The sequence below is a fragment of the Bradyrhizobium sp. SSBR45G genome (genome assembly GCF_030159255.1).
Lineage (GTDB): Bacteria > Pseudomonadota > Alphaproteobacteria > Rhizobiales > Xanthobacteraceae > Bradyrhizobium.
This window is the reverse complement of record NZ_BSCT01000007.1, coordinates 1-57,671: the sequence shown is the minus strand read 5'-3', so window position 1 is coordinate 57,671 and position 57,671 is coordinate 1. Positions and strand designations below refer to the sequence as shown.

Below are 57,671 nucleotides of genomic sequence, written 5' to 3'. Positions count from 1 at the left end.
GCGGATAGAGGTCCTGTGTCTCGGACAGCCGGTCCGCCGTGACGAACGCATCGCCGATCGCCGAGGGCCTGATCGGCAGCACGTGATCGAGCGAGGTCGAGCCGCACAGGCGGCAATCGGTCTTGTGCTTGACGTGCTGCATGACGTGACGATCCTGGGTTGGCGATCCCGCGGGCGGGATGGTCGGCCGAAGAGAGATTTGCGGCGCGTTTTACAGTCCCGCGAAGCTCTTGGCGACCTCTTCTTGCCAGACTGTGGACACTCCGCCATCCAGGAACAGGCTCTGCCCGTTGATGAACGAAGCGCGCGCGCTGCACAGGAAGTCGAGGGCGTCGGCGCATTCCTCGGCGGTGCCGAGCCGGCCCAGCGGCACCAGCCGGCGATAGGTGTCCATGAGCTTCTCGTTCTGCTCATAGAAGACACGCGATTCGCGCTTCAGATAGGTCAGCGGCATGATGGCGTTGACGCGGATGCCGCGGCGGCCGAGCGTCGCGGCGTAATGGCGGACCATCGCATTGAGGCCGCCCTTCACGACGTGGTAGCCGACCGGCTGCGAAGAGCCGACGAATTCGGCATAGACCGAGCTGACCACGCCGATGGCGCGGTCGCCGTCATCGGCGAAATGGCTGGAAAAGCCTTCGATCAGGTCGCGCGATGCGGTCAGGCCGACCTGGATCTCGCCGGCCCAGGGATCGCCCTGGCCGCGGAACCGCTGGCTCAGGACGAGATAGCGGATCGGACCGTTCGCGTCGGCAATCTCGCGCCAGAGGCCGTCGAAGCTGTCGCTGCGCTCGAGATCGGCGGAAAAATGCTTCAGGTCGGGCTGATCGGGAAAATCGTCCGGACGCTGCCGCGACACCACGCTGACGGCGCAGCCGCGGGCGAGGAAGCGCTCGACGACCACACGGCCGAGGCCGCGGGTGCCGCCGACCACGACGGCATGGCTGCTCATGCCGCGGCGTCCTGCAGCGCTGCGACGCGCCGGACCAGGTCGGCCTGATAGGCCTCGGCCGCGGCGGTGTCGCTGTCCTCCGGCGCGAAATCGGCGAACACGCTGGCGCCGGGCCGGAACGGGCCGTTGGTGATCTCGTGCACGATCAGCAGATCGCTGCGGATGATCAGCGTGTGGAAGAACGCATTCGACATCCGGTAATAAAACGGGCGCCGGCCGCCCGGCGGCCCCAGCTCGACGACCCGAATGATCTCGCCTGCGTCGTTGAACACGACGATGTCGACCTCGCCTTCGACGATGTGGAACGCCTCGCTCTTGCCCGGATGCTTGTGCGGCCGGATGTAGGAGCTCGAATCGATCGCGATGATCATCTCGTGCAACTGGTCGTCGCCATCCGGATGGGCGTTGATGCGGGCGCGCCGTTTCGGGCTGGCCTTGACGGCAGCCTTGAGCGTGCTGATCTCCGCTTGTCCGACGGCGGCGATCGGCCCCTCGGCCAGGAACACCTCCGGGGATTTCTGAACCAGGCTCATCAGGCGAGATCCTTCGTGATTGCGTTGTCGAGCGCGGCGTAGATCGAGTGGAACGCCACGCCCCGCGCGGCGAGCGGGGCCAGCTTGTCGCGCACCCGGCCCTCGATGTGCGGGGCCACGGCGAACAGGCAGGTGGTGATCCGCTGGTCGGCCAGCAGGCGCTCCGAGCCTACCACGGGGACGCGGAATCCCGGTGGAAAAAAGCCCCGCTTGTCCGCGTCGTCATCAACGGCGAGCGCGATCAGGTCGGCCACGCCGAAGGCGTTGGCGAACATGATGGCGTGATGGCCGATGCCGAACAGGGCGATCCGGTCGCGCTCCGGACCCGCCAGGCTGGCGAGCTTGCTGCGCAACTGCGCACGAGCCGGGGCAAAATTGTCACGATAGGCCTGGAACAGGCTGGACGGTCCACGAGGCGCGGCGGCGGGGATCGGCGCATCCGCCGGGGTCAGAACGGCGACCAGGGCGTCTTCCAGCGTGCCGGGGTAGCGGAGCAGGGTGAGCACGCGATAGCCGCTCGATTCGGCCAGGCTATGCAGCGTGTCGGCCACGAAATAGCAGCTGTGCTCCTCCCACAGGAAACAGTAGTCGCGGGCCGCCAGGAACTTGCTGCTGTCGGGGACCTCGATCACGAGCAGGGCATCCGGATTGAGCAGTTGCCGGAGGGCTTGCAGCGCGGCCACGGGTTCAGAGGTATGCTCGATCAGATAGCGACAGGAGACGATGTCGAAGGTGCCCGGCGGAACCGGTTGCGCCGACAGGTGGGCCGCGTTGAGCTGAGCCTGCCATGTCTCGAGGTACGGATAGCGGCCCGGGCCGCCGCTCGCATCCAGATCCAGCGCGGCGACGTCCAGGCCCTTGCCGGCAAGCCGGGTCAGGAGTGGCTGCTCGAACGGTCCGGTGCCGAGCGCGCGTCTCGCATGCGGTCGCAGGCCGACGAGTTGTTCGACCAGCGCATCCAGATGGCCTTCCGGCTCGCGGTAACGGATCCACGGCACGGTCGGAACGAGGGCTTCGGGCGGCGGGGCCTCGCCAAGCTGAACCAGCTGACAGGTTTCGCACTCGACGATGTCGAGCGTCATCGGAGACTGGGCACGACCATCAGGCGTGAAGCGGTTGCAGACGGAGAGCCCACCGAGCGACAGAGCCTTCGTGGTGATCGGCCGACCGCACGAGCGGCAGCCGAACGGTGATCTGGTGGGCATGGCTTCAGCTGGATCGCATCGAACGAGGACACACACTCATGGCTGCCGCCGCATCCGGAAATCCGGTCGCGCAAAGGATGTTGCCATTCAAGGCCAACCGCAATAGCAGTGTAATCGGAAACAATACAACGTAAAATGTTTGCCTAGCAACAGATGCCAGGGATTGGGGAAAACGGGCCTTGGACCTGTGTCGTTTGCAAAAGGCGCCCTGATGCAAAGCCAGATGCAAGGCTAGATGCAAAGATCGTGCTGAAGTTCGCCATTTTCAGTTGTGCTGAAAGCACGCGACGCCAAATGACGCGCCAGTAACAGTGTCATCCAATTGGAGGAGACCAGCACGCTTTTCCAAGTTGATTTTGCGCGTTCGTCTCGGTGAGAGATGCTCTATACGGTGGTTGCTGGCTTTGGGCGGCTGGTCTTCCGTCACATGATTCGACGGTGGCAAGAGGGGGCACTTGCGTGAAAGAGATGGTTCTGGTCCTACGGACAATTCTTCGGATTGTCTGCGTGAGCACAGTATGCTTCGCCGTCTTCCTGGCGCTGGGTGCGGGATTCTTCAGCTCCCTCCTGGCGGCGTTTACGACGTTCATATTCATTTCGGTTGGACTGGGCCGGATTGTGCTCGAGCAGCTGGCTCTGTGGTCCACAATTTTGCTGATCGTCGACAAGGCAGGACTCTTGCCGATCGCCGAATGGTTTCACCGGATCGTTGCCATCATTGGCCGTGCGTTGAATTGACGGCGCAATCGAGAGCTCGCCCGCATCGCAAGCTTGCAATTTCAAGACCTCATTTTCGTGCCGGCCGTGGATCTCGAACGGCACAAGCGTCTTGATGTGGTTCAGTCCTGGTTCCTTGCGGGGACTGGCCGGAGTTTTGAGGTTGCGGGCCTGACCGCGAGCCGGAACCAGAGTTGGGGTATCGGATGCAGCGCATCAAGGCGTCGTTGGATTTTCTAAGCCCAAAGCGCAGACGTCGACCCATCGAGCGGTTGCCCTTGGTCGTTCCCCTGCCGGCCGGACTGGCGCATTGGCGGGAGCTCTTCGTGCTGCAGCCGCAGCGATGGGCGCGCATCTTGATCGGCTGGGCCGCCGGGTTTCTCAACCTTCTGCCACCTCGTCTGGCGTTCCTGATCCTCATCGTGCTCGAGATCGGGCAGCATCGCGCCCGGCGTCTGCTTGAAAGAGCCTATCAGTTGCATGTCGCCGCGATGCTGGCGAAGAAGCCGGACCGGACATTTTCGGACTGGGTGAGGCGGTACTTTCCGGTCCAGTCAGCGGAGCTTCTGCTGCGGCTCGGAGCCGATCGTGAGGCCCATGACCTGGTCATGCAGGACCGGCTGGCGACGCGCTCACTGGATTTGGCGAACATGATGATTCGTTCGCTGTTCGAGCTCGGAGACTTCGAGCAGGCGCATCGGCTGGCCGCGCAGCTGCCGCTGCAAGCCAGATCTGAATTGGAGGCCCACCTGGCCTTCCTCAAGGCCATGCTCGAGATCATCGCCGGCGACGAGGCGAGCGCGATCGAAAGCATGTCGAACGCCTGCCGCGGCCTCTCCGACTACATGCGTCCGCATCAGAACATGGCGGCGCGTCCGGCGCAGAGCTACCGTCCCAATCCGCTCGACTTTGCCTGCGGCTCGCTGGGCAGGATGTTCGATCTTTGCAACTTCGCAGGCCAGCGCGTGACTCATGTCGGCCGGGGCGATCTCGGCATCGGCCTGTTTGCGAGGGCGCTCGCGGCGCAATCGGAGCTGCGCGGCAAGGCAGCACCGGCGGTGTCGGCGGAAGTCAGCCACGTGTTGAGCACGCTGGGCATCCCGCTGGACCAGCTGCGGGTGCTCCCGGAGGAGTGGACGACACAGATCGGTCACCTCGGGATGCTCGACATCCTGTTCCGGATGCGCGACCTGGGCTGGTGGTCGGGGAAGCCGCTGATCGTCGTGCGCTCGAACGTCGTTGCCAACAGGACGTTCTTCCGGCTGTTCGAGAGATTCGCCGACGTCGTCGTCATCGGGGAAACCGTCTCGCAGGCCGTCGGTGAGGAACTGCTGTCGCTGCAGCGCTGGTACGGCATGAACTTCAACGTGTTTCAGTTGCCGAATGGCGAGGTCGTGCCGTGGCAGGAGGCCGGGGCGCTTGCCATCGTGCAATGGGAAAAAGAAGGCCGGGGCCACGCGTTACGCGACGAGTATGACCGGATCTTCGGGACGACGCCGCAAGTCCGTGACGAGTTTCGACGGATGCGCGAAGCCTGGGGCATGAAGCCGGACGACTGGTATGTGTGCCTGCATACCCGCGACGCAGCCCACTACGCCGAGGTCGACGGGACCGGTCAGACCCATCGCAACTCGCCGATCGAGACCTACCTCGATGCGATCCGCGCGATCATTGACAAGGGCGGCTGGGTGATCAAGCTCGGCGGTCCGAATTCGCCCAGGCTTCCGTCGCTCGATCGCGCGATCGACTATGCTTTGAGCGACTTCCGCTCCGAGCTGATGGACATTTGCCTGATCCGGAACGCCAAGGCGTTCATCGGCACGACCTCGGGATTGACGAATGTCGCGGTCAGCTTCGGGATTCCGAGCGCGCTCGTCAACTGCATCACGACGGATCCGCAGTTGTGGAACAGTGACGTTCGGTTCGCGCTGAAGCCGGTTCGCCTCGCCGACGGCACGATGCTGAGTCAGGCGCAACTGACATCGGCGCCTTGGCGCTGGCGCCTGTTCGATGCCTGCGTGCTCGCCCGCAGCGGGGCGCAGCCGCAGAACAATACGTCCGACGAAATCCGTGCGGTGGCCGCGGAGGTCGTCGATCTGGCGTCGGGGCGCCTGGTCAACGGGGAATCGCACCGTCTGCTGGCGCTCTGGCGGGAGCAGCTGCCGGCACCGCATTATTATGGCACCAGCAGGATCAGCTCCTACTATCTCGGCAAGTATGAAGGCGCATTCCTGAAACCGGGCCTGCGGCCGCCGCCGACAGGCACCGCTTAGAGCACGATCTTTTCGGAAAACCGGTTTCCAGGTTTCCGGATCGTGCTCCAGCTCAGGGTTCCCTCAGCAGGTTTCGCGCATGCTTCTCGAGGAAATACTTGCTCGGCCGTGAGCTGCCGAAGAAGCCCGGCACCTGAACGTGGCGCTCCCAGCTGCCGTCGACGCCTGGGGCAGGGCCCGTGCGCCGGGGATCCGAGATGTCGAGGACCTCGCGCACGGTTTCCAGAATCTCGTCCGAGCTGCTCTCGCTAACGATGAGTTCGGCGCGCGCCACGGACTCATGTGTCGGATAGGCCCACCGATACTGCTCCGACGTCCACTCGCTCAGCGACAGCATGCGGCCGTCCGCCCGGTGCACGGGCTTCAGCGCGAAGCGGGTGTCCATCGACCACAACAGGCCGATCGAGCTCAAGGCATTCACCATGGCCGTCGGGATGCCGAAGCTGCTTGCCACATAGGCAAAGCCGGAGGTGGTTCCGATGAACATGCGGGCGCGGCGCATCAGATGGATGTCCATCGCCGGAAACTGGTCCTCGCTGCGGGCATAGTCGATCACCCGCGCCATCTTCGGAAATGGCGGCACCTTGCGCCCCCCCATCCGCACCACCCAGCCGCCGCATTCGGTGATGTGGCGGACGGCGTCCAGATAGGTCGCGAGCGAGGCGTTGCGGATGGATTCGCCGACACCCTCGGTATCGTTGCGGGTCTGCGCGTCGCGCACATGCAGGCAGACGAACCAGTCGTTGTCGGCCATGCCCCATCTGCGCCGGTAGTCCTGGTAGGTCTGCTCGACGCGATCGTCGGCGCGCAGGCGGCTGTCGTAGATGTCGCGCAGCGGAAAGGTGCGTTGCCGGCTTTCCCACTGCTTTAGCGCCAGCGATCCCGCATCGTTCCAGTACACGGCGCGTCCATCCTCGAAGCGGAACGCCTGGTGCGAATCGCCGAGGAAGGGCGTCAGGCTGGCGAGCTCGTGCCATACGCCCGCACTGACGTTCTCGCCCAATGTCAGCGTCGGACAGATGTCGGCGAACAGCGACAGGAACGGCTTGTTGGCGATCCGGTCCTTGTAGGCGAGCAGGAGCGGCTGGCCTTGCCACCATCCCATCTCCCGCATCATCAGGTGGACGTTGAGATGGCCGTTGTGCCCGATCAGAGCGCTCCAGTCCGGAGACAGCAGCTTGACCTCGGGCAGATCGGTGTCGAGCTTCTTGAGAATGGCCTTGAGCCCCGGGCTGGGAGCCGGAAGATGGCGGCGCAGCCGCTGCTGGGTGTCGGTCAGCCTGCAATAGACCTGGGGGACGTGAAAGCCCTCGCCGCTGTGATAGGTCGTCAGCAACAGGTTGCGATAGGCGTAGAACAGGTTGATCTCCGCCAGCACCTTGCGCTGCGGATGGTCGGCAGGAAGCCGTTCCCAATACTGGCCGCGGTCCTCGCGTGCGGCAAGGATGTCGTCGTGCCGGGGCAGATCGAGCTGTTTGACGAGCGTCTCGATCAGCTCCTTGTCGCAGAAATATTCCGGAACGTAGCGGTCCAGCGGGGCTTCGAACAGCACGGGGTGACCGTCTCGGCGGGCATCGGATTGCCGTCCTTCGAAAGTGGTCTGCTCGAACTGGAAGTTCCGATGCTCGAGCATGATCTTGATCATCTCGGCAAAGCGGCGCATGTGCTGCGGGCGGAGTGCGGTCCAGTCGATCGTGTGGGCCTGTGCGAGCAACTCCATGAAATAGCCCGACATCAGCTTCTTGGTCAGTCCGCCGATCGCCTCCATGAACTCGTCGTCGACCCGCTCCCAGTCGATGTTGGGAAACAGCTCGAGAACGCGCTTCTCCTTGCCGCACATCAGGAGGAAGAGGATCAGCTCGTTGCAGTACTGATCCGAACGCGGCTTGGCGAGCACCCACCCCATTTCCTTTTCCAGGTCGGGGCCGCAGAAATAACGAAACTGCCGGTCGAACTCATTGCGATGGGCATAGCGGTGAAAAAGAAGTGTGACCGCGAACGCCTGCCTGAACGTCAGCAGTGCAAAAAACAGGTCCTTGATGGATTCGGCATGCTGGCCGGCGGCCCTGAGGTACCAGCTGATCACCTTGACGACACGCGCAGCCAAGCTCGATTTCAGCGATCGGATCACACCCTGCCGGCGTGGCGTGGGTTGGCCGACCGGAACTGGATGAACTGACTCGAACGACATTCTGGAGCCCCATGCCCGACCGCGACTGGCGAGCAGCTCATCAAAACACTGCTGGTTGAATACAGGGCTATTCAGTTGTCCGCAAGCTGTCGGGCGGCCGCGCCTGGACCTGTGGAGGCGGACGCGATGGAGAACAGCACCGACGAAACCGAGGTGATGATCCCGGTTCGTTCAATGTTGTGGCTCTTGTCAATGAACCGGGCTGCAGCTAGCCTCAGCTGGCTTTTTCACGAGTGGTGGTCGACCCGGAGGCATACCGCAGATCGTGGCCGCGCAACGACGAGGCGGTCGTCGATGCGAGCCGTTCCGAGCAGAGGGGGGGATGGCGAGGGCATCGTGAAGTTGGCCTGCGGCCCTGCGGTCCACTGACAAGAGTTCAGCCCTGTCTTCGGCCCGCCGCCGGCCATCGGGATGGTCGATGAGGTCCGGAACAAGCGACGTCCGGGAAAACGTGTGAATATCCTCGAATTTGTCGGCAGCCGGCGTCTTTCGCGCGACGTCGTTTGGACGTACGCGGCTTTTCTGTCGAAGTTGTTCTGGAGCGACCCGAGCCGATGAACTTTGCCCAGCCGAACCTTGCCTTTGATGAGGCTCGCGCGACGCCGCTCGGCTATCGCAAGGATATCGACGGCCTGCGCGCGGTCGCCGTGCTGCCCGTCCTGCTCTATCATGCGTTTCCGGCCACCGTCCCCGGCGGCTTCTACGGGGTCGACATCTTCTTCGTCATCTCCGGCTACCTGATCACCGGCATCATCCACAAGCAGATGCTGTCGAGCACGTTCAGCATCGCGGATTTCTATGCCCGCCGGATTCGCCGCATTTTTCCAGCTCTGATCACGGTGGTGCTGGTCACGTTCCTGATCGCATGGTTCGTGTTGCCGCCGCGCGAGTTGAAGTCGCTTGGCACCAACATCGCCGGCGGCGCCGTCTTCATCCAGAACTTCATCCTGCTCGGCCAGGTCGGCTATTTCGACCTTGCCGCCGACAAGAAGCCGCTGTTGCACCTGTGGTCGCTGGCGATCGAGGAGCAGTACTACGTGGTCTGGCCGCTGCTTCTGATGCTGATCGGTGTGTGGCGGCGGCGAAGCCTTGCGATCACGTTGGCGTTGGCCGCGGCATCGTTCGCCGCCTGCATCGTCGTGCAGTCGCGCGCGCCGGATTATGCGTTCTATCTTCCGGTCACCCGCGCCTGGGAACTGCTGGCCGGCTCGGCGCTGGCATTATGGGTCAGCGGCCGCGCTGCCAGCCGTGCGCCGGGGCTGGCGGCATATTACGGTCGCGAGATCGTCGCGGTGGTTGCGCTGCTGGCGATCCTGGCGGCGTTCTGGCTCTACGATCGCAAGCTGCCCCACCCGGGCGTCCTGACGGTGGTTCCAGTACTGGCGGCGGCGACGCTGATCGGGACGAGCGGCACGCTGGTCCATCGCCATGTACTCGGCGCGAGCCCCGCCGTCTTCGTCGGCCTGATCAGTTATCCGCTCTATCTCTGGCACTACCCGCTGATGGCCTATGCCCGCATCCAGTTCGTCGATGCAGTGCCGGCGTGGGTCATGATCGCGATCATCGCGGCCAGCCTGGTGCTGGCCTGGGCGACCTACCGCTTCATCGAGCGGCCGATCCGTTTCGGCCGGCGGCTGGTGCCGCTCAAGGTCGGTGGGCTGCTCGGCGGCATGGTTGCGTTGGGCATCGTCGGCGTGGTCGCCGACCGCACCAATGGCCTGCCGTCGCGCATTCCCGCCGAGCTTCGCGGCTTCATGCTCGACGGCAGCGAGACCGCGCGCTTCTGGCGGGCGGACAAGTGCCTGCTGAAGCCGGATCAAAGCGCGTCCGAGTTTTCGACGGAATGCGCGGGAACCGGCCGCCATCCCCTCATCCTCGTGTGGGGTGATTCCTATGCGGCCTCGCTCTATCCGGGACTTGCCCATTTTGGCGCCGAGCGCGGCTTCGAGGTCGCCGAGTTCACGGCCTCCGCCTGCCCGCCGCTGCTCGGTTTCGTCCATCCGGATCGGCGGTTCTGCAAGGGCGCGAACGACTTCGTCATCCAGAAGGTGGCGGAGCTCAAGCCGGATCTGGTGCTGTTCTATTCGACCTGGAGCTACAGCCCGGACGCCCTCCGCGACGGACTCGATAAAACGGTGTCGGCGCTGAAGGAGCTCAATGTCCCGCGGATCGTCCTGCTTGGACCGCCGGCGACGTGGCTCGGCGACAGCCTGCCGGCCAACATCCTCGATTATTATTTCCGGACGCACGCCGTGCTGCCGGCGCGCACCAAGTTCCGCTCGAACGACAATTGGACGCGGGCGCTGGACGAGTTCCTGGAGGCGCAGGCGCAGCGCGTCGGCATCCAATACATCTCGGCGCGCCGGATGATGTGCAACGACGATGGCTGTCTCGCGCGGATCGGCGCGGATGGAGCCGACCTGACGGCCTATGACTCGGGCCATCTGACCCATCCAGGGTCGATCCTCATCGCCAGGCAGACGCTGGAAGCGTTGCCTGGCTTCGACAAATAAGCGTGTCGTCCGAGCGCCCGGACCCGCCATGGATTATCCGATGGAGCTGACCGGTCGCGCCGGCAAGGAGGCGAAGGCTGGGAGTCTCGGCCGCGACGGACGCCGCTATCTCGGCGGGCTGCTCGGACTGACCGCGGCGCTGCTGGGCGGCCTCGGTGTCTGGCTGGCGGCGCAGGGCGGCGACCATTTCAGCGCGATCAGCAGGCCGGAGGACCGGGCGTGGTATCGTAATTTCGGCGGCGACAGCGTCACCGAGATCCAGGACCAGGATCTGTTCTATCATCACATCGGCCGCTCGATCGACTATGCGCGCCAGGCCGATATCATCATCCTCGGGTCATCCCTGGTGTCGTTCGCGGTCGATCAGGCCATCATGCGCGAGCGCCTCGAACAGCGCTACGGGCTGAAATTCTACAACATGGCGTTCGTCGGCGTCGCCAGCGGCGAGTTCGTGCGACAGATCGCGCTCAAGCATCACATCCGCCCGCGGCTGTGGATCGTGAATGCCGACGACGGCGGAGGCGGCGGCAACTTCTTCCACCGCAACCTGACGCGCGCCTTCGGCGCCGACGTCCGCCCGATCCCGAGCATCAGGCTCAGCCGTTTCGGCGCCGCCTATGAGGTCATCCGGCGCAATCTTCGCTGGCGCTTCGAGGACGCGACGAGGGGCTGGCGCCAGGCGCTCGCCGGTCCGCGCGCGGCACCGCTGCCGCGCTTCGATCGCGACGATCGAACGGGCGCGGCCGACATGAGCACCTTTCCGCGCTTTCTCGCCGACGGCAATCCGACCGTGAAGATGACGCGCGATCCGGATTGCCACACCACGCCGGATGTCGTCGCCAATGCGCGCGACATCGTGCAGTCGCTGGGGGCGCCGGTGGTCCTGACCTTGGTGCCCAATTTCCACGGCTGCCTGACCCAGCTGCGCGAGATCGCAGCGGCCATCGGCGTCGAGACGGCGCTGCCAGCGCGCACCGACTATTCGAGCTGGGACGGCGGCGGCCATCTCGACGGCAGGGGGGCTGCCGATTTCACCCGCGATCTCATCACGGCGCTGGAGCGCACGCGGGCATTTCAGGAGCTGGGCGAGCATGGCGATCGTCGGCACCCTTGAGCCGCGCGCCGCGAGCCGCGGCGACGCGCAGCCGGCCGGCGCGGCGCCGGGGCTTGCCTATCGTCCCGAGATCGACGGGCTGCGGGCGATTGCCGTGATCGCGGTGCTGATCTTTCATGCCTTTCCGCAGCTGCTGCCCGGCGGCTTTGCCGGCGTCGACGTGTTCTTCGTGATCTCCGGCTATCTGATCACCGGCATCATCGATCGCCAGTGCGCGGACGAGAGCTTCAGCTTCGCGACCTTCTACGCCCGTCGCATCCTGCGGATCTTTCCGTCGCTCATCCCTGTGGTGCTGGCGACGTTCCTGATCGCCTGGTTCGTGTTTCCGGTGGCCGAAATGGAGGCGCTCGGATCCAACATCAAGGGCGCCGCGGCGTTCATCGAGAACTTCATGCTGCACGAGCAGATCGTGGGCTACTTCGATCCGGGGGCGGAACGTCTGCCGCTGCTGCATTTGTGGTCGCTCGGCATCGAGGAGCAGTACTACATCATCTGGCCTGCGGCGTTCGTGCTGATCGCAAGGTGGCCGGCGCAGAAGATGGCGATCGTGGCCGCGCTCGGGCTCGGCTCGCTGCTGCTCTGCCTCGCCATCCCGGCGAGGGAGGCGGCCTGGGCGTTCTATTCGCCGACCACGCGCGGCTGGGAGCTGCTGGCCGGCTCGCTGCTGGCGATCTGGCTGCGCCGGGGGGCCGCGCGGCCGATCGGTCCAGCCGCGGCCAACCTGCTCGCGGCACTCGGCGTGGCCGGGCTGGGCTTTGCGTTCGCAGGCTTCAGCAGCAGTTCACCCTGGCCCGGCCTGCGCACCCTGGTCCCGGTGCTGGCGGCTATGGCGCTGATCGCGACCCGCGGCACGTTGGCGCAGCGGGCCTTGGCGCAGCCTGCGCTGGTCGCCGTCGGGCTGATCAGCTACCCGCTCTATCTCTGGCATTTTCCGCTGATCGCCTTCACCAAGCTGCAGGTCGGCGGCCCACCTCCTGCATGGGTCCTGCTGGCGGTGCTCGCCCTCAGCGCCGTGCTGGCCTGGCTCACCTATCGCTTCATCGAACGTCCGATCCGGTTCGGAACCGTCCCGCTCGGATGGCGGGTCGGGCCGCTGCTGGCGGGGATGGCGGCGCTGATCCCGCTCGGCGTCGCGGCAACGAGCACGCATGGCCTGCCGATCCGGTCCGCGCCGGAGATCCGGGGCTTCATGCTCTCGGGCACGGAGACCACGTCGCACTGGCGACGCGGCCGCTGTCTGCTGCTGTTGCAGCCTGCGTCGGAGTTCGGGGCCGACTGTGCCGGGCAGGGCGGCCGTCCGCTGCTGCTGATCTGGGGTGATTCCTACGGCGCAGCGCTCACTCCGGGACTGCTGCACTTCTCGAAGCAGCGCGGCTATGACGTCGCGCAATACACCGCCTCGGCCTGTCCGCCGCTGATCGGCTACACGCTGGAGGCCCGGCCGTTCTGCAAGAGCATCAATGACGATGTCGTGCTGCGGATCGGCCGTCTCCGGCCGGATGTCGTCATCCTCGATGCGACCTGGGGCCATGCCGAGGCGGTGTTGCGCGAGGATCTGCCGCGCACGGTCGCGCAGCTCAGGGCCAACGGCATTGCCAGGATCGTGCTGATGGGCCCGCCGCCGAGCTGGCAGGGCGCCGGCCTGTCGCGCAACGTGCTCGACTACTACCGCGAGACCGGAACGGTGCTGCCGGAGCGGACCTTGTTCCGCTCCAATGACGAATGGACGCGCGGCCGCGACGCCCTGTTTCGCGAGCTCACCCGTGAGCTCGGCATCGACTACATCTCGGTGCGCGACGTGTTCTGCAACGACCAGGGCTGTCTCAGCCGGATCGGGCCCGGCGGCGCGCAGCTGACGGCGTTCGATCCCGGGCACCTCACGGTGCCCGGTGCCATCTTCCTGGTGGATCACACGCTCGACGAGCTGCTAGGTCCAGCCCGGCAGCCGTCGCGGTGAGCGAGATCAGAGCGGATCGGCCGGAATGCCGCGGTAGGAATGGATGATGAAGCGGGTGCCGCCGACCGAGTAGTCGCCGCCATTCGAGGCCTCGATCGCGAACATCTCGACCAGCTCCTTCCAGGCCTGCCGTTCGCCGGTGGTGGGAATCGCACGATTGGCGTTCCAGTCGTCGAAGCAGAGGATTGCGCCGGTCGAGATCATGCCGCGCTCGAACAACGGGACCAGCGCATCCATCGTCGACTGGTAGAGATCGCCGTCGAAATGGATCATCGCAAAGCGCGTCTCGGGCGGCAGTGTCTTCACCGTGTCCGCGAACCATCCCTCGTACAGCTGGAAGCGGTGCGGCGGAATGATCTTCCCGATCAGGGCGCGCAGCTGCGGCGCAGCCAGCACCTTGCAGCCGCCCTTGGCCCACGCGCCGGAAATGACGTGGGGTGCGACCTGGTCGACCGGCGAGGTGATCTCGGGCAGGCCTTCGAAGCTGTCGAACAGGCGCAGGATGCGGAACGGGTTTTCGCCGGACGCGCTCTTGCCGAGCGGTTGCCGCTGCAGGTCGAACACCATCGAGGTGGCGATGGCGCGGGCGCTGAAGCCGCCCATCGTGCCGAATTCCGCGATGTCGCCGTTCACATGCGCGCTGTTGATGTACTGGACGCACAAAGTGAGCGTCTTGGCGATCTCCTGCGCCGGCAGGATCAGGATGTCGGCATAGCTGTAATAGGCTCCGGGCGAGGGAAGCTGCCGTGCGCTGTATTTCTCCAGCGCGATGTCCTGGATGATGCGGCCGTCATCGGCATCGTCGACGGACGGTGCTGCAATTGCCAAGGCCAGAGTGCTGCCTTGAGTGCTGCCTCCGGTGTTGGCGCTGCTGCTGCTGCCGCTGCTGGGACCATAGGGCCAGGGCAGCGGCGGCTCGAACATGATCGCGCGCTTGACCGAGCGCATCCAGTACAGCACGTCCGGCGGCAGCGAGGTGGCGAGCGCATTCTTCAGCGGGTCCAGCATTCAAATTCTCCAACGCGGCAAGGATCGATCACCGCAAATCGATGGTGAGGGATGGCGCAGGACGCAAGCGGGCCGGCATGCGTCAGTACAGGCTGGCGGAGCGGCGTCCTGCGGCGAGCGCGTCCTCTGCGTCGGCGGGCCGCTCCTTCGGCAGCTTGACGAAGAACGGATCGGCCGGCCAGTGGTTCATGCCGACGACCATGATCGTCATCTCCTCGTCGGGCATGCGCGGCATGAACACCAGATCGATGGCCGAGCGCGTCTTGTGGGTCGGCGGGCTGCCGCGGTGCGGAAGGCGCGTCGCGTCGAACACCAGCAGGTCGCCGGTCTTGCCGAGGACGGTATGTTCGCGATGATTGGCGTCGCGATACTGGAACGGACCGGTCTGCGCGTCGACGTCGCAGAGATAGAGCACGCCGCGGATCACGCCGGCGGGACAGCCGTCGCTGTGCCATTCCTGCGGACCGACGCCTGCCGTCAGATGCGGCTTCGAGCGCACCAGCCGGACATTGGCGACCTTGGCCGGGCAGCCGAGCACGCCGCGGAAGAACGCGTCGAAATCGCCGCCGCTGAACAGCGCGTGCAGATAGTCGATGAGCGCCGGCGAGGGCAGCCCGGTCGCCAGATCCTTTGTGTAGGGGGCGACGCTGTTGCCGGCCCAGTCCCACGCCGAATGCCGGTTACTGACGTCGCGGTCGAACTGCTCGGTCTCCCGGAACATGGCGGCCTTTTCCGGATTCGTGCTGATCACCGTGACGCCGTTCTGCTGGAACGCGACGATCTTGTCGGCCAGCTGGCTCGGCGACTTCTGCGGATCGAATCTCGGCGCATGCGCCGTGCACATCGCCGGCGGCGCGTTCGCCGCCGGCAGCAGCGACAGGTTCCGCGGCTTGGCGTCGCCGTTCGGGCTTGCGGCGAGCCGTCCCGCTGTGTCGTCGGGACTGGACTGCCGGGCCAGCCGGTCCAGCGTGTCGGCCCGCACCAGGCGGTAGCCGAGCGTGTTGAGCGCCTGGTTGACGCCGCCCTTGAGGCGCTGCTTGGCGGTGCTGATCAAGGATGTGACGGCCATGATGTCCTCATGCTGCGTTCGGCTTGGCGGGCTGGAACGGGTCCAGGCCGCACGCCATCCGATAATAGAGCTCGTAACGGGGATGATTGGCGACGAGACCGCGGCTGTCGATCGCGTGATCGATCAGGGTCTCGAGCAGGAGGCGGGCGCCCTTGGGCGGCAGATGCACTCCGTCGAAATCGAATTCGGGACGCAGCAGATCGCCCTCCGTCAGGTCGGACCAGCGGTCGATCATGAACAGGTTCACCGAACGCACCTTCTGCGCCAGCTTCCAGTTGAAGGCCTGAACCAGCTTGGTGCGGACGGACACCGGGCAGTCGTAGTTCTGCAGCTCGCGGATCCGCGCTTCCTGCCGGGTCGGCGGAACCACGCTCTGGACGTAGACGCGCTTGAAGCCGGCCTTGACCAACTGGTCGAGCCCGGCGATGAACGGCCCGAGCCGCGCCTCGATCGCCTCGTCGATCAGGTCCCAGGGCACCAGCGGCTTGTCGAGCAGAGGCAGCGTGGTCGCGAACGGCGGCACGAAATCGTGGCTGTCCTTCAGGAGCTGCAGGATCGGCCCGCGCACGTCGATCTCGCCGATGGTGATCATGATCAACGGCGGCCGCACGGCCTGCCCGGCGGCCTTGGCGATGGCGAAGTCGACATCGTCCATCGACAGATGCGTCGCGCGGCCGTTGCGGACCAGCCCCTCATATTCGAGGAAGGCGATGAAGTCGGGATGAAACTCCCCGGTGTCGGGATTGTAGAACTCCCGCGCCGTGGCGCCCGGAATGTATTTGGTGCGGGCCATCACCCAGGCGCCGGTCCATCGCTCCCGGAACACCATGTTCCGATAAGGTAGCGAATGGCTGTCGCCGACGATGTAGACCGGCAGAACCGTTTCGAGCTCGGTGTCCACGCTGATACGCCCTCTCACTTCCCAGGCTGGCTCTTGGCCGCCCCTCGTCGTCAATTGGACCGGCTGGCCGCCAGCGCACGGTAGAACTCGTCCTCATCGCAGACGATCTGCGCCGCGGGCGCCGGAGCCGCCGGCCGGTGTCCGTCGCCGTCACCGTCGGATCGCGTCGCCGCGCCGGCGCCGTCAGCGGTGAAATGCGCGAAGAACAGGGTCATCGCGCGCGCCACGCCCTCGGCCGTGACCGAGCGGGCATCATCGGCGAAATACGCCCCGGCATTCTTCGCATTGGTGATGATCTCGTAGGACCCGAAATAGTGCACATTGTCGTAGCGCCGGACCATCTCCTCGGCGGCGACGCGCAGCACGCTCTTGGAATAGGTCGTCGCCTGCATCACGTGGCGCGGCTCCATGGTGGCGGCGAGCGGCACCGGCGAGACCGTCAGGATGATCTGCAGCCGCGGATTGGCCGCCGACATCAGGTTGATCGCCTCGGCCAGATAGCCGGTGGTCTCGGTGACCGACAGATTGTGAAACGCGTATCTGGCATCGTCGAAGTCGCCGGCGCTGCCGCAGCCGGGACAGGTCGGGTAGACCGTGCCGTCGAGCTTCGAGACCCAGCTCTCGGTGAGACCGAGCGTGAAGATGAAGATATCCGTGGTTTCGATGAGCTGCCGGACGGCCCGCAGATGCCGCTTCAGATCGGCCTCCGCCTCGATCATCGAGACGTAGCCTTTCGGCGTGATGCGCGGACGCAAGAGGTCGAACACCCGCCCGTCGCGGTCGGTCCAGAATTGATCCGCCGGCTGGAAGCCGCCGAACGCCCGCTGGATCAGCTGCAACAGCTGCAGGGTGCTGTAGATGTTGCCGTAGCGGGCGGAGAACAGGCCGAAGCCGAAGCGTTCCTCCTGATCGGGCGTGAGATGCGCCGGCGCCGGCTCGGTGACGTAGTAATTGTAGCCGCGCGCCTTCAGGGCGCGCGAGATGTGCTGCGCGAAACAGCTCCCCGCCGAGGCGATGCGCTGATCGGGGCCGAAACGGAGCCGCGCGGGCAGATGCGGATCGAGATCGGCCGTGCTGCGCTCGGCGACGGCCTGGCGCCAGAAGCTGCTCGCAGGCAGCGTGGTGTAAGGACAGCTCATGCATTCACCTTCTGGCCGATCGAGGCCGCAAGAGGCCTCGGCGATCGCGCGCGCGTCCTCACGACCGTGGCTTCATGCCGCGGTAGGAATGGATGATGAACTTGGTGCCCTGGATCGAATAGTCGCCGGAGTGGCTGGCGACGATGTTGAAGCGGCTGACGAGGTCGGCCCAGGCCTTGCGCTCGCCGGCCTCGGGATCGGCCTCGTTGCAGTTCCAGTCGTCGAAGCAGATCACGGCGCCCTTCGAGATGAAGCCGCGCTCGAAGCAGGGGACCAGCGCATCCATGGTGGATGAATAGAGGTCGCCGTCGAAATGGATCAGCGCCAGCCGCGTGTCGTCCGGCAGCAGCTTGACCGTGTCGGCGAACCAGCCCTCGTAAATCTGGACCCGGCTCGGCGGAATGATGGCCTCCACCATGGTCCGCAGCTCGGCGGCGCTCAGAATCCGGCAGCCGCCCTTCGACCAGGTGCCGGATTTCACGTGCTGCGATTCGAGGTCGACTTGCGCGGTGATCTCCGGCAGGCCTTCGAAGCTGTCGAACAGGCGCAGCTTGCGCAGCGGCTGGTTCGGCTGATAGCGCGGGTCGAACACCATCGCGTTGGCCAGGGTGCGCGCGGTGAAGCCGCCCATGGTGCCGAACTCGGCGATGTCGCCTTTGACGTCGGCGCTGTTGATGTACATCACGCTCAGGGTCAGCGTGCGCGCGATCTCCTTGGCCGGCAGGATCAGCACGTCGTCGACGTCGAAGAACAGATAGGGCGCGCTGATCTTGTGGGCGTCGAGACGCTCGAGGGCCTCGGTCTGCCGCGTCCGCGGCTCGGGCAGTTCCGTCGCTGTCTCGGCAACGGGAGCAGGCGCAGGGGTCGGTTCGGGTTCGGCGGCGGGCGCTGACGCTGCCACCTGCGGCCGCTCCGGGGGCGGCTGTCCCATCAGGGCGCGCTTGATCGAGCGCAGCTTGAACAAGGTCTGGGGTGGCAGGCCTTCGGCGATCGCCACCTTCAACGACTTCGTCATGACAGCCCGGCTCCCAGCGCTCGTGTTCTTGGCAGGCAGTTTATAGATACATTTTGCAAAGATCGCAAAAGCGGCATGCGGGCTCTTCACTCGTTTTGCGTGGGGGCCGCAGAGATGGGACGCAGCGCGCGTGCTTGTGCCGGTTCAGGGTGCGCGTCAACGACGAATTGGCTCGCATCTTCAGGTGCATCACCCCTGTCCAGTCCCGCGCCGAAAAATATTCTTCTTTCGTTTTACCAGAAAATATGGTTGTCTACGCGCAACCCGCCTCGTGCAGAGGGACGTACGCGTCGTCACGATACGTGGAGGTGGGCTGCGATGGACGTGACGGCTGTGCCAGACGAGCGCAGTCCGGCGCGGACGGCGAAGTCGTGTGGTCCTGGCCTCTCGACGCTGAGGTCAAGTTCGCAGGCGTTGCTTGACGGCGCGCGCGGGCGATGGGGGCAAAACAGCCCGATCCCCAGGGAGAGCACGAAGGACACCGTTAAAACCGTCGCGCGGGGAAGGCCGGGATGTCCCAGCCGAACCTGTGGTACCTGCCGCCTGCATTTTTTTCTGCAGGCGGGCCATGGGGGCGGCAGGCTCCCGGCCTTCCTCGCGCCCTCTCGATCGAGAGGGCGATGGTCAACTCATCACTCGGACGCCAATGCGTCGCGAGAGCGCCTGTTGGCGCTCTCTTGTCACGCTCATTCGAAGAAGATGAACTCGTGGTCGCCGGTGTAGCCGGAGCGCTTGAACTCGAAGGCCCATTCCTCGGGAGTGTGGAAGATGCGGCAGGTCAGCTGCCAGTACATCAAATTCACCTTCTCGCGCTCATTGCGATAGCCCTCGACGCAGAGGTACTTGGCGCCGCGGCTGACGCGCTCCATCTCGCGCAAAGCGGCATCGAGATCGTAGTTGTAGAGGTTGTGCAGCGTGTTGATCGAGATGACGAGATCGAAATGCTTGTCCGGGTAGGGCAGTTTGGCCGCATTGCCGACCTGGCAGAACGGCTTCACGCTCTCCATCGTGTGCTCGACGCCGTAGGCGGAGACGTCGATGCCGGCGACCTCGAGATCCGGGATGGCCTCGCGGAAATCGTGCAGGATGAAACCCTTGCCGGAGCCGACGTCGAGCACGCGCATGCCCGGCTTGATGCCGTAGGTCTCGATCATCGCGTCGGCGACCTTGCGCCAGCGGCCGTCATATTTGTAGCCGCCATAGCCGGTCTCGCGGCTGCCGTCCCAATAGTCGTAGTCGAACTTGATCGCCATCTCGGCGACATCGGCCTTGTCGCGCTGGGTGACGCGCGCGAGATAGTCGCGCTTGGTCGATTTGTGGACGAGACTGACGAACTCGCGATAGGCCATGAAGATCTCCAGGCGTGGGATTGTCGGTTAGTCGGATGTGGCGCCGATCAGGCCGAGCTGCGCCTCGGCCTTGGCGAGCTGCGCGGCGCAGCGCTGCGCCCAGGCGCCGGTGTCGGCGAAGGCGCGGCGTGTGGCGCCGAGCGGCAGGAAGTCGTTCAGGATGATGCAGGTCCATTTGACCTGGTAGGCGTCGATCAAGAGCCGGCAGCGCGTCACGCTGGCCGCGTCGAACCCGAGCCCCTCGGTCAGCCGCTCGATGAAGTGCTCGTGCACCGCCAGCGGCACCGGCACCTCCGGCTGGCAGAAGAAGTCCGACACCAGCTTGGCCGGATCGTCGCGGCCGGCATATTCGAAATCGAGGAAGGTGAGCCTATCAGCGTCGTCGATCAGCGCGTTGTGGAAGCCGAAATCGGACGGCGACAGGCAGACCTGATCGGCGGGGATGGCGGCATCCAGGACAAGACCTTCGGCCGCGGCGCCGCGCAGAATGGTCGCCTTCACCTCGGCCCAGGCCGGCTGCAACTGCGTCGCCACGAATTGCCGGGCCTCGGCGACATGCGGCACGTCGGCATCGAGCGTCGCCAACCGCGCCACCCGGCGCTCGACGGTGGCGATGTGCTCGGCAAGCGAGAAGCAGGCTTCCGATCCGGGCGCCAATTCGGCGCGGGGCTGGGCGTTCACCGCCAGCACGAAGTCGATCGCGGCCTCGACATGAACCGGCGCCAGCTCGGCCGCCGTGAGCTTGCGGCCCTCGACGAAACCATAGAGCCCGGCCTGCTCGGCGCGGTCGCAGGCCAAGGGCTCCGGCACGACGTGGACGCCGCGCGACCACGCGTGGCTGACAAAACTCCATTCGGCACCGAGCCGGTCGCGAGTGTCGCGGGCGTCGGTGAAGTAGCGCTTGAGGACCAGCGGGCCGTCGGCGGTATCGAGGCGGAAGACCTGATTGTTGCGGCCGCCGGCGAGCCGGGTCAGAGCCGTCGGGTTGGCCTTGCCGGCCTGCGCGGCCAGGCGCTGCGCCAGTGGCAGCAGGGCGGCGTCCGCGCTGGCCTCAGCCGCGGTCACGGACAACATCCGCCGCGATCTCTGCCCAGGACATCAGGCGCTCGTAGGGCACGGGCTTGGCCGCGAACTGGTTCTCCGGATCGAACAGCACCTTGCGCATGCCCTCGGGGAATCCGGCCATGGCCAGGATCTCCGGCAGGTCGTCGACGAACAGTTCGCAATTCAGTGCATTCGCGCGGGCGACCTTCTCGTCCTTGGTCAGCTCGAAGAACACCCTATCCGGCGCGATCTGGCTGGCCGCCGAACCCATCAGCCCGCGGTCGGTCAGGAAGCCGCGCGCCGCGGCATGCATGTCGTGCTTGGGCCCGAGAATGGGGTGCCTGGTCTTATGGCTGACGATGAACAGGTCATGGCCGGCCGCGCGGGCCGCAGTGACGAACTCGGCGAACCCAGGGTAGGGCGACACCAGGTCCATGCGGGCGCCATAGACATAGCCCTGCAGCTCGGTGAAGTCGTCCTTGCGGCCCGAGCCGTTGAGATGGTCGCGGACGCTGTTCTTGTCGCGGCCGAGGTCGACCGGGATCAGGCCGCGCTCGAGCGCGGCCGCATGAAACACGCCGTCATAGCAGGCGATCGTGTTGTCGAAGTCGATCCCGATCCGCATGGCCTGGACTTAACGCAAGGACATGTCGATCAGCGGACGGCCGACCTTGCCGGCGGCGAGATCCTGCAGCGCCTGATCAGCCTGGGCGAGGCTGTAGGGCTTCGACAGGAGGTCCCGCACCGGGAAGCGGCCGGAGCTCAGCAGCCGCCCGTAGCGCCCGTAATCGCGATCCGGCACGCTGTCGCCGCCCCAGGTGCCGAGCAGGCTCTTGCCCTGGTTGAAGACGCCCGGATTCAGCGTGAGCGCTGCGCCGTGTTTGGCGTTGCCGATGACGACCGCGCGGCCGCCCTGCTGGCGCGTGGAGTTGATCGCCTGTTCCATCACGGCGGGAATGCCGGAGGATTCGACCGCGAGATCAACGCCCTGCGGCACGATCTTCTTGATCTCGGCCAGCACGTCGCCGGATGCATCGATGACGTGGGTCGCGCCATAGATTTTTGCCAGCGCGCGCCGGGTCGGGTTGGGATCGATGCCGATCACCGGCATGGCGCCGGCGAGTGCCGCTGCCATCAGCGCGTTGAGGCCGATGCCGCCGGTGCCGAACACGGCGACCGCGTCGCCCGGCTGCACCTTCAGCACGTTGTAGACCGCGCCCATGCCGGTCGGCGCGGCGCAGCCGAGCAGCACCGCGACGTCCATCGGCAGGTCTGGCGGCAGCAGGGTCAGGCGGTTCTCGCTGACCACCGCGTGGCGCTGGAAGGTGGTCACGCCGCCGGCGTTGACCTTCTTGCCGTCCCAATCATAGACGGCGCCGCCGGCCTCGATGCCGCTGCCCTTGATCCAGGACAGCACGACCTTGTCGCCGACCTTGACCTTGGTGACGGCGCTGCCGGCCTCGATGACCGTTCCGGTGCCTTCGTGGCCGAGGCAATGCGGGACCCATTTGTCCTCGCCCTTGTCGCCGCGCCACTCCATCACCTGGGTGCCGCAGGCGCCGGAATAGGCGATCTCGACCAGGACCTGCCCCGGCTTCAAGGCGGGGGTCTCGATCTCGGCCAGGACGAGTGGCTGGCCGGTCTGGACCAGGAGGGCAGCTTGGGTCTTCATGTGATGTCTCAGCTCAACGCGTGGATGATCTTGTCCGCGATCTGGTGGCCGGTCAGTCCCAGCACCTCGCGGGCATATTCCTGTTCGCCCGACTTCTTGAAGAAGGCGTCCGGTGTGCCGAAGCGCAGGAACTTCTTCGCCTGCGTCTCGCTGTCGACGAGCCATTCGGACACGGCCGAGCCGAAGCCGCCGATCAGCGAATGCTCCTCGATGGTCGCGACCAGCTTGAAGCGGCTGAAGGCCTGCTTGAGCTTGTCCTCATCCAGCGGCTTCACGGTGTGGAAGCTGACGACCTCGGCGGAGATGCCCTTCTCCTTCAACTTATGTGCAGCTTCAATGACTTCCGGCAGCATGTTGCCGGTCGAGAGCAGGCAGACGTCGCTGCCTTCCTCGATCGTGATCGCCTTGCCGATCTTGAAATCCGTGATGGGGCCCTTGTGAACGACCGGCTCACCCTTCTTGCCCATGCGGATGTAGACCGGACGGTCCTGCTGCATCGCCGCGCGCAGCGCGCCGCGCACCTCGAAGGCATCGCCGGGGCAGATCACGACCATGTTCGGGATCGAGCGCAGGAACGAGATGTCCTCGCAGGCGTGATGGGTCGGGCCGAGGCCGGAATAAGCGAGGCCGGCGCCAACGGCGACGATGGTCACGGGAGCCTCGTGATAGCAGACGTCGGTGCGGATCTGCTCCAGGCAGCGCGTCGTCACGAACGGGGTGATGGTGTAGGCGACCGGGCGCAGGCCGTTCATGGCCATGCCGGCAGCGACGCCCATCATGTTGGCTTCGGCGACGCCGCAGTTGAAGAAGCGGCTCGGGTGCTTGTCCTTGAACTTGTCGAACAGGCGGTTGCCGATGTCGCCCGACAGCATGACGACGCGGCTGTCCTCGTTGCCGAGCTTAGTCAGTTCGTCTGCGAAAGCGTTTCTCATGACAGGCCGAGCTCCTTGAACGCCTTCGTGACTTCGTCTGCGGTGGGGGCGCGATAGTGCCAGTTGTTGTCGTCCTCCATGAACGACACGCCCTTGCCCTTCACGGTGTGGGCGATCAGCGCCACCGGCTTGCCCGAGCCGTTCGGGATGTTCTGCATGGCCTCCGCCAGCGCGCCGACGTCATGGCCGTCGATCTCGTGGGCGTCCCAGCCGAAGGCGGCCCATTTGTCGCGCAGCGGCGCCAGCATCAGAGTCTCGTTGGAGCGCGCGGTCGCCTGCCACTTGTTGTAGTCGACGACGACGCAGACATTCTCGAGCTTCTGGGCGGCAGCGAACATGGCGGCCTCCCACACCGAGCCCTCGTTGTTCTCGCCGTCGGAGAGCAGGGCGAACACCCGGTAGCTTTCGCCCTTGATGCGGCCGGCCAGCGCCATGCCGCAGCCGAGCGGCAGGCCGTGGCCGAGCGAGCCGGTCGCCGCCTCGACGCCGGGCAAAAGGTTCGCCGGCGGATGCTCGGCGAGCCGGCCGCCGTCCTGGCAGTAGGTCTCGAGCTCCTCGATCGGGAAGTAGCCCTTCATCGCCAGGGTCGCGAACAGCGCCGCGGCGGCGTGGCCCTTCGACAGGATGAATCGGTCGCGCAGCGGATCGGTTGGATTTGCCGGGTCGATGTTGAGCACATGCCAATAGGCTGCGGTCATCGCATCGGCGCAGGACAGCGACGAGGCGAGATGCGCGGCCTGGGCCTTGTGCGACATCTGGATGATCTTGCCGCGCAGCTTCGCGGCCTGCGCCTTCAGGGCGGCCACGTCGGGCTTGGCCGCGGTGTTCCGGACTGCCACGTTCATCGTGCTCTCCAGTCGCGCTTCCCTTCGGAAGCGTGGGGGTCTCGATCAGGGTTTATGTTCGTACTTGGTCGGCAGCTTGGCCATGACATCCTCGAAGCGTCGCGCCCAGGCGATGACGTCGTCGATGCCCTGTTCCAGCGAGAAGGTGTCGCGCCAGCCGAGCTCGGTGCGCAGCTTGAAGCTGTCGAGCGTGTAGGCGGTGTCCTTGCCGGGCCGCTCCGGTCCGATCTCGACGCAATCCTCGAACGATTTGCCGAGGCGGGCGAGGATCATCTCGACCAAAGTGCGGATCGAGACCAGCTCATAGCCGGAGATGTGGTAGGTCTCACCGAGCTTGCCGCTGCGTCCGATCTTGACCGTCGCATCCGACACGTCGGTCATGTGGATGAAGACGCGGATCGACTTGCCGCCGCCGTCGAGGCGCAGCTTCTGGCCGGTCATCGCCGCCACGATGGTGCGCGGCACGATGCGGTAGAGCTGCTGGCCGGGGCCGTAGACATTGGCCGCGCGGGTGAAGACCACCGGAAACTGGTAGTTGGCGAAATAGGTGCGCAGGCTCATGTCGCCGGCCGCGCGCGACACCGCATAGGGCGTCGACGGGTTGAAGGCTGCGTCCTCGCGCACCCAGCCCTCGGTCGAGCCGTAGACCTCGGGCGTCGTGACGTGGACATAGCGGTCGAGGCCGTCATAGTTGCGCAGGATGTCGTGCAGCCGGACCGCGGAGACGACGTTGGTCATCATCCAGTGGTCCGGATACAGCCAGCTTTCGCCAACCATGCTCTGCGCCGCGAAGTTGACGACATGAGTCGGACGCTCGGCGGCGAGCAGCGCCTTGAGCGCATCGAGATCGTGGTTGAGGTCGACGCGCTTGAAGCGCACGTTTCCCGGGCGCTTCTGCCATTTGTAGGGCAGGAAGGCGTCATGCGGCTCGTCCGAGCGGCTGGTCGCGATGACGTCGTGACCGGCCGCGGCCAGGAAATCGACGAAGGTTGCGCCCGAAAACGAGTTCGAGCCGAGGATCAGGTACTTTTCGTTCGCAGCCATCGTCCTTGCCCGTCAGACCTCGCGCGTCGTGATGATGTCGCCACGCTGGGCATACAGCCACTGCATGATCATGTGGCCGATCACCATCTGCGCGTCCTCGGCGATCTGCATGTCGTCGACCGCGAAATGGATCGGCACGTCGGCGAGTGCCTTGGCCTTGCCGCCGGAGAAGCCGAGCACGGCGTAGCTCGTCATGCCGATCTTCTTGCCCTCTTCGAGCGCCTTCAGGATGTTCGGCGAATTGCCGGAGCCGGAGAAGGTGATCAGCACGTCGCCCTTGCGCGCGAGCACCGCGAGCTGCAGCGAGAACACCTGGTCATAGCCTTCGTCATTGGCGAGGCAGGTGATCACGGATGGGTTGGACGACAGCGAATGCACGCGCAAGCCCGAGCCCGGCGTCTTCGACAGCGCGTAGAGGAAGTCGTTCGCGAGGTGGTTGGCGTTGCCGCCGCTGCCGCCATTGCCGCAGAAGAACACCTGCCGGCCGGTCTGCCAGCAGTCGCGCAGATCGTAGGCGAGCTTCTCGACGGGGGCCCAATCGAAGTCCTTCAGAACGGTGCTGAAGCGGCTGGTGTAGTCGGCGAACAGGCTGCCGGGGGTCTTGAAGGCCAGGACGTTCATTTCACGACCTCCTTCTCCATCCATTTCAGATTGTACCAGCGGTCTTCGTTCTTGAGCTGGCCTTGCGAGTACATGCCGATGATTTCCTTGATCGCGTCCTCGACCGTCTTCTTCGGACGGAAGCCGGTCGCGAGCAGGCGATCGGAGTTGACGCGATAGCTGCGCGGATCGTTCGAGGGCGTCACGATGACCTCGGCCGGCACGTGCTTGGTAACCAGATTGGCGATGTCGAGGATCGAGATGTTCTCGAACCCGGCATTGTAGACACCGGTGTGCTCAGGATGATCGAGCAGGAACAGATAGAGGTCGGTGATGTCGTCGATATGAATGTTGGGCCGCGTCTGGTCGCCGCCGAACACCGTGATGCGGCCGTTCATCAGCGCCTGCATCGTCAGCATGTTGACGGAGACGTCGAGCCGCTGGCGCGGAGAGTAGCCGCACACCGTGGCCGGGCGGACGATCTGCACCACCATGTCGTCCTTGTAGGACAGCACGATGCGCTCGCCGCACATCTTGGTCTTGTTGTACTCGGAGATCGGCAGCAGCTCGAGATCCTCGGTGACCTGCTCCTCTTCCTTCACGCCGTACACGCTGCCCGAGGAGGCGTAGATGAAGCGCTTGATGCCGTGGCGATAGGCGCGGTCGGCGAGCTGCATCGTGGCGAGGCAGGAGATCTCCCAGGTCAGCTTCGGATCGAGATCGCCGCAGGGGTCATTGGCGACGCTGGAGAGATGAATGATGGCATCGACGCCGGTGAGGTCGATGGCGTCGGGATTGCGGACGTCGCCCTGGACAACCGTCAGATCCGGATGCGGCTCCAGGAAGTTGCCGAACCACATGATGTCGAACGCGACGACCTTGTGGCCCGCCTTCAGGAGTTTCGGCACGAGCACGCTGCCCTTGTAGCCGCACGCTCCGGTCACGAATATCTTCATCTGCGCAATCCCCGTGGCTCGCCTGTCGTGTCGCCGGCTGGCGCGTCGCGCGCACCCTTATACAAATTGGCAGGGGAAGGCGACCAGCTCAGCGGCCAAAGCCGCCCGTCAAGCGTCCCCGCCACGGCGCGATCCGTGATTAAACTCCAAATGGGCCCGGCGCAAGCTTTCCGGGTTGCCGATATCCCGATGATAACCGCTGGTTTCGACGCACAAAATGCGTCTGATATAGTTGGGGATGATTTCGGTGGAGAGATCGACGACCGGTTTTCCGAGCGCCGCGATGTCGCCGATTACGGCATTGTCGAACACATAGACCGCGCCATTGGCGAGGTTCCCGGGCGGATTCTTGACCTTCTCGTGGAAGGCGATCACCCTGTGCTGATCATCCAGCTCGAGAATCCCGCAGGAGCTCGGATCGTCGGTCCGGAACGCGAGCATCGTCATGATGCAGCCATCAGGGCGGCTGCGATGGGCGGCGAGCAGGCCCTTCACGTCGAAATCCGTCAAATTGTCTGCATGGGCCACGAGGAACGGCTGGTCGCCGAACCAGGCCCGGTTGGCGAGCACGGTGCCGCCGGTGCCGAGCAGTTCATCTTCGTGAACGAGATCGATCCGGTCACGCCAGCGCGATTGCGCGACGTGGGCGCGGACCTGTTCGGCCAGCCAATGAGTGTTCAGCAGCGCCCGCTCGATGCCGCCTTCGAAGACGAGATCGAGCCAGTAATCCAGCAGCGGCCGATCGTGCACACGCACGAGGCATTTCGGCGTCGTATTGGTCAGCGGACGCAGCCGGCTTCCGATCCCGGCGGCGAGCAGCAGGGCGCGCATGTCGACATCCTACTCCTGGCTGAAGCCGGTCTCGTCGATTTCGCGCACGAGCTCAGCCGTCGTCAGCGGCAGATTGCCGACGCGCGAGACCTGCAGCGCTGCCGCCAACGAGCCGAGATAGGAGGCCTGCCAGATGTCGGCGCCTGCACGAAGGCCCATCGAGCAGGCCATGAAGAAGCTGTCGCCGGCGCCGGAGACATCCTTCGGCGACGGATTGAACGCGGGCAGGCGGTCCGAGGTGAAGGTGCCCTCGGCCATCGTGTTGATCAGCGCGCCCTCGGCGCCGAGCGTGATCACGAGGTTCTTGGTGCGGGCACGTTCGACCAGCCGCTCGCTGATCACGGCAAGTCCCGAGATGAAGTCATTCAGCGCGACGCGGGCCTCGCGCTCGGTCGGCGTCAGAAGCGTCATGCCCTTGAAGCGGGAGACGTCGCCGGTCTGCGAGGAGACCTGGCTGTCGGCCGCCATCATCACGCCCTTGGAGCGGGCGCGATCCGCGATCGCATCGACCAGATCCTGCGGCAGGCAGCCATAGTTGAAGCAGGAGAACAGCAGGAGGTCGCAGGTCTTCAGGGCGCGCTCGACGGAGGTCAGCATCTGCCGCTGCAGGTCGGCGTCGGAGGCGTGCTGGCGCAGATGATTGACCCGCAGCAGCGTCTTGTTCAGCGCGCGAAAACGCTGCTTGCGCGTGGTCGGCCGGCTCTGATCGGTGAAGGCGTTGAAGTTCACGCCATGCTGTTCCAGCGTGCTGCGCGCGAACCGCGCGGCTTCATCGTCACCGACCAGGGTGAAGAACTTCACGTCGGCGCCGAGGCCATGCGCATGGGCCGCGACCGCGCCCGCTCCGCCGACGAAGGTGCGGGTCATCAGCGGTGTCACGACGATGGTCGGGTCCTCCTGGGACATGCCGACCGCATCGCAGGTGACATATTCGTCGATGATCAGGTCGCCGATGACGGCAACCCGCATGCCGGACAGCTTGCGAAGGAGATCCTTCAGGTTCGAGATCTCGAAGCCGTGGCGCCGCGGAAATTCCTGCGGCTTGCGGACGGTGGAGATGTCGATATTCGCGTCGCGCTCCAGCAGCGACAGCGACGCAAAGCGCAGTTCGCCCGACGAGAAGATCAGGCGGCCGCCATACGCATCCACAGCTTCCTGCTCGGGATTGGCGCGGTCCTCGAACTCCTTGCCCTTAACGACGACAGTCGGCTTGAGGTGCGAAATGAAATCGGAGGCAGATGTTTCCAAACGCACAGCATGGTGCACAAATGCGATGGACCGCACATTTTCGAGGCGCATGTCCTGCGGGAGAGTCACGCCGGGCGTCGAATCCGGGTTCACGCCCACGACGAGGACGTCGGCCTGCTCGGCGGCGAACTTCAAAAGCCGTAAATGTCCGGGGTGCACGACGTTGAAATTGCCCGACACGAAGGCAATCGTCTGCCCGGAGTCACAGGACGCGCGAATGCTCTGGCAGGCCAGATCCATGCGCGCCGTATCGATCACCTGGTCCACGGATTTCGCCTCCGGCTCGACTGCGATGAGGTAGTGTATTCGATCACAGCGCTGGTCGCGCGACCGAATCGCTGGCGGAGAAGCGCATCGCGGGCTCTGTGCTTCGGCTTCGGAGAACCGGTTCCGGCATGTTTCGCTTCAATCGTCGGCGTTGATTTCATTGTAAAAAGTCAGTGCATTCTCATGGTCGGCTCGATTGAGCGCGAGGCTTCGCTGCAGTTCAGTCCATCTCTTTATCAGGTGTGCGCAGCAGCACAAACCCCCACGAACTGGACTCCGTATCCGGAACCGGAATCCGACGCGCACGCGCAAGGCCGGTGTAGTTGTGATGCCGAGAACATAAAGGCTTCTCGTCGCGCGGGGCAACGTTTCGTGTCCGGGCCGGGCAGCTTGAGTTCATGGCAGCCAGTCTGTATCGCTCGTGTGGTGAAAAGCGTGCGCAACGGTCCGATCCGAGAGTTGAGAGACGAACCATGTTGAAGCGGGCCGAGTGGATGCCCGGAGGTGCTGCCGAGAGGCAAGCTCTGCGCAGATACATCGTGCTGGTCGGCAGCTGCGTTCTCGCCGTTCTGACGCTCATTGCGGCGTTCATGATCTTTTTCGATGCACAGGCGCTGCCTGATCATTTCTCCCAGATCGAAAGGGCGGGGGACCGCAACTGGTATCGGAACTTCGGGGGCCGGCAGATCCCGCAGATCCAGGATCAGGATATCTTCTACAGCAACATCGGGTCGTCGATTGCTGCGGCCCGGGCTGCCGATGTCGTGTTCCTCGGACCCTCCTTCGTGAGCTATGCGATCGATCGTCAGACATTGCAATCGTCGGACCAGCTCAACCGGCTGAAGCTTTACAACATGGCTTTTGTGGGCATCCGTGGCGGGGAGTTCTCGCGCCGCGTGATCGGCCGCTGGGACATCCGGGCGCCGCTGTGGGTGATCAATGTCGACGATCAGTTCGCCCATTTCTTCAGCCGCGACCTGAACGTCACCCTCGGTCCCCAGAAGGTTCCGCTGGCGGCGGTGACACGCGACCGCTTGCGCGGCTATCTCACCGTCATCGGACGCAATCTGCGGTGGCGTCTCGAGGACGTCGTTTCGGCTGCTCAGGCAGGACAATTTTCCGACAGCGGGCTCTATCGCAGCGTCTCGACCGGCGACATGGCGCTGGAGGTCAATCCGAGCTACGTAGCGGCCGGCAACAAGCCGATGCGGTCCGAGCGTGATCAGGCCTGCGATATCCCTGCGGACGCCGTCAGCAATGCCCGGGCGTTTCTGAAGGAGATCGGTGGACAGGTCGTGTTCATGCTGGTCCCGCACAGCCAGTCCTGCGTGCGACAAGCCGAGCAATTGGCCGGCGCACTCGGCGTCGAACTCATCGCCCCGCCCTTCGACGGGCTCACGACCCTCGACGGCGGAGGTCATCTCGACAAGAAGGGAGCAGAAACGTACACGCGTTATCTCGCCGACGAACTCGTCAAAACGAGGGCGTTCAAGGCCGCCTTCGCCTCGCGGACGAACCGAGGGGCCGGCGCAGCTCAGTGATAGAGATCGAACTGCTCGTCCTTGGCGCGGTCCATGTCGGCAGCCAAGGCGTCGCGATCGATCTTCGGGAACAGCGTGCGGAATTCGGGCCGGCCCAGCAGAACGAGATAGGTCTTCAGCATGCCCCGCTCCGAGGGGTGTGCGGGATCGAAGAAGTTCTGATCGTCCTGGGAGATCGGTGTGCGGCTCATGTCGTGGAACTGGAGGCCGAGCGCCGAAAACCGCCGGGCGGTCTGCTCGCTCCGGAGCTCGCGCCAGATGCCGGAATAGGGCCAGTAGGCCTCGTCGGTGTCGAGGAAGGCTCCGGCACTTTCCACGAATGGATATTGGACGGCAACCACGGTGAAGCCGCGCTCGCGGGCGAGCCGAGACAACCGCTCGATCTCGCCGAATTGCCGTTCACTGAGATGCGGGGCTCCGGGGAACGAGGAGGTCACATATTGGGCGCCCCGCGACAGCGTCTCGGCGGCAATGGCGCGGTAGGGCGGAGCCACCATGACCGAGCCATCGTCGCGGAAACCGAACTTGCCGCGGATCGCCTCCGTGCCGATCAGCCGGTTCTGGTCGACCGATTCCAGCTGCGGTGTCGTCGCGGCCGCCAGCACCGCAGCAGCATCGGCGCCAGTCCGGGTGGCGAAGTCGGCGACGTCGTGCAGCTTCCGCCGGTGCGAATCGATGCCCTGGCTGAAGTCCATGGTCCGCTCCTTCCGCCAGACCTCGGCGAGGAAATCGCCGAACAGGAAGTAATCGAGCGCGACGATGACCACGCGCGGCTTTGCCGCCGTCGTGGCGCGATCGATGAAATCGACCACATGGGTGAGCGGCCAGGCCGTCAGGCAGGCGTTGTATGCCACGTAGGGACGGAACATCTGCGCGCGCGCCTGGCCACACCTGGAGCTGCCCACCAGCAGCACCTCCGGCTGGACCTGCTTGATTCGTTCAAGCTTGAAGGGCGCGTAGTCCTTGAACGTGCCCAGCCAGACGAGTCGCCGGTCGTGTGACTGCTCGGCGGCAATCACGGACAGGGGAACGGTGGCACCCAGGCGCCAGCCCACCCATTCGAGAACGGCGAGCAGGGGCGCGAAAACGGCAACAAACAGCGCTACAACGATCGCAACATACCGCGCCACGCTTCATACCCGCTGAATGGTATTGTGTGCTTCGAGATGCAACGAGTTGACCCGCGATCCCCATCGTCTCAGGGCGTCGTACACGTTACCGTGGGTGATAGGCAAGCTCGGCCGAACAACAACGCACTCGCTCGGCCGCGACCGCTGTCGGCAACACCGGGCGCCTTCAGAGATGGACCGATACCCTGAGACTTGGCCCGAATTCGGGATGGTTCAGCAGTTGGAGCGCCACCTGGGCTCCGCCGACCTCGGCGAGCTGATAGGCGTCACGCCGCTGGGTCCTTGCCTGCCATCAACTCCTTCGACCTCGGGTTCCTCCACAGCAATCTCGGAGTACATGCCGACTGTGCCGCGTGATTCGGCAGAAGAGAGTGCGAATGAATAGCAACTGAGTGTCGATGGTGACGGGTCAGAACTGGAAGTACAGGAACTGAGACGTGTCCCCGGCGATGATGTTCATCAGCACGGCCGCCACCAGGGCCACCGACGTGCCGATCGCCCAGGCGAGGGAGGGGCGCCAATTCAAGCTCAGCACGCTCCATGGCCGCGGATTGTGATAGGTCTCCAGCCCGACCTTCCATTTGTCGAACATCGCGTTCACGTTCGGCAGCGCGAGGCAGGCGGCATAGCCAGCCAGAATCGCGATCATGATCCGGGGATCGACGAGATTGGACATCGTGATCTTGTCCGGATTGGACAGGCCGATCATGCCTCTGATCAGCCGGATCGCGGCATTCGGATTGTCGGCACGAAAGAACACCCAGGCGAGCACGACGGCGACTTGGGTCAATAGCAGCGCCGCCGCGGCGTACCAGGCCGAGCCGGAATGGCGGGCGAGCGCTGGCCGCTTCTCGACGAACTTGCTCCAGCGGTGGTTGGCGATCAGGAACAGGCCATGCAGGGCGCCCCAGATGACGAACGTGAAGCCGGCTCCGTGCCAGAGGCCGCCGAGCAGCATCGTGGTGAACAGATTGGCGTTTCGCCTGTGCTCGCCATGGCGGTTGCCGCCGAGCGGGATGTAGAGATAGTCGCGCAGGAAGCGGGACAGCGAGATGTGCCAGCGCCGCCAGAATTCGACGATGCTCTGCGATTTGTACGGGGAATCGAAATTGAACGGCAGCTTGATTCCGAACATGATCGAAATGCCGATCGCCATGTCCGAGTAGCCGGAGAAGTCGAAATAGATCTGGAGCGAGTAGGCGAGCGCGCCACCCCAGGCATCCATGAGATGAAGGTGGCTGGAATTGGCGGCGTGGAACACCGGATTGGCGACCAGCCCGAAGCCGTCGGCGATGAACGACTTCTTGAACAGGCCGATGGTGAGGATCGTGAGGCCGATCGCAACGTTCTCGACCGAGATCTTCCTGCTATCCTCCGAGCCGAACTGCGGCATCATCTCGCGATGGTGCAGGATCGGGCCGGCAATCAGATGTGGAAAATAGGTGACGAACAGCCCGTATTTGACGAAGCTCCGCTCACTCGCGTAGCCGCCATAAACATCCGCAAGATAAGCGATCTGTGTGAAGGTAAAGAACGAGATCCCGAGCGGGAGCACGATCGCGAGTGACGGGTATTTCGAGGCGGTGAGCGCATTGAGGATCTGGATGCCGAAATTCGTGTATTTGTAGAACGCCAGCGCCGCGAGATTGAGGGTGATGGCGGCCGCGAACAACCCGCTGCGTGCCTTGCCGCTTTGTCCCGCGATCAGGAGGCCCATCGTATAATTGATGACGATGGAGATGAGGATGATCGGGATGAAATGAATGTCCCAATAGCCGTAGAACGCCAGCGAGGCCAAAGCGAGCCAGCTGAGACGGGCGGTCGGCGAAACCAGGAAACGCGCCAGCAGAAAATAGCCGGCGAACGTCACCGGCAGAAACAGGAACAGAAACTCGAACTGCGTGAAAAGCATAGCAAGGTTTCTTGATGTTGCTGCGGGACGCGCTGCTTTATCAACGATTGCGTTGTCTGCCAAGTTGGCGGCCGCCACACCGGCGCGAATTCGGGGGATGCAACGGCTTTGCGAGGACGCTGCGCGGCCGGCGAGCGATGGGGCTTGGCGGAACACTTTCCCGCCAGGAATTCTTCTGCTATGGCAACAACGAAATTGGCCAGCGACGCCACGGGGACTTTCGCGCGCTCGTTATGTTGTGCCTCCCGTTCACGACGCACGATATGCACGAGTACAGATGTGACAGCTGCGATTCGTCCTGGCGTTTTTCACCCTTGCTTTCATCACCGTTGCTGCGGACGATCCTTGCAAATGCAAGGCGTTGGCGGTACGTGCGTTGGGCGCGGCGAGCCTCCACCTGTGGCGAGCAGGCACGGGCACGAGGCTGCCGATCTCCGAAACTGGCGGCGACGTCGCCTGCGAGCTCACTCATCCCTGGCCTGTGTCGTGTCTGAACCGTTGTCGTCTGAGCCTGCGACCGGCGACCAAGACCGGCTGCCGCGCGAGATTGCGTCATGTCGACAGTAGCCCGAGGAGTTTCGGACATCCCGCCTGCGCCGATGGCCTCCAGGCGCTATCTGATCATTGTCGGACTTATCGGCTTCATGCTGGTTTCCGCGTTTGCGTCAGGGGTGTCGCTATTGTCCTCGGATGGCTGGACCCTTCATGGCGGCCTGCTGCAGATCCCGCGTCAAGGCGATTCCGGCTGGTACCGCGACTTCGGAGGTCGCAATATTCCGCAGATCCAGGACCAGGACATCTTCTACAGCAATCTGGGAGGATCGATCGAAGCGGCCAGGAATGCCGACATCGTTCTCCTCGGTCCGTCCTTCGTCAACTATGCGCTCGATCGGCAGACGCTCGAAACTTCGCCGGCGCTTGACCGACTGAAGATCTACAACATGGCCTTTGTCGGCTTGCGGGGCGGCGAATTTTCCCGGCAGGTGATCAAGCGCTGGACGATCCGTCCGCGGCTGTGGGTCATCAATGCCGATGACCAGTTCGTTCATTTTTTCAGCAAGGATCTGAATGTCACGTTGGGTCCGCAAAAGCAGCCGGTCGAGGCGGTCACGCGCAGTCGACTGCGTGGGTATCTGACGGTCGTGGGCCGCAATCTGCGCTGGCGCATCGAAGACGTGCTCGCAGCCTATCAGAACGGTCGTTTCTCATCGACCGGTCTGTATCGCAGCATTTCCAACGGTGACATGGGGCTGGATGCCAATCCGGACTATCTCGCTCTCGGCAACAAGCCGATGGTGTCGGCGCGAAGCCCCGATTGTCATACGAATCCGGCCGTCGTCGACTATGCGCGGACCTTCATCGACGAGGTCGGGGGGGCGGTGGTGCTGACCCTGGTCCCGCATAGTCAGTCGTGCGTGCAACAGGCGGCCGAGTTGGCGAAGGCACTGAACCTCGAACTGATCACGCCCCCCTTCGATGGCTTGACGACGGTTGACGGCGGCGGCCATCTCGACCGGCAGGGCGCGCAGAGATTTACGAGCTATCTCGCGCGCGAGATCGTTAACACCGCGGCGTTCAAGCGGGCGTTCCCATCCGCGCCCGGTCAGGGCAGATGATCCTGAAACCGCTGGATCCCCGTGACAGCAGGCCGTCGAGCTTTCGTGGGGACACTCAGCTCCACGTGCTCACGTCAATCGGAAGCCGTTCGTGCATAGCTGTGGACTGAGGGGGCTCATCAGCACGTCTATCGAGGGGTCATGGTCGTCCGAATTATCTCTCGTTCTGGCTTGGTCATATTGGTCGTCAGGTTCGGCTTGATGTTCGGCTTGGCTTGTCAGCAACACCTCTGGTATAGCTGCTGTCGATCCAATCGGCTCAATCTCTGGTTGGCTTGAGAGAGCGGCGTTGTGTTGTTGTGGGAGAAGCCTCCGCACCGGATCCGGCGCACGTTCCGTCCTCGTCATGACGAGCGCGTCGGAACGCGCCCTGAGGGTGACATTCAAGGCCGGTCATCCGAGCGCTGCCCTGATCCAGACGCATTGAGGCAGGGATTACGGGGTGCGTGGAACTTGGTCGTATGAAGTTGCAGAAGCAAAATTCGTGGCGCTCCGGCCGCCGTCGGGCGGTTTATCTGGTCTTCGTCGTAGTTGGGGGCATCCTCAATCTGCTGCCGCGACGCATCGTCTTCCTGCTGTTCGTGATCGCCAATGCGGTGAGGTTTCCGCTCCGGCGGCGCCTTCATCAGGCGTACTTTCCCTACGTCACGTCACATCTGGTCGACCATCCCGAATATCGGTTCTCGACGGCGTTCAGCCGGCGTTTCCACGTTGCTTCGGTTGAGGTCCTGTACGGCATTGGTGCCTATCGGGAGGTGATCGAAGTTGTCCACGGCGAGCGACTGGGTGCGGATGATAGCGCGAGCAGATATGCGCTCGTTCGGTCGCTGTTCGAGCTCGGCGAATTTTCAGATGCGAAGGCCGCGGCGGCGGGCGCACGACCCGAGCAGCTCGAGGAAAATGTCGACCTCGCCTTCTACAAGGCCATGGTCGACGTGATCGGGGGGGACGAAGCCGGGGCCCTCGATACGATGTTCCTGGCCTGCCGTCGCAACATGCATTTCTTCCGTCCTCATCAGAACATCGCGGCGCGAAACTCCGCTCATTATTGTCCTAACAGCCTCGATGTGCTGTGCGGAGCCCGTGGCAGGCTGTTCGACCTTTGCAACTTCGCGGGTCAGCGCGTCACGCATGTCGGCCGCGGCGAGGTTGGAGTAAGGCTGTTCGAGCGCGCGCTGGATGCGCAGCAGGAGCTCGTGACATCGCCGCCGCCGCTCTCCGATGACTTGAGGCGGCTGCTCGACGGGCTCGGAATATCCTTGGATCGGCTGCGGCTCATCCCGGAAGAGTGGACCACGCAGATTGGTCATCTGGGCATGCTCGACATCCTGTTCCGCATGCGCGAATTGGGATGGTGGTCGGGCGACGCCGTGATCGTCGTCCGTTCCGAACTGATCGCCAATGTGCCGTTCTTCAAGCTGTTCGAAGGGTTCGGCCGGATTGTTGTGATCGGCGAGACCGTGTCCGATCGCGTGGGCGAGGAGTTGCTGTCGCTGCAGCGCTGGTACGGTTTGAACTTCAATGCATTCCGGATGCCGGATGGAGGCGTTGTCCCGTGGCAGGATGCGGGGGCAATGGCCATCCAGCAATGGGAGCGGGATGGCAGGGGGCATCCGCTCAGCGCAGTTCATGATCGAACCGCTGATACCGGCGAGCTGTTCGAACAGTTCCGCGCCAAGCACGGCATGGCGCCCGACGACTGGTATGTCTGCTTGCACACGCGCGACGCCGCGCATTACTTTGAGTTCATGGGCACTGGACAGACACATCGCAACGCGCCGATCGAGACATCGCTCGATGCAATTCGTCTGATTACGTCCCGGGGCGGCTGGGTCGTCAAGCTCGGTGGTCCGAACTCGCCCAAGCTCCCGGCGATGGAGCGCACGATCGACTATGCGCTGAGCGAGTTCAGATCGGAGCCGATGGACATTCATCTGATCCGGCACGCCCGGGCGTTCGTCGGCACCACGTCCGGCCTGACCAACGTGGCCGTCAGTTTCGGCATTCCCTGTGCGATCGTGAACGCGATCACGACCGACGCTCAATTGTGGAACCGCAACGTCCGCTTCGCCCTCAAGCCGGTCCGGCAGGCGGACGGGACCATGCTGACGCAGCGCCAGCTGACCAGCACGCCCTGGCGGTGGCGCGTGTTCGACGCCGCGGTGCTCGGCCGCAACGGCGCGCATCCGGAGAACAATTCGGCGGAGGACATCATGCGCACCGTCGAGGAAGTCCTGGCGATCGCCGATGGCCGGACGGCCGAGTTCGATGCGGGCCATGACGCCGAGCGATTGCTGTCGCGCTGGAGAGAGGCGCTGGCGCTGCCCTATTATTACGGCGCGAGCCGGCCAAGCCTGGGTTTTCTCGCCAGGTACGAGAAGGAATTCCTTCTCGATGCGGCCGAGCAGGTCTGAGCCATGCGACGGCGTCTGGCGGCATCGAGGACGACATCATGTGCGGCATAGCCGGTCTGCTGAGACCCGGGGGCGCCGACGAAGGCGGGCTCTCGGGCGTCGTCGCGCGGATGACGGCTGCGTTGGCGCATCGCGGGCCCGACGCGTCGGGAACGTGGCGGGACGGGCGGCATGGCATTGCGCTCGGGCAGCGCCGCCTCGCCATCCTCGATCTGTCCGAGGCGGGCGCGCAGCCGATGCACAGCGCCTGCGGACGCTACACCATCACCTTCAACGGCGAGATCTACAATCATCTCGACATTCGCGCCGAGCTCGAGGCGCTCGGCGCTGCGCCGAACTGGCGCGGCCATTCCGACACCGAAACGCTGCTCGCCGCTGTCCGGCAATGGGGCGTCGCGCCGGCGCTGCAGCGCCTGATCGGCATGTTCGCCTTCGCGCTGTGGGACGCCGAAACGCGGCAATTGATTCTCGCGCGCGATCGTTTCGGCGAGAAGCCGCTGTTCTACGGCTGGAGCGATGCCGATCTGGTGTTCGGATCCGAGCTGAAGGCGCTCGCTGCCCACCCTGAATGGGCGCCCTCGCTGGATCGCACGGCGCTTACGGCGTTCATGCGCTATTCCTACGTGCCGGCGCCCGCCACGATCTGGGCCGAGGTCCGCAAGCTGCCGGCGGCCTCGTTCGTGAGCTTCTCCGCCGGCGCGACGCCGGGCGCCTGGCCGGAGCCGCAAGCCTATTGGTCGCTGCGGGATCGTGTCGTCGCGGCCCAGCATGATCGGATCGGCAGCGAGCAGGAGGCCGTCGCGCGCCTGGAGCAGCTGCTGTCGGTTGCCGTCAAGCGACAGTGCCTGTCGGACGTGCCGCTCGGCGCCTTCCTGTCCGGCGGCGTCGACTCCTCGACCATCGTCGCCTTGATGCAGGCGCAGGCGAGCCAGCCGGTCCGCACCTTCAGCATCGGCTTCGCCGAAGGCGGCTACAACGAGGCCGAGGATGCGCGCCGGGTCGCGCAGCATCTCGGCACTGATCATACCGAGCTCTATGTCGACGCGGGCACCGCACTGGATGTGATCCCGAAGCTGCCGCGGATCTATGACGAGCCGTTCGCCGATTCTTCGCAGATCCCGACGCATCTGGTCGCGCAGCTCGCGCGCCGGCATGTCACCGTCGCCCTCTCGGGCGATGCCGGCGACGAGCTGTTCGGCGGCTACAACAGGCATGTCTGGGGCGGGGCCCTGCAGGCGCGCCTGGGCCGCCTGCCGATGCCGCTGCGGCGAGCCCTAGGTGCCGCGCTTGGTGCGATCGCGCCGGAGCCGGCCGAGACCATTCTCAAGGCCCTGCAGCCCGTGCTGCCGGCCCGCTTGAAGGTTCGGCATGCCGGCGACCAGGTCGCCAAGCTCGGCCGCTTGCTTGCGTCAGACGGTTTCGACGGCCTGTACAGGACGCTGTGTTCGATCGATCAGGATCCCGCCCGCACCGTGATCGGCGGCGCTGAGCGCACGGGCTGGGCAGGGCACGAGATGGGCCGCCTGTCGGCGGAGCTCGACCCGCTCGACCGGATGACCCTGGCCGATTCCCTCAGTTATCTCAGCGACGACATCCTGCAGAAGGTCGATCGTGCCGCCATGGCGGTGGCGCTGGAGACGCGCGTTCCCTTCCTCGACAAGGACGTCGTCGAATTCGCCACCCGGGTTCCGGCGAGCATGAAGGTGCGCGATGGCCGCGGCAAATGGCTGGTGCGGCAGGTGCTGTATCGCCATGTGCCCGCCGAGATGATCGACCGGCCGAAGACCGGCTTCAGCATCCCGCTCGATGGCTGGCTGCGCGGGCCGCTGAAATCATGGGCGTCGGACCTGTTGTCGCCGTCGCGGCTGCGGCGGCAGGGCCTGTTCGATCCGGCGCGGGTGACGCGCATGCTCGACGAGCATCTCGGCCGCCGTCACAATCATTCCTATTGGCTGTGGAACGTGCTGATGGCACAGGCCTGGCACGACGAATGGGCCCACGCCGGATAGCCAAGCCCGATAGCTTAGTCCTCGACGGTCGCGGGCACGGTCATGCTGCCCTGGCCCTTTTCGGCGCTGAAGATCCACACCAGGCCGCCCATGCCGCCGACGATGAAATACACCGCCCCGAACAGGATCGAGACCACGGTGCCGTCCGCCGGAGCCAACCCGGCGTAGCCGAACGCCACCATCATCGTCGCCTCGCGCACGCCCCAGCCTGCGATGGAGATCGGCAGCATGGTGATCAGCATGATCGGCGGCGTCAGCAGGAACAGCTGCTCGAATGCGGCGGAGGCCGCGATCGAGCGCACGGCGCACCATGCGATCACGACGGCGAGCACGTGGATCGACAGCGACAGCACGGCGATCTTGGCCGCCGTCGTCTTGCCGAAGATCACCTTGCTTGCGATCACCGAGCACGCATGGACGTGGCGCGTCGGCCACCACGCCGTCATCCACTTGGCGGGCAGATAGCCCACGGTGAGAAAGCCGACGCCGGCGGCCAGCGCGGCCGCATCGACCAGCACCAGCGCGAGCCGTCCGTGCTCGTCGGCAATCATGCCGTAGCTCCACGGCAGGCTCGCGACGATGATCAGCGCCAGCGCGATGAAGCCGACGGCGCGATCGGTCAGGATCGAGTAGCTCGCGGCGCGCCAGCCGGCACCGGTGCGGCCGATCAGCCACAGCCGCACGGCGTCGCCGCCGATCGAGGAGGGCAGGGTCTGGTTGAAGAAGGCGCCGATCATGTTGTAGCGGAACGCCCTGAGGTCGGTCAGCGGGGCGCCGCACAGCGCGGAAATCTCGCGCCAGCGCAGCGCGCCGATGAAGATCTGCAGCAGCGTGATGCCGACCGCCAGCACGATCCAGCCGATGCTGATCTGGCTGAGCCGTTCACGGATGGCCGCAAAGTTGATCCCGCGCAGCGCCAGATAGAGCAGGGCGAGCGACACCACGATGCGGAGAATGAGAATCAAAAACGCACGCATGCGAGGGCCGGCTTCGCTCTTGGTTGAAAGGTCCCAAGCCGAGTGCGAGACGCGCAACTCCCCGTCCTGGCAGGACCAGACCTCGGACGGGTCCGAACCGTCGCCGCGGCCGACCCCTTGCGGTCCTGATGCCCCGGTGGCTAAACAGTCGCAGGGGTGGCGTCAATGGCCTCCGAAACGACCGGAATATCAATTTATGTCTCATGGCCGGAAGATCGCGGTGATAGGCCTTGGTTACGTCGGCCTGCCGGTCGCCACAGCGTTCGCGCGCGCAGGCTGCCCGGCCATCGGATTCGACATCGATGCCGTCAGGGTGGCCGAGCTGAGGAGCGGCACGGACCGCACCTGTGAGGTCGAGACGGCCGATCTCAGGCGGCCGGGCCTGCGCTTCACGCATGATCCGGCCGACATGGCGGCTGCCGATTTCTTCATCGTGACCGTGCCGACCCCGATCGACAGCGCGCGCCGACCCGATCTCGGCGCCATGCTGGCCGCCACCCGCACGGTCGGAGCGGTGCTGAAGCGCGGCGACATCGTCGTCTATGAGTCCACGGTCTATCCGGGGGCTGTGGAGGAGGATTGCGTTCCGCTGCTGCAGAGCTGCTCGGGGCTGACCGCCGGCACCGACTTCAACGTCGGCTATTCGCCCGAGCGCATCAATCCCGGCGACAAGACGCATCGCTTCGAGACCATTACCAAGGTGGTGTCGGCGCAAAATCCGGAAACATTGCAGATCGTCGCCGACGTCTACGGATCGGTGGTCACGGCCGGAATTCATCGCGCGCCCTCGATCAAGGTGGCCGAAGCCGCCAAGGTGATCGAGAACACCCAGCGCGATCTCAACATCGCCTTCATGAACGAGCTGTCGCTGATCTTCCAGGCGCTGGAGATCGACACCGGCGACGTGCTTGCGGCGGCCGCCACCAAGTGGAACTTCCTGCCGTTCACGCCGGGCCTCGTCGGCGGCCACTGCATCGGCGTTGATCCGTATTACCTCACCTATCGCGCGGAGAAGGCCGGCTATCATCCCGAAGTCATCCTCGCAGGGCGCCGCATCAACGACGAGATGGGCCGGCGCATCGCGCGCGAATGCATCCGCGGGCTGTTGAAACGCCGCGGCCGCAGCGGCCTCGTCACCATTCTCGGCATGACCTTCAAGGAGAACGTGCCGGACATCCGCAATTCGCGGGTGATCGACATCATCAGCGAATTGCAGTCGTTCGGCGTCGAGGTGCAGGTCGCCGATCCCCTGGCCGATGCTGCGGCCGTGCACGAGGAATACGGCATCGGCCTGACGGCGATCGAGGCGCTGCGTCCTGCAGACGCCGTCGTGCTCGCGGTGTCGCACGATCAGTACCTCGCCGGCGGCTGGCCTCTCGTTCAAGGGCTCCTGCGCGAGGAGAGCGGCCTCGTGCTCGACGTCAAGATGAAGCTCGACCGCGCGAGCAAACCCGGCGCCATCGAGCTGTGGCGGCCCTGAGGAAGCGATATGGCAGACAATCCCATCCTCGTCACCGGCGCGGCCGGCTTCATCGGCTTTCACCTGACCCAGCAGCTGCTCGCTGGGGGACGCCAGGTGATCGGCATCGACAACATCAACTCCTATTACGATCCCAAGCTGAAGGAGGCGCGTCTCGCCATTCTGGAGTCGCAGCCCGGCTTCAGCTTCCACAAGCTCGATTTGGTCGACCGCGCCGGCATCAAGGCGCTGTTTGCTCAGCATCGCTTTCCCGCCGTGGTGCATCTCGCCGCCCAGGCGGGCGTGCGCTATTCGCTGGAAAATCCGCACGCCTATGTCGACGCCAATCTCGAGGGCTTCATCAACGTGCTCGAGGGCTGCCGGCATCATGGCTGCGAGCACCTGCTGTTCGCCTCGTCCTCGTCGGTCTATGGCGCGAACACCAAGCTACCGTTCTCGGTCAGGGACAATGTCGATCATCCGATCAGCCTCTATGCGGCGAGCAAGAAGGCCAATGAGCTGATGGCTCATTCCTACAGCCATCTGTACCGTCTGCCGGCGACCGGCCTGCGCTTCTTTACCGTCTACGGACCCTGGGGCCGGCCTGACATGGCGATGTTCATCTTCGCCAAGGCGATTCTGGCAGGACAGCCGGTCAGGCTGTTCAATCACGGCAACATGCGGCGCGATTTTACCTATGTCGACGACATCGTGCAGGCGATCGTTCGGTTAATCGGCCGTCCGCCACAGGGAAACCCCGATTGGGACGGAAACAAGCCTGACCCCTCGAGCAGCCGGGCGCCATGGCGGATTTACAATATCGGCAACAATCATCCCGAACAGTTGACCGACGTGATAGCGCTGCTGGAGAAGGAGTTCGGGCGGCCGGCCATCAAGGAGATGCTGCCGATGCAGCCCGGAGACGTCGAGGCGACCTATGCGGACGTGAGCGACCTCGAGCGCGACATCGGCTTCCGGCCGGCGACCTCGATCGCCGACGGCATCGGCCGTTTCGCGCAGTGGTATCGCGATTATCATCGGATTTGACGGATTGATTTCATGACTGAACGCATCATTCCTCTCATCATGTGCGGCGGCGCCGGGACCCGGCTGTGGCCGGCCTCGCGGGAGGTTCGGCCGAAGCAGTTCCTGCCGTTGTTCGGCACCCATTCGACCTTCCAGGACACGCTGCTGCGCGTGTCCGACGCCGGCCTGTTCGAGCGGCCGGTCATCATCACCAACACGGCGTACCGCTTCATGGTGCTGGAGCAGCTGGCAGAGATCGGCATTGAGGCCGACGTGCTGCTGGAGCCGATGCGGCGCGATTCAGGACCCGCGATCGCTGCCGGTGCGGCCTTCGCACAGTCGCGCGATCCCGACGCCGTGGTGCTGGCGCTCGCCGCCGACCACGTCGTGCGCGACACCGCTGCGTTCCTCGACGCCTGCCGGGCCGGGCTCGCTGCTGCCGAGACCGGTCGCATCGTCACCTTCGGCGTCAATCCGGAGCGAGCCGCGACGGAATATGGTTACATCAGCCCCGGCGCGCCGGTATCCGGAGAGGTGCGGGCGGTGGCAAAGTTCGTCGAGAAGCCGGATCTTCCGACCGCCGAGCGCTACATCCGCGAGGGCTACCTCTGGAACAGCGGCAACTTCATGTTCCGCGCGTCCGTCCTGCTCGATGAGTACCGCAAATACGATGCCGCCACCGTGCAGACGGTGGGCGACGCGGTGGCCAAGGCCGGCCGCGACCTCAGCTTCATCATCCTGGACTCCGATGCGTTCGCCGCAGCCAAGCCGATCTCGATCGACTATGCCGTGATGGAGAAGACCGAGCGGGCCGCGGTGGCGCCGGTGTCGTGCGGCTGGTCCGACGTCGGCTCGTGGCACGCGGTGTGGGAATTGTCCGACAAGGACGGGCAGGGCAACGCAGCGCGCGGCGCCGCCGTGTTCGAGGATTCCCGCAACTGTAACGTCGTCACCGACAAGGCGCTGGTCGCGCTCGAAGGCGTCGATGATCTCGTCGTCGTGGCCGCGCAGGATGCCATCCTGGTGTCGCGCCAGCGCGATGCCAACGGGCTCAAGCGGCTGGTCGCCAGGCTCAAGACGGTGGCGCCGGAGGTCACCGAGGCGCACATCAAGGTGCACCGGCCCTGGGGCAGCTATCAGTCGGTCGACAATGGCGAGCGCCACCAGGTCAAGCGCATCATCGTCAAGCCCGGCCAGCGGCTGTCGCTGCAGAAGCACTATCACCGCTCGGAGCATTGGATCGTGGTGCGTGGCGCGGCCCGCGTCACCGTGAACGAGACCGTGAAGACCGTGCACGAGAACGAGTCGATCTACATCCCGATGGGTGCCGTGCACCGTCTGGAGAACCCGGGCAAGATCCTGCTGGAGCTGATCGAGGTCCAGACCGGCTCCTATCTGGGCGAGGACGACATCATCCGGCTCGAGGACGATTACCGCCGCGAGTAGGGCGGGGTCTCGCCTCGAATCACGCGAGCCGTGCTAGACAGCCCCGGACGTCGTCCGCCGGAGAGCTTCCTTGCAAAGCACGATCGGATCGCGCGCGTTCCAGAACGCGCGCCTGCAGAAGAAGAACCGCAAGCAGGCCGACGGCCTGCTGCCGAAAGCCGTCGAGGCCTATCGGGCGGGGCGGCATGCCGATGCCCAGGCGATCTGCGGACAGGTGCTGGGCCTGGTGCCCGATCATTTCGATGCGCTGCATCTGCTCGGCGCCTCCGCGCTCGACAGCGGCCGGTTCGATCTCGCCGAGCAGGCGCTGACCCGGGCCGTCGCGATCGAGCCGCGCCATGCCGAGGCTCTGGCCAATCTCGGCCTCGTGCTGTTCAGCATGAAGCGCTATGAGGAAGCCCGTGCCGCCCAGGAGCGTGCCATCGCGCTGAAGCCGGCGTTCGCCACCGCACTGACCGGTCTCGGCAACACCCTGATGAACATGCAGCTGTTCGCGCAGGCGGTCGAGGCACACGACCGTGCCATCGCCATCAAGCCTGACTATGCCGACGCCTATTGCAACCGGGGCATGGCGCTGCTGCTGATGTTGCGCAACGAGGAGGCCCGGCAGAGCTTCGATCGCGCGCTCGCGCTGGCGCCGCGCCACATGCAGGCGACGTTCGGCAAGGGCCTCGTCTGCATCAACCTGCGCCATTTCGAGCAGGCGCTCACAGCCTTCAATGCGGCGCTCGCGCTCAAGCCGGGCGCCGCGGCCGTCATCGCCCAGCGCGGCCGGCTGTTTGTGCAGATGGGACGCTTCCCGGAGGCCGAGGCCGATTTCGATGCCGCGCTGGCCACCGATCCGAGGCTCGAGGCTGCGCTGCTCGGCAAGGCGCATATCTGCGTGCTCACTGACCGGATCGCGCCGGCGATGCTGGCCTGCAAGCGCGTGCTGGAGACCAATCCGGTGTCGGAGGTCGCGCTGGCCTGGCTCGGCGCCTGCTTCGCCAGGCAGGGCGATATCGCCACCGCGATCCAGCACTTCGAACGCGCGCTCGAGATCAAGCCCGATTTCGAGGATGCCATTCTGAAGAAGATCTTCGCGCTGGACTTCCATCCGGACGCTGATGTCGCCATGCACCAGGCCGTGCGGCGCGAATGGTGGGAGCGGATCGGCGCCAACATTCCGCGGTTCGAGCTCACCGGCGTCGACCGGGACGCGGAGCGCCGGATCACGGTCGGCTATGTGTCGTCCGACTTCCGCAGCCATTCCGCGGCGCTGACCTTCCTGCCGGTGCTGCGCCATCACGATCACGGGGCGTTCAGGGTGATCTGCTACTCGTGCTCGCCGCTGGTGGATGCCGTGACGGAGCAGTGCAGGGCCGCGGCTGATGGCTGGGTCGACGCCTGGCAGATGTCCGATGAGGAACTGGTCGCGCAGATCCGATCGGACCAGGTCGACATTCTCGTCGATCTCTCGGGCCATTCGGCCGGCAACCGCCTCTCCTTGTTCGCACGCAAGCCGGCACCGATCCAGGTCACGGCATGGGGCAACGCGACCGGCACCGGCCTGCCGACCATGGACTACTTCTTTGCCGATCCGGTCACGGTGCCCCAGGCCGTCCGCCCGCTGTTCGCGGAGGAGGTGTACGACCTGCCGGCCCTGATCACCACGGATCCGTTGCCCGATGCGCAGCCGACGCCGCTGCCGATGCTGCACAATGGCTACGTCACCTTCGGTGTCTACAACCGCGTCGACAAGATCTCCGATCAGGTCCTCGGCGTCTGGTCGGCCTTGTTTCGCGCGCTGCCGGATGCGCGCATCGTGGTCAAGAACGGCGCGCTCGACGACAGCTTCCTGCGCGATCGGCTGACCGCGCGGTTCGCGGCCCATGGCATTGCCGAGCACCGGCTGACCTGCCTCGGCTCGTCGATGCGGCACGAGCACATCGCCGCCTTTTCCCAGATCGATATCTCGCTCGACCCGTTCCCGCAGAACGGCGGTGTCAGCACCTGGGAGTCGCTGCAGGCTGGCGTGCCCGTGGTGGCCAAGCTGGGTAACAGCTCGGCCTCGCGCGCCGGTGGTGCGATCGTCAAGGCGGTCGGCCTGGACGACTGGGTGGCGGAGGACGACGCAGGCTATGTCGCGATCGCCGTGAAGCATGCTGGAGATCCTGCCGCACTGGCGCAGCTCAGGGCCGAACTGCCGGCGCGTGTCGCGAGCTCGCCAGCCGGCAATGTTGTGACCTATACGCGCAAGGTTGAAGAGGGCTACCGCACGTTCTGGCGGCGCTACTGCGCGGCCGGCGGGTGAAGCGGCGGGCAACACGGCTGCGGTTGCCCGCGCCGAAGGCTCGCGCGCGCCGGCGCGCGCCATGCTCCGGTCGCCGCGCTTCACGCGAATCAGGTCCCGTATGCTAGCTTTGCGGGCGGCATTCGCGCGCGCGCCGTCGGCAGGCCGGCCCGAATGTCGGCGCGGCGATGACGGCTGCACCAGTGGCGTTGATCCTATCGTGCTGATCTGATCCGGAGACGATCCTTGGCTGGCAATGTCGGCTCGCGTGCGTTTCAGAACGCCCGGCTCGAGAAGAAGAACCGCAAGCAGGCCGAGCCGTTGCTGGCGGCCGCGACCGCAGCGTACCAGGCCCGCCGGCCGGCCGAGGTGCGGGCGCTGTGCGGTCAGGTGCTGGCCCTGCTGCCCGACCACGCCGGCGCATTGCGGCTGCTGGGCATGGCTGCGCTCGATGCCGGCGCTTTGAGCGAAGCCGCGGCGGCGCTGAGCCGCGCCGTGGAGCTCGAGCCGCGCGACGCCGATGCGCAGGCCAATCTCGGCATCGTGCTGTCCAATCTCGGGCGCCATGCCGATGCGCGCAGGCACCAGGAGCGCGCCGTGGCGCTGGTGCCTGGTTTCGCTGCAGGCTGGAACAGCCTCGGCAGCACGTTGCTGCGTCTGCAGGAGCCGGAGCAGGCGATCGCCGCCTACGACCGTGCGGTGGCCTTGAAGCCCGACTATGCCGAGGCGCATTGCAACCGTGGCATGGCGCTGCTGCTCATCGACCGCAGCGTCGAGGCGCTGCAAAGCTTCGATCGGGCCTTGTCGCTGAATCCGCGTCACGTGCAGGCGCTGCACGGCAAGGGCCTCGTCGGACTCAAGCTTCGCCATTTCGACGCGGCGCTCGCCGCCTTCGATGCGGCGCTGGCGATCAGTCCAGCCGCGGCCAGCGTCCTCGCCGAGCGCGGCCAGGTGCATCTGCAGGCTGGCCGGTTCGATCACGCCAGGGCGGATTTCGACGCGGCGCTCGCGCGCGAGCCCCATCTCGAAACGGCGCTGCTCGGCAGGGCCCATCTCGGCGTCCATCAGAACGACGTGGCGCCGGCCATCGCGGCCTGCCGGAAGGTGCTCGAGCAGAACCCGAACTCCGAGGCTGCCTGGACGTGGCTCGGCGGCTGCTATGCCAAGCAGGGCGAGATTGCCGCGGCCCTGCAGCACTTCGATCATGCGCTCGCGCTCAAGCCCGACTATCGGGATGCGATCGCAGCCAAGATCTTCACCCTCGACTTTCTGCCCGATGCCGATTTCGCCAGGCAGCAGGCGGTACGCCGCGAATGGTGGGAGCGGATCGGAGCCTCGCTTCCGCGCGTTGCGCTGAGCCCGCGCAACAGGGATCCGGAGCGGCGGCTGGTCATCGGCTATGTCTCGGCGGATTTCCGCAACCATTCGGCGGCGTTCACCGTCCTGCCGGTGCTGACTCACCACGACCACGCCCAGTTTCAGGTGATCTGCTATTCCTGCTCGGCACGCCAGGACGAAGTCACGGCGCGCTGCCGGGCGGCGGCCGACATTTGGGTCGATGCCTGGCAGATGTCGGACAATGATCTGGCCGATCGCATCCAGGCCGATGCCGTCGATATCCTCGTCGATCTCTCCGGCCATTCGGCTGGCAACAGGCTGACGCTGTTCGCCCGCAAGCCGGCGCCGGTCCAGGTCACGGCCTGGGGCCATGGCACCGGGACCGGCCTGCCGACGATCGACTACTTCTTCGCCGACCCGGTGACGGTGCCACCCGGCGTGCGCCACCTGTTCGCCGAGCAGGTCCACGACCTTCCGGCCGTGATCACCACCGATCCGCTTCCAGTATCGCCATCCACGGCGTTGCCGATGTTGCGGACTGGCCATGTCACGTTCGGCGTCTTCAACCGCATCGACAAGATCTCCGATGCGGCGCTCGCGGTGTGGGCCCGGCTGATGGCCGAGCTGCCGGACTCCCGCGTCGTGATCAAGAACTCCGCGATCGACGACAGCCTGCTGCGCGATGGTCTCGTCGCGCGCTTCGTCGCGCATGGCGTCGCCGCGGAGCGCGTCATCTGCTTCGGCTCGACGACGCGGGAGCAGCACATCGCCCAGTTCGCCCATGTCGACATTTCGCTCGATCCGTTTCCGCAGAATGGCGGCGTCAGCACCTGGGAATCGCTGCAGGCTGGCGTTCCCGTCGTGGCCAGGCTCGGCTGCAGCACGGCCTCGCGCGCGGCGGGCGCCATCAATACGGCGGTCGGGCTCGGCGACTGGGTGGCGGAGGACGATGACGGCTACATCGCGATTGCCTTGAAGCACGCCAGAGAGCCGGCGCGGCTGGCCCAGCTCAGAGCCGAGCTGCCAGCACGGGTGGCGAGCTCGGCCGCCGGCAACGTCGAGACCTATACGCGCAAGGTCGAGGACGGCTATGGGCTGTTCTGGCGCCGCTATTGCGCCGGCGCCGGCTGAGTGCGGCGGCAACTGCCCGAGGCGGGCGAACAAATACGTCAGTATGCTCAGTCGAATCTGTGTGCCAGCTGGTGGAGACCTTCTTTGGCAAGCGATGTTGGTTCCCGTGCGTTTCAGGCTGCGCGGCTGCAGAAGAAGCACCGCAAGCAGGCCGATGCGCTGATGCTGACTGCGGTCGCCGCCTATCGCGCGGGCCGCCGGGCCGAAGCCCAGAGCATCTGTGGCCAGATCCTGGCGCTGCTGCCCGAGCATTTCGATGCCCTGCATCTGCTCGGTGCGGTCGCGCTCGACGGCGGGCAGATCGATCTCGCCGAGCAGGCCCTGACGAAGGCCGTGGAGATCGAGCCGCGCCACGCCGAGGCGCTGTCCAATCTCGGCCTCGCGCTGTTCAACCGCAAGCGCTTCGACGACGCGCGCAAATGCCAGGAGCGGGCGATCGCGAGCAAGCCCAGTCTCGTCGTCGCGCAGACCGGCCTTGGCAACACCTTGATGCGCCTCGGCCGGCCGGAGGAGGCGCTCGCCGCGCACGACCGGGCGATCGCGCTGAAGCCTGACTACGCCGATGCCTATTGCAACCGCGGCATGGCGCTGCTGCCGCTCGGCCGCAACGCGGACGCCAATCAGAGCTTCGACCGCGCGCTGTCGCTCAACCCGCGCCACATGGAGGCGATGTTCGGCAAGGGATTGGCCAGCGTCAATCTGCGTCATTTCGACGACGCGCTTGCATCGTTCGATGCGGCGCTTGCCATCCGGCCCGGTGCCGCGCGGGTGCTGGCGCAGCGCGGCCGGCTGCATCAGATGGCCGGACGGTTCGATCAGGCGAGGGCGGATTTCGACGCCGCGCTGGCCGGCGATCCCATGCTGGAGATGGCGCTGCTCGGCAAGGCCCAGCTCGGCCATTTCAAAGACGTCGCCCAATCCGTGGACGCCTGCCGCAAGCTGCTGGAGCAGAATCCGCGCTCCGAGGACGCCTGGCTGTGGCTCGGCCTCTGCTTCGCCAAGCAGGGGGAGGTCGCCGCGGCGATCGCGCATTTCGAGCGCGCCCTGGAGATCAGGCCGGATTTCGCCGAGGCGATGACCGCAAAGATCTTCACGCTCGAATTCATGCCCGATGCCGACTTCGAGCTGCATCAGGCGGCGAGGCGCGAATGGTGGCAGCGGATCGGCAGTCACATCGCGCAGCGATCCCTGCCGCCGCGCGACCTTGATCCCGAGCGGCGCCTGACGATCGGCTACGTCTCCTCGGATTTCAGGAACCATTCTGCCGCGCTCACTTTCCTGCCCGTGCTGAAGCACGCCAATCGGAAGGATTTTCAGGTCTGCTGCTACGCCTGCTCGCCGGTCCAGGACGCGGTGACCGCGCAGTTCCGCGCCTGCGCCGATGTCTGGGTGGATGCCGCGCAGATGTCCGACGACGAGCTGGCCGACCGCATCGCGGCCGATGGCGTCGACATCCTGGTCGATCTCTCCGGCCATTCCGCCGGCAATCGCCTGCCGCTGTTTGCCCGCAAGCCGGCGCCCGTTCAGGTCACGGCGTGGGGCAGCGGCACTGGCACCGGCCTGCCGTCCATCGACTACTTCTTTGCCGATCCGGTCACCGTGCCCGAGAGCGCGCGCCATCTGTTCGCCGAGCAGGTTCACGACCTGCCCGCCGTGATCACCACCGAAGCGCTGCCGGGACTCGTGCCGACGCCGCTGCCGATGCTGCATCATGGCCATGTGACCTTCGGCGTGTTCAATCGGCTGGACAAGATCTCCGATCCGGCGCTCGCGCTGTGGGCGCGCCTCATGCAGCAGCTGCCGGACTCGCGCATCGTGATCAAGAGCGGCTCGCTCGACGATCCCTTGCTGCGCGATCGCCTGCTGGCCCGCTTCGTTGCCCACGGAATCACGCAGGAGCGCATCAGCTGTCTCGGCTGGTCGACGCGCGAGCAGCAGATGGCGCAGTTCGCCCAGGTCGACATCTCGCTCGATCCGTTCCCGCAGAACGGCGGCGTCAGCACCTGGGAATCGCTGCAGGCCGGTGTCCCCGTCGTTGCCAGGCTCGGCCTGAGCGCAGCGTCGCGCGCGGCCGCTGCGATTGTCACCGCGGTCGGTCTCGGCGACTTTGTCGCCGCCGATGATGAGAGCTACATCGCCATCGCCGTCAAATGGGCGTCGCAGCCGGCGGAGCTTGCGAGGCTGCGGGCGGAGTTGCCCGCGCAGGTCGCGGCGTCCGCCGCCGGCAATGTCGCGACCTATGCGGGCAAGGTCGATGACGCCTATCGCCTGTTCTGGCGGCGGCATTGTGCCGGCGTGAGCTGAGCGCGCGCTGTCGCGGCATGATGCCGGCGTTGAGTTGATCTGCTCGTCATCCTCTGGAGGTCGTCCGTGGCAAGCGATGTCGGTTCTCGCGCGTTTCAGAACGCCAGGCTGCAGAAGAAGCAGCGCAAGCAGGCGGACGAGCTGATGCCGCGCGCTGTCGCCGCGTATCGCGCCGGCCGTCCGGCGGACGCGCAGGCGATCTGCGGACAGATCCTGGCGCTGCTGCCGGAGTATTTCGATGCGCTGCATCTGCTCGGCGTGGTCGCGCTCGACAGCGGCCAGCTCGACCTCGCCGAGCAGGCGCTAACCAAGGCGGTGGAAATCGAGCCGCGTCACGCCGAGGCCCTCTCCAATCTCGGCCTCGCGCTGTTCAACCGCAGACGCTACGAGGAGGCGCGCAAATGCCAGGAGCGCGCCGTTGCACTGAAGCCCAACCTCCTGGTCGCGCTCACCGGCCTCGGCAACACGCTGATGCGCCTGGGCCTGCAGAACGAGGCGATTGCGGCTCACGACCGGGCGATCGCGCTGAAGCCTGACTATGCCGACGCCTATTGCAATCGCGGCATGGCGCTGCTGCCGCTCAACCGCAATGCCGAGGCCAACCAGAGTTTCGATCGCGCTCTTTCGCTTAATCCGCGTCACATGGAGGCGATGTTCGGCAAGGGCCTGGCCAGTATCAACCTGCGCCATTCCAACGACGCGCTCGCCGCGTTCGATGCCGCGCTCGCGATCAGGCCGGGCGCGGCGCAGGTGCTGGCGCAACGCGGCCGGCTGCACCAGCAGGCCGGCCGGTTCGATTCCGCGATGGCCGATTTCCAGGCGGCCCTGGCGATCGATCCGCGGCAGGAGGTGGCGCTGCTGGGCTTCGCGCAGCTCAGCGTCATCCGGGACAACATCGCGCCGGCGATGGACGCCTGCCGCAAGGTGCTGGAGCAGAACCCGGAATCCGAGGTTGCCTGGACCTGGCTCGGCGAATGCTTCTGCAAGCAGGGCGATCTTGCGACCGCCTTGCAGCACTTCGAGCGCGCGCTTGAGATCAAGCCGGATTTCGGTGATGCGATCACCGCCAAGATCTTTCTGCTCGACTTCATGCCCGACACCGATTTCGCCCAGCATCAGGCCGTCAGGCGGGAATGGTGGAGCAGGATCGGCGCCCAGATCGCGCGCCGTCCGCCGCCGGTGCGTGACCGCGATCCGGAGCGGCGGCTCACTGTCGGCTATGTCTCGTCGGATTTCAGGAATCACTCGGCGGCGCTGGTGTTCCTGCCGGTGCTGCGCCATCACGACCATCAGGCGTTCAAGGTCGTCTGCTATTCCTGCTCGCCGCTGCAGGACGGGATGACGGCGAAGTGCCGCGCCGCCGCTGACGTCTGGGTCGATGCCTGGCAGATGTCCGACGAGGAACTGACCGACCGCATCGACGCCGACGGCGTCGACATCCTTGTCGATCTCGCCGGTCATTCCGCCGGCAACCGCCTGCCGGTATTCGCCCGCAAGCCGGCGCCGGTCCAGGTCACGGCGTGGGGCAGCGGCACCGGCACCGGCCTGCCGACGATGGACTACTTCTTCGCCGACCCGGTCACGGTGCCGGAGGATGTGCGTCATCTGTTCGCCGAGCAGGTCTACGATCTGCCGGCGGTCATCACCACGGACCCGCTGCAGGGCTGGCAGCCGACGCCGCTGCCGATGCTGCGCAAGGGCCATGTCACTTTCGGGGTGTTCAACCGGATCGACAAGATCTCCGAGCCGGCGCTCGCGCTGTGGTCGCGGTTGATGGCCGCGCTGCCGGACTCGCGGATCGTCATCAAGAATGGCGCGCTCGACGATGCGCTGGTGCGCAACGCGCTCGTCGGGCGCTTCGTGGCGCATGGCATCGCCGAGGAGCGCATCACCTGCCTCGGCCTGTCGACGCGCGACCAGCACATCGCGCAGTTCGCCGAGATCGACATCTCGCTCGATCCGTTCCCGCAGAATGGCGGCGTCAGCACCTGGGAATCGCTGCAGGCCGGCGTGCCGGTGATCTGCAAACTCGGACAGGGCGCCGCGGCACGTGCGGCGGCGGCCATCGACATTGCGGTCGGGCTCGGCGATTTCGTGGCGGCCGACGATGACGGCTACATCGCGATCGCGCTGCGCCAGGCTGGGCAGCCGGCGGAGCTCGCCAGGCTGCGCGCTGAGTTGCCGATCATGGTCGCCAACTCCGCGGCCGGCAACGTCGAGACCTATACGCGCAAGGTCGAGGAGGGCTATCGTCAGTTCTGGCGTCGTGACTGCACCTCCACCTGACCTCCAACTACAAGCGTCCGGCGCCGACGATGCGCCCGTCCGGTGCTTCGAGAATCACCGCGGCGTCCTCGCCCTCCGGCATCGGCTCGGACAGGCGCAGCGCGCTGCCGCTCCAGTCGCCGAGCGCGCGCACCGAGCGCACCACGTTGAGCTCCTCCAGCGTGCGGCCGCCATTCTCGCCGCGGCGGATCGCCGTCTCGTGCCGGCGATCGAAGCCGACCAGCACGACGCGCCCCCGCCCTTCGCCGCCGCCAACCTCGACGGTCAGCTTGTCGCCGGCCCGGGCGAGCCGGATCGTCGCCGCCGTGGCGCTCGCGCCGCGCGCACGGTCGATCGCCGAGCCGACCTCGGACCTGTTGGAGCCGACATGGCCGGTCACGCCATCGACGACGATCTCCGGCGTGTAGGAGCCGTCGCCGAAGCGGCTGCCGTAGCGGGCCTGGCGATCGGTCGCGGCCGAGAGCGAGAACGGGTCCTTCCAGCCGAGCCGGTCCCAGTAGGTGACATGGAAGGCGAGCGGCAGCACGTCGCGCCGGTCGCGCACCATCTCGTTGAGATAGGCATTGGCAGGCGGGCAGGAGGAGCAGCCCTGCGAGGTGAACAGCTCGATCACGACAGGCCGCTCGACGGCTGCCGCCGAGGGCGACCAGGGCGCGAACGAGGCGAGCAGCATGGCGAACTGGAAAGCGTGACGAAGAGGGGCGAGCGTGACAGGCATGGGCATTCTCCCGCGATGTGACATGACCTCCTTCGCTGGCCCGAGCCACCGCGTTACCTCCTCACATCGACAACACGCAGGCGTGAAGGCGGCTCGACCAATGTGGCGGCGGCCTGTCATGGCGCGTGAACAGGGGGCGGGGCACACGCGAAAGTCACCCTGCAGGCCCTTCAAAATGCTCTGCTTTTCGTCTACCTCCCATGTAACTTTCTGAATCAAATCGTGTCCTGAAAAAGGTTTCCGCGTTCGCCTCGCCTGATGCGCCGTGCTAGGACAGCTTCGACCGGCTGATTTGCAGTTCGTTAACTGTGATGGCCAATCCGTGACTTTGATGGGGTCGTTGACATGAGTTCGAAGGGGGCAGGCCACAAGGCCGAGCTGAGGCAGGCGCTGCGGGTCGGCGTGATCGGAGCCGGCGTGATGGGCAGCAATCATGCCCGCGTGCTCGCCGGACTGCCCGATGTCCATCTCGTCGGCGTCGTCGATCCGCTGCCCGCGCATCGCAGCCGCGTCACCGAGCTCGCGAACTGCCCGACCTTCGAGACGCTCGATCAGCTCGTGTCCGAGGGCGTCGACGCCGTCACCATCGCGGCTCCGACGCATCTGCATCACGAGCTCGCGCTCGCCTGCCTCGCCCGCAAGGTGCATGTGCTGGTCGAGAAGCCGATCGCCTCCACGGTGGATGAGGGCAAGGAGATCGTCTCGGCCGCGCATCGCGCCGGCGTCACCCTGATGATCGGCCATGTCGAGCGCTTCAATCCGGCCGTCGCCGCGATCAAGAAGGCGATCGCGGGCGAGGACATCCTGTCGATCGCGATCACCCGTGTCGGCCCGTTCCCGCCGCGCATGTCCAATGTCGGCGTCGTCATCGATCTCGCCGTGCACGACATCGACCTGATCAGGTGGTTCACCGAATCCGACATCATCGAGGTGCAGCCGCAGCTCTCCAGCGCGGTCGCCGAGCGCGAGGACATCGCGCTGCTGCAGTTCCGCACCGCCTCCGGCGTGCTCGCCCACATCAACACCAACTGGCTGACGCCGTTCAAGGCGCGCAACGTCACCGTGGCGACGCGCGGCAAGTACATCATGGGCGATCTCTTGACGCGCCAGGTCACCGAATGCTTCGGCTTCAAGCCGGATGGCAGCTACTCGATGCGGCATCTGCCGGTCGGCCATGACGAGCCGCTGCGCGCCGAGCTGATCGCGTTCCTGCACGCGGTGCGCTCCGGCACCTCGCCGGCCGTCACCGGCGACGAGGGCGTCGCCAGTCTCGCCATCGCCACGCAGTGCCTGGAGACCTCGAGCCATCGTCCGGCCGAGGCCGCCGCCGCCAAGCTGCGCGTCGCGGGCTAGTCGCGTCTGCGCCCCACCCATTTCCGTTTCCGAACATGTGTCAGAGCTCATGAATCAGCACCTGCGTCATCAGCCCATTCCGTTCATCGACACCGCCGCGCAGCGCCAGCGGCTCGGCAAGTCGCTCGATGATGCGGTTGCCCGCGTGCTCGCGCATTGCCAGTTTCTCGGCGGCCCCGAGGTCATCCAGCTCGAGAAGGAACTGGCTGAATTTTGCGGTGCCAAATACGCGGTGAGCTGCTCCAGCGGCACCGACGCGCTGCTGATGGTGCTGATGGCCCAGGGCATCGGCCCCGGCGACGCCGTGCTGTGCCCGTCCTTCACCTTCTGCGCGACCGGCGAAGCGGTGGCGCTGACCGGCGCCACGCCTGTGTTCGTCGACGTGCTGGAGGACACCTTCAACATCGATCCGGCCTCGCTCCGCCGCGGCATCGCCACGGCCAAGCGGCTCGGCCTGAAGCCGAAGGCCGTGATCCCGGTCGATCTGTTCGGGCAGAGCGCCGACCATGATTCGGTCGCCGCGATCGCAGAAGCCGAGGGCCTGTTCGTGCTCGACGACGCAGCCCAGGGATTTGGCGCCAGCTACAAGGGCCGCCGCATCGGCACGTTCGGTCTGGCGACAGCCACCAGCTTCTATCCGGCCAAGCCGCTCGGCTGCTTCGGCGACGGCGGCGCCATCCTCACCGACGATGCCGGCCTGCTGGAGCGCCTGCGCAGCGTGCGCGCCCATGGCGGCGGCAGCGACAAATACGACAACGTCCGCCTCGGCCTGACCGCGCGCCTCGACACCATCCAGGCCGCGATCCTGATCGAGAAGCTCCGGATCTTCGAGGACGAGATCGCCGCGCGCAATTTGGTCGCCGAACGCTACACGGCGGCGCTCGCCGATGTCGTGAAGGTGCCGCGCCTCGTCGAGGGCTGCACCTCGGTCTGGGCGCAATACACCATCCGCCTGCCTCGCGGCATCGACCGCGACACCTTTGCCGCCGCGCTGAAGGCGCAGGGCATCCCGACCGCGATCTACTATCCGAAGTCGATGCACCAGCAGACCGCCTACCGCATCTTCCCGAGCGCCGATGGCGGCCTGCCGGTCAGCGAGCAGCTCTCCGCCGACGTCATCAGCCTGCCGATGCACGCCTATCTGGATGAAGCGACGCAAGGGCGCATCATCGACGTCGTCCGCGGCGCGCTGCGGGGCTGAGGCGGTATGCATCGTCACGCCGCCGCGCCGCTGACGGCGTCGCTGCGACCGCCGTGCCACTGATCTGCCCCACCGGCAGCCCCAACCACGACCGTCGTCCCGGCGAAGGCCCATAGGCGCTAAGATAGTTTTAGCATCATTTGATAGCGACGTTTTCTTCTCG

General features: G+C 65.4%; 43 protein-coding genes (1 of these 43 running past the window's edge). 18 read left to right on the top strand and 25 right to left on the bottom strand.

Features of this window, described 5'->3' with window-relative positions:
- The 4 genes from QQL87_RS11385 to QQL87_RS11370 all read right to left on the bottom strand — a co-directional run.
- Positions 1-142, bottom strand: the start of a protein-coding gene (locus QQL87_RS11385) for a class I SAM-dependent methyltransferase (RefSeq protein WP_284418115.1). It extends 1,124 nt beyond the left edge of the window; only the first 142 of its 1,266 coding nucleotides appear in the window; its start codon is at positions 140-142; its stop codon lies off the left edge, out of view.
- 69 nt (positions 143-211) lie between these two features.
- Entirely contained in the window at positions 212-952 is a 741-nt protein-coding gene (locus tag QQL87_RS11380) for an SDR family NAD(P)-dependent oxidoreductase (protein ID WP_284418116.1), read from the bottom strand.
- Positions 949-1,485 carry a WbuC family cupin fold metalloprotein gene (locus QQL87_RS11375; RefSeq protein WP_284418117.1) on the bottom strand — a complete coding sequence of 179 codons (537 nt, stop codon included), beginning with the start codon at positions 1,483-1,485 and terminating at the stop codon, positions 949-951. Before QQL87_RS11375 ends, QQL87_RS11380 begins: the two co-directional genes overlap by 4 nt.
- Complete coding sequence (locus tag QQL87_RS11370; RefSeq protein WP_284418118.1) at positions 1,485-2,690, bottom strand: class I SAM-dependent methyltransferase; 1,206 nt, start codon at positions 2,688-2,690, stop codon at positions 1,485-1,487. The genes QQL87_RS11375 and QQL87_RS11370 overlap by 1 nt, the downstream gene beginning before the upstream one ends.
- 468 nt (positions 2,691-3,158) lie before the next feature.
- On the opposite strand from QQL87_RS11370, the gene QQL87_RS11365 reads away from it, so the two are divergent.
- Both QQL87_RS11365 and QQL87_RS11360 read left to right on the top strand, forming a co-directional pair.
- Positions 3,159-3,428, top strand: coding sequence for a hypothetical protein (locus tag QQL87_RS11365; protein WP_284418174.1), 270 nt, complete (start codon positions 3,159-3,161; stop codon positions 3,426-3,428).
- 257 nt (positions 3,429-3,685) lie between these two features.
- Positions 3,686-5,680: a TIGR04372 family glycosyltransferase gene (locus QQL87_RS11360; RefSeq protein ID WP_284418119.1), complete on the top strand. Its 1,995-nt coding sequence runs from the start codon at positions 3,686-3,688 to the stop codon at positions 5,678-5,680.
- Between the two features lie 52 nt (positions 5,681-5,732).
- Here QQL87_RS11360 and QQL87_RS11355 read toward each other — a convergent pair whose 3' ends face one another.
- The gene (locus QQL87_RS11355) at positions 5,733-7,787 is read right to left on the bottom strand and encodes a TIGR04372 family glycosyltransferase (protein ID WP_284418120.1); all 2,055 of its coding nucleotides are present in this window, start codon (positions 7,785-7,787) and stop codon (positions 5,733-5,735) included.
- Positions 7,788-8,425: 638 nt separating this feature from the next.
- On the opposite strand from QQL87_RS11355, the gene QQL87_RS11350 reads away from it, so the two are divergent.
- From QQL87_RS11350 to QQL87_RS11340, 3 genes are read left to right on the top strand one after another with little or no spacing between them, the layout of a single operon-like run.
- Positions 8,426-10,384, top strand: a complete 1,959-nt coding sequence (locus QQL87_RS11350; RefSeq protein WP_284418121.1) for an acyltransferase family protein — start codon at positions 8,426-8,428, stop codon at positions 10,382-10,384.
- A gap of 28 nt (positions 10,385-10,412) precedes the next feature.
- On the top strand, positions 10,413-11,498 hold the full coding sequence (locus QQL87_RS11345) for a hypothetical protein (RefSeq protein WP_284418122.1): 1,086 nt from the start codon (positions 10,413-10,415) through the stop codon (positions 11,496-11,498).
- Positions 11,476-13,455, top strand: a complete 1,980-nt coding sequence (locus tag QQL87_RS11340) for an acyltransferase family protein (protein ID WP_284418123.1) — start codon at positions 11,476-11,478, stop codon at positions 13,453-13,455. The genes QQL87_RS11345 and QQL87_RS11340 overlap by 23 nt, the downstream gene beginning before the upstream one ends.
- Before the next feature lie 6 nt (positions 13,456-13,461).
- Here the strand turns inward: QQL87_RS11340 and QQL87_RS11335 are convergent, their stop codons facing one another.
- From QQL87_RS11335 to QQL87_RS11260, 16 genes are all read right to left on the bottom strand, one after another.
- Positions 13,462-14,463: a TylF/MycF/NovP-related O-methyltransferase gene (locus QQL87_RS11335; protein ID WP_284418124.1), complete on the bottom strand. Its 1,002-nt coding sequence runs from the start codon at positions 14,461-14,463 to the stop codon at positions 13,462-13,464.
- An 82-nt stretch (positions 14,464-14,545) separates the two neighbouring features.
- On the bottom strand, positions 14,546-15,532 hold the full coding sequence (locus QQL87_RS11330; protein WP_284418125.1) for a phytanoyl-CoA dioxygenase family protein: 987 nt from the start codon (positions 15,530-15,532) through the stop codon (positions 14,546-14,548).
- A 7-nt stretch (positions 15,533-15,539) separates the two neighbouring features.
- Positions 15,540-16,433 (bottom strand): SGNH/GDSL hydrolase family protein, encoded by an 894-nt coding sequence (locus tag QQL87_RS11325; RefSeq protein ID WP_284418127.1) that lies wholly within the window; start codon positions 16,431-16,433, stop codon positions 15,540-15,542.
- A 50-nt stretch (positions 16,434-16,483) separates the two neighbouring features.
- On the bottom strand, positions 16,484-17,572 hold the full coding sequence (locus QQL87_RS11320; RefSeq protein WP_284418128.1) for a GSCFA domain-containing protein: 1,089 nt from the start codon (positions 17,570-17,572) through the stop codon (positions 16,484-16,486).
- Between the two features lie 58 nt (positions 17,573-17,630).
- Complete coding sequence (locus QQL87_RS11315; protein ID WP_284418129.1) at positions 17,631-18,587, bottom strand: TylF/MycF/NovP-related O-methyltransferase; 957 nt, start codon at positions 18,585-18,587, stop codon at positions 17,631-17,633.
- A 686-nt stretch (positions 18,588-19,273) separates the two neighbouring features.
- Positions 19,274-19,936, bottom strand: a complete 663-nt coding sequence (locus QQL87_RS11310) for a class I SAM-dependent methyltransferase (protein WP_284418130.1) — start codon at positions 19,934-19,936, stop codon at positions 19,274-19,276.
- Between the two features lie 27 nt (positions 19,937-19,963).
- On the bottom strand, positions 19,964-21,010 hold the full coding sequence (locus QQL87_RS11305) for a phosphotransferase (protein WP_284424109.1): 1,047 nt from the start codon (positions 21,008-21,010) through the stop codon (positions 19,964-19,966).
- The gene (locus tag QQL87_RS11300) at positions 20,988-21,605 is read right to left on the bottom strand and encodes an HAD family hydrolase (protein ID WP_284418132.1); all 618 of its coding nucleotides are present in this window, start codon (positions 21,603-21,605) and stop codon (positions 20,988-20,990) included. The genes QQL87_RS11305 and QQL87_RS11300 overlap by 23 nt, the downstream gene beginning before the upstream one ends.
- 9 nt (positions 21,606-21,614) lie before the next feature.
- A complete protein-coding gene (locus tag QQL87_RS11295; protein WP_284418133.1) occupies positions 21,615-22,652 on the bottom strand; it encodes a zinc-binding dehydrogenase in 1,038 nt (345 codons plus the stop codon).
- 8 nt (positions 22,653-22,660) lie between these two features.
- Complete coding sequence (locus QQL87_RS11290) at positions 22,661-23,584, bottom strand: transketolase family protein (RefSeq protein WP_284418134.1); 924 nt, start codon at positions 23,582-23,584, stop codon at positions 22,661-22,663.
- Positions 23,581-24,429, bottom strand: a complete 849-nt coding sequence (locus QQL87_RS11285) for a transketolase (protein WP_284418135.1) — start codon at positions 24,427-24,429, stop codon at positions 23,581-23,583. Before QQL87_RS11285 ends, QQL87_RS11290 begins: the two co-directional genes overlap by 4 nt.
- Before the next feature lie 45 nt (positions 24,430-24,474).
- Positions 24,475-25,473, bottom strand: a complete 999-nt coding sequence (locus tag QQL87_RS11280; protein WP_284418136.1) for an NAD-dependent epimerase/dehydratase family protein — start codon at positions 25,471-25,473, stop codon at positions 24,475-24,477.
- Between the two features lie 12 nt (positions 25,474-25,485).
- Positions 25,486-26,094 (bottom strand): SIS domain-containing protein, encoded by a 609-nt coding sequence (locus QQL87_RS11275; protein ID WP_246739260.1) that lies wholly within the window; start codon positions 26,092-26,094, stop codon positions 25,486-25,488.
- Entirely contained in the window at positions 26,091-27,029 is a 939-nt protein-coding gene (locus QQL87_RS11270) for an NAD-dependent epimerase/dehydratase family protein (RefSeq protein WP_284418137.1), read from the bottom strand. The genes QQL87_RS11275 and QQL87_RS11270 overlap by 4 nt, the downstream gene beginning before the upstream one ends.
- Before the next feature lie 108 nt (positions 27,030-27,137).
- The gene (locus tag QQL87_RS11265) at positions 27,138-27,860 is read right to left on the bottom strand and encodes a nucleotidyltransferase family protein (RefSeq protein WP_284418138.1); all 723 of its coding nucleotides are present in this window, start codon (positions 27,858-27,860) and stop codon (positions 27,138-27,140) included.
- 9 nt (positions 27,861-27,869) lie between these two features.
- Complete coding sequence (locus QQL87_RS11260) at positions 27,870-29,375, bottom strand: PfkB family carbohydrate kinase (RefSeq protein ID WP_284418139.1); 1,506 nt, start codon at positions 29,373-29,375, stop codon at positions 27,870-27,872.
- A gap of 539 nt (positions 29,376-29,914) precedes the next feature.
- Between QQL87_RS11260 and QQL87_RS11255 the strand changes: the two genes are divergently transcribed.
- Positions 29,915-30,916, top strand: coding sequence for a hypothetical protein (locus QQL87_RS11255; protein WP_284418140.1), 1,002 nt, complete (start codon positions 29,915-29,917; stop codon positions 30,914-30,916).
- Here QQL87_RS11255 and QQL87_RS11250 read toward each other — a convergent pair.
- Together QQL87_RS11250 and QQL87_RS11245 are read right to left on the bottom strand one after the other, a co-directional pair.
- The gene (locus tag QQL87_RS11250; protein WP_284418141.1) at positions 30,910-32,046 is read right to left on the bottom strand and encodes a hypothetical protein; all 1,137 of its coding nucleotides are present in this window, start codon (positions 32,044-32,046) and stop codon (positions 30,910-30,912) included. The genes QQL87_RS11255 and QQL87_RS11250 overlap by 7 nt on opposite strands.
- Positions 32,047-32,455: 409 nt before the next feature.
- Positions 32,456-33,958 (bottom strand): MBOAT family O-acyltransferase, encoded by a 1,503-nt coding sequence (locus QQL87_RS11245; protein WP_284418142.1) that lies wholly within the window; start codon positions 33,956-33,958, stop codon positions 32,456-32,458.
- Between the two features lie 599 nt (positions 33,959-34,557).
- On the opposite strand from QQL87_RS11245, the gene QQL87_RS11240 reads away from it, so the two are divergent.
- The 3 genes from QQL87_RS11240 (at position 34,558) to asnB (ending at position 39,997) form a co-directional block, all read left to right on the top strand.
- Positions 34,558-35,574: a hypothetical protein gene (locus QQL87_RS11240; RefSeq protein ID WP_284418144.1), complete on the top strand. Its 1,017-nt coding sequence runs from the start codon at positions 34,558-34,560 to the stop codon at positions 35,572-35,574.
- Positions 35,575-36,035: 461 nt separating this feature from the next.
- Complete coding sequence (locus QQL87_RS11235) at positions 36,036-37,988, top strand: TIGR04372 family glycosyltransferase (protein WP_284418145.1); 1,953 nt, start codon at positions 36,036-36,038, stop codon at positions 37,986-37,988.
- A gap of 38 nt (positions 37,989-38,026) precedes the next feature.
- Positions 38,027-39,997, top strand: coding sequence for an asparagine synthase (glutamine-hydrolyzing) (gene asnB, locus QQL87_RS11230; protein ID WP_284418146.1), 1,971 nt, complete (start codon positions 38,027-38,029; stop codon positions 39,995-39,997).
- A 14-nt stretch (positions 39,998-40,011) separates the two neighbouring features.
- Here the strand turns inward: asnB and QQL87_RS11225 are convergent, their stop codons facing one another.
- Positions 40,012-40,974, bottom strand: coding sequence for a lysylphosphatidylglycerol synthase transmembrane domain-containing protein (locus QQL87_RS11225; protein ID WP_284418148.1), 963 nt, complete (start codon positions 40,972-40,974; stop codon positions 40,012-40,014).
- A gap of 196 nt (positions 40,975-41,170) precedes the next feature.
- On the opposite strand from QQL87_RS11225, the gene QQL87_RS11220 reads away from it, so the two are divergent.
- The 7 genes from QQL87_RS11220 to QQL87_RS11190 all read left to right on the top strand — a co-directional run bounded on the left by QQL87_RS11220 (position 41,171) and on the right by QQL87_RS11190 (position 54,236).
- Positions 41,171-42,454: a nucleotide sugar dehydrogenase gene (locus QQL87_RS11220; RefSeq protein ID WP_284418149.1), complete on the top strand. Its 1,284-nt coding sequence runs from the start codon at positions 41,171-41,173 to the stop codon at positions 42,452-42,454.
- A 9-nt stretch (positions 42,455-42,463) separates the two neighbouring features.
- Positions 42,464-43,480 (top strand): NAD-dependent epimerase, encoded by a 1,017-nt coding sequence (locus QQL87_RS11215; RefSeq protein WP_284418151.1) that lies wholly within the window; start codon positions 42,464-42,466, stop codon positions 43,478-43,480.
- 12 nt (positions 43,481-43,492) lie between these two features.
- Positions 43,493-44,905 carry a mannose-1-phosphate guanylyltransferase/mannose-6-phosphate isomerase gene (locus QQL87_RS11210; RefSeq protein WP_284418152.1) on the top strand — a complete coding sequence of 471 codons (1,413 nt, stop codon included), beginning with the start codon at positions 43,493-43,495 and terminating at the stop codon, positions 44,903-44,905.
- Positions 44,906-44,975: 70 nt separating this feature from the next.
- Positions 44,976-47,198: a tetratricopeptide repeat protein gene (locus QQL87_RS11205; protein WP_284418153.1), complete on the top strand. Its 2,223-nt coding sequence runs from the start codon at positions 44,976-44,978 to the stop codon at positions 47,196-47,198.
- A gap of 225 nt (positions 47,199-47,423) precedes the next feature.
- Positions 47,424-49,646, top strand: coding sequence for an O-linked N-acetylglucosamine transferase, SPINDLY family protein (locus QQL87_RS11200; RefSeq protein WP_284418154.1), 2,223 nt, complete (start codon positions 47,424-47,426; stop codon positions 49,644-49,646).
- Positions 49,647-49,730: 84 nt separating this feature from the next.
- Positions 49,731-51,950, top strand: a complete 2,220-nt coding sequence (locus QQL87_RS11195; RefSeq protein WP_284418155.1) for a tetratricopeptide repeat protein — start codon at positions 49,731-49,733, stop codon at positions 51,948-51,950.
- A 66-nt stretch (positions 51,951-52,016) separates the two neighbouring features.
- Positions 52,017-54,236, top strand: a complete 2,220-nt coding sequence (locus QQL87_RS11190; RefSeq protein WP_284418156.1) for an O-linked N-acetylglucosamine transferase, SPINDLY family protein — start codon at positions 52,017-52,019, stop codon at positions 54,234-54,236.
- A gap of 7 nt (positions 54,237-54,243) precedes the next feature.
- On the opposite strand, the gene QQL87_RS11185 is transcribed toward QQL87_RS11190, so the two are convergent.
- On the bottom strand, positions 54,244-54,954 hold the full coding sequence (locus QQL87_RS11185; protein ID WP_284418157.1) for a DUF1223 domain-containing protein: 711 nt from the start codon (positions 54,952-54,954) through the stop codon (positions 54,244-54,246).
- A 345-nt stretch (positions 54,955-55,299) separates the two neighbouring features.
- On the opposite strand from QQL87_RS11185, the gene QQL87_RS11180 reads away from it, so the two are divergent.
- On the top strand, positions 55,300-56,307 hold the full coding sequence (locus QQL87_RS11180) for a Gfo/Idh/MocA family protein (RefSeq protein ID WP_284418159.1): 1,008 nt from the start codon (positions 55,300-55,302) through the stop codon (positions 56,305-56,307).
- Positions 56,308-56,356: 49 nt separating this feature from the next.
- Positions 56,357-57,508, top strand: coding sequence for a DegT/DnrJ/EryC1/StrS family aminotransferase (locus tag QQL87_RS11175; RefSeq protein ID WP_284418160.1), 1,152 nt, complete (start codon positions 56,357-56,359; stop codon positions 57,506-57,508).
- Positions 57,509-57,671 lie beyond the last annotated feature (163 nt).

Bases quoted from the DNA above. Each gene is read 5' to 3' on its own strand.
- QQL87_RS11375 (WP_284418117.1), bottom strand. From the start codon at position 1,485: ATGAGCCTGGTTCAGAAATCCCCGGAGGTGTTCCTGGCCGAGGGGCCG.
- QQL87_RS11185 (WP_284418157.1), bottom strand. From the start codon at position 54,954: ATGCCTGTCACGCTCGCCCCTCTTCGTCACGCTTTCCAGTTCGCCATG.
- QQL87_RS11270 (WP_284418137.1), bottom strand. From the start codon at position 27,029: ATGAAGATATTCGTGACCGGAGCGTGCGGCTACAAGGGCAGCGTGCTC.
- QQL87_RS11330 (WP_284418125.1), bottom strand. From the start codon at position 15,532: ATGGCCGTCACATCCTTGATCAGCACCGCCAAGCAGCGCCTCAAGGGC.
- QQL87_RS11245 (WP_284418142.1), bottom strand. From the start codon at position 33,958: ATGCTTTTCACGCAGTTCGAGTTTCTGTTCCTGTTTCTGCCGGTGACG.
- QQL87_RS11295 (WP_284418133.1), bottom strand. From the start codon at position 22,652: ATGAAGACCCAAGCTGCCCTCCTGGTCCAGACCGGCCAGCCACTCGTC.
- QQL87_RS11370 (WP_284418118.1), bottom strand. From the start codon at position 2,690: ATGCCCACCAGATCACCGTTCGGCTGCCGCTCGTGCGGTCGGCCGATC.
- asnB (WP_284418146.1), top strand. From the start codon at position 38,027: ATGTGCGGCATAGCCGGTCTGCTGAGACCCGGGGGCGCCGACGAAGGC.
- QQL87_RS11215 (WP_284418151.1), top strand. From the start codon at position 42,464: ATGGCAGACAATCCCATCCTCGTCACCGGCGCGGCCGGCTTCATCGGC.
- QQL87_RS11210 (WP_284418152.1), top strand. From the start codon at position 43,493: ATGACTGAACGCATCATTCCTCTCATCATGTGCGGCGGCGCCGGGACC.
- QQL87_RS11285 (WP_284418135.1), bottom strand. From the start codon at position 24,429: ATGAACGTGGCAGTCCGGAACACCGCGGCCAAGCCCGACGTGGCCGCC.
- QQL87_RS11310 (WP_284418130.1), bottom strand. From the start codon at position 19,936: ATGGCCTATCGCGAGTTCGTCAGTCTCGTCCACAAATCGACCAAGCGC.
- QQL87_RS11315 (WP_284418129.1), bottom strand. From the start codon at position 18,587: ATGACGAAGTCGTTGAAGGTGGCGATCGCCGAAGGCCTGCCACCCCAG.
- QQL87_RS11290 (WP_284418134.1), bottom strand. From the start codon at position 23,584: ATGAGAAACGCTTTCGCAGACGAACTGACTAAGCTCGGCAACGAGGAC.
- QQL87_RS11220 (WP_284418149.1), top strand. From the start codon at position 41,171: ATGTCTCATGGCCGGAAGATCGCGGTGATAGGCCTTGGTTACGTCGGC.
- QQL87_RS11350 (WP_284418121.1), top strand. From the start codon at position 8,426: ATGAACTTTGCCCAGCCGAACCTTGCCTTTGATGAGGCTCGCGCGACG.
- QQL87_RS11175 (WP_284418160.1), top strand. From the start codon at position 56,357: ATGAATCAGCACCTGCGTCATCAGCCCATTCCGTTCATCGACACCGCC.
- QQL87_RS11320 (WP_284418128.1), bottom strand. From the start codon at position 17,572: ATGAGCTGTCCTTACACCACGCTGCCTGCGAGCAGCTTCTGGCGCCAG.
- QQL87_RS11275 (WP_246739260.1), bottom strand. From the start codon at position 26,094: ATGAACGTCCTGGCCTTCAAGACCCCCGGCAGCCTGTTCGCCGACTAC.
- QQL87_RS11345 (WP_284418122.1), top strand. From the start codon at position 10,413: ATGGATTATCCGATGGAGCTGACCGGTCGCGCCGGCAAGGAGGCGAAG.
- QQL87_RS11380 (WP_284418116.1), bottom strand. From the start codon at position 952: ATGAGCAGCCATGCCGTCGTGGTCGGCGGCACCCGCGGCCTCGGCCGT.
- QQL87_RS11305 (WP_284424109.1), bottom strand. From the start codon at position 21,010: ATGTTGTCCGTGACCGCGGCTGAGGCCAGCGCGGACGCCGCCCTGCTG.
- QQL87_RS11335 (WP_284418124.1), bottom strand. From the start codon at position 14,463: ATGCTGGACCCGCTGAAGAATGCGCTCGCCACCTCGCTGCCGCCGGAC.
- QQL87_RS11300 (WP_284418132.1), bottom strand. From the start codon at position 21,605: ATGCGGATCGGGATCGACTTCGACAACACGATCGCCTGCTATGACGGC.
- QQL87_RS11340 (WP_284418123.1), top strand. From the start codon at position 11,476: ATGGCGATCGTCGGCACCCTTGAGCCGCGCGCCGCGAGCCGCGGCGAC.
- QQL87_RS11280 (WP_284418136.1), bottom strand. From the start codon at position 25,473: ATGGCTGCGAACGAAAAGTACCTGATCCTCGGCTCGAACTCGTTTTCG.
- QQL87_RS11240 (WP_284418144.1), top strand. From the start codon at position 34,558: ATGGCCTCCAGGCGCTATCTGATCATTGTCGGACTTATCGGCTTCATG.
- QQL87_RS11235 (WP_284418145.1), top strand. From the start codon at position 36,036: ATGAAGTTGCAGAAGCAAAATTCGTGGCGCTCCGGCCGCCGTCGGGCG.
- QQL87_RS11265 (WP_284418138.1), bottom strand. From the start codon at position 27,860: ATGCGCGCCCTGCTGCTCGCCGCCGGGATCGGAAGCCGGCTGCGTCCG.
- QQL87_RS11365 (WP_284418174.1), top strand. From the start codon at position 3,159: ATGGTTCTGGTCCTACGGACAATTCTTCGGATTGTCTGCGTGAGCACA.
- QQL87_RS11225 (WP_284418148.1), bottom strand. From the start codon at position 40,974: ATGCGTGCGTTTTTGATTCTCATTCTCCGCATCGTGGTGTCGCTCGCC.
- QQL87_RS11180 (WP_284418159.1), top strand. From the start codon at position 55,300: ATGAGTTCGAAGGGGGCAGGCCACAAGGCCGAGCTGAGGCAGGCGCTG.